43 protein-coding genes are annotated in these 50,031 nt (G+C 43.7%); 23 read left to right on the top strand and 20 right to left on the bottom strand.

From position 1 onward, the window contains the following. Positions 1 to 99 precede the first annotated feature (99 nt). From WD077_01305 to WD077_01295, 3 genes are all read left to right on the top strand, one after another. Positions 100 to 486 (top strand): hypothetical protein, encoded by a 387-nt coding sequence (locus WD077_01305; protein ID MEX0965847.1) that lies wholly within the window; start codon positions 100 to 102, stop codon positions 484 to 486. Between the two features lie 91 nt (positions 487 to 577). Further along, the gene (locus WD077_01300; GenBank protein ID MEX0965846.1) at positions 578 to 769 is read left to right on the top strand and encodes a hypothetical protein; all 192 of its coding nucleotides are present in this window, start codon (positions 578 to 580) and stop codon (positions 767 to 769) included. Between the two features lie 84 nt (positions 770 to 853). Continuing rightward, the gene (locus tag WD077_01295) at positions 854 to 1,072 is read left to right on the top strand and encodes a hypothetical protein (protein ID MEX0965845.1); all 219 of its coding nucleotides are present in this window, start codon (positions 854 to 856) and stop codon (positions 1,070 to 1,072) included. Positions 1,073 to 1,183: 111 nt separating this feature from the next. Here WD077_01295 and WD077_01290 read toward each other — a convergent pair whose 3' ends face one another. The 9 genes from WD077_01290 to WD077_01250 form a co-directional block, all read right to left on the bottom strand. Continuing rightward, positions 1,184 to 1,966: a Fic family protein gene (locus WD077_01290; protein MEX0965844.1), complete on the bottom strand. Its 783-nt coding sequence runs from the start codon at positions 1,964 to 1,966 to the stop codon at positions 1,184 to 1,186. A gap of 162 nt (positions 1,967 to 2,128) precedes the next feature. After that, positions 2,129 to 2,329 carry a tyrosine-type recombinase/integrase gene (locus WD077_01285; protein MEX0965843.1) on the bottom strand — a complete coding sequence of 67 codons (201 nt, stop codon included), beginning with the start codon at positions 2,327 to 2,329 and terminating at the stop codon, positions 2,129 to 2,131. Between the two features lie 132 nt (positions 2,330 to 2,461). Further along, positions 2,462 to 3,511: a DUF2806 domain-containing protein gene (locus WD077_01280; protein MEX0965842.1), complete on the bottom strand. Its 1,050-nt coding sequence runs from the start codon at positions 3,509 to 3,511 to the stop codon at positions 2,462 to 2,464. Between the two features lie 171 nt (positions 3,512 to 3,682). Next, the gene (locus WD077_01275; protein ID MEX0965841.1) at positions 3,683 to 4,399 is read right to left on the bottom strand and encodes a hypothetical protein; all 717 of its coding nucleotides are present in this window, start codon (positions 4,397 to 4,399) and stop codon (positions 3,683 to 3,685) included. Between the two features lie 120 nt (positions 4,400 to 4,519). Then, entirely contained in the window at positions 4,520 to 4,741 is a 222-nt protein-coding gene (locus WD077_01270) for a tyrosine-type recombinase/integrase (protein ID MEX0965840.1), read from the bottom strand. 112 nt (positions 4,742 to 4,853) lie between these two features. Then, positions 4,854 to 5,693 carry a hypothetical protein gene (locus tag WD077_01265; GenBank protein MEX0965839.1) on the bottom strand — a complete coding sequence of 280 codons (840 nt, stop codon included), beginning with the start codon at positions 5,691 to 5,693 and terminating at the stop codon, positions 4,854 to 4,856. 180 nt (positions 5,694 to 5,873) lie between these two features. Then, entirely contained in the window at positions 5,874 to 6,731 is an 858-nt protein-coding gene (locus WD077_01260) for a toll/interleukin-1 receptor domain-containing protein (protein MEX0965838.1), read from the bottom strand. A gap of 180 nt (positions 6,732 to 6,911) precedes the next feature. Next, the gene (locus WD077_01255) at positions 6,912 to 7,502 is read right to left on the bottom strand and encodes a hypothetical protein (GenBank protein ID MEX0965837.1); all 591 of its coding nucleotides are present in this window, start codon (positions 7,500 to 7,502) and stop codon (positions 6,912 to 6,914) included. Between the two features lie 1,100 nt (positions 7,503 to 8,602). Then, positions 8,603 to 9,820, bottom strand: a complete 1,218-nt coding sequence (locus WD077_01250) for an FtsX-like permease family protein (GenBank protein ID MEX0965836.1) — start codon at positions 9,818 to 9,820, stop codon at positions 8,603 to 8,605. A 5-nt stretch (positions 9,821 to 9,825) separates the two neighbouring features. Here WD077_01250 and WD077_01245 point away from each other — a divergent pair, with 5 nt between their 5' ends. Both WD077_01245 and WD077_01240 read left to right on the top strand, forming a co-directional pair. Then, positions 9,826 to 11,001: a DUF1343 domain-containing protein gene (locus tag WD077_01245; GenBank protein ID MEX0965835.1), complete on the top strand. Its 1,176-nt coding sequence runs from the start codon at positions 9,826 to 9,828 to the stop codon at positions 10,999 to 11,001. A 242-nt stretch (positions 11,002 to 11,243) separates the two neighbouring features. Then, positions 11,244 to 11,576: an ORF6N domain-containing protein gene (locus WD077_01240; protein ID MEX0965834.1), complete on the top strand. Its 333-nt coding sequence runs from the start codon at positions 11,244 to 11,246 to the stop codon at positions 11,574 to 11,576. Positions 11,577 to 11,674: 98 nt separating this feature from the next. Here WD077_01240 and WD077_01235 read toward each other — a convergent pair whose 3' ends face one another. Further along, a complete protein-coding gene (locus tag WD077_01235) occupies positions 11,675 to 13,393 on the bottom strand; it encodes a T9SS type A sorting domain-containing protein (protein MEX0965833.1) in 1,719 nt (572 codons plus the stop codon). Positions 13,394 to 13,591: 198 nt separating this feature from the next. On the opposite strand from WD077_01235, the gene WD077_01230 reads away from it, so the two are divergent. Then, positions 13,592 to 13,945, top strand: a complete 354-nt coding sequence (locus WD077_01230; protein MEX0965832.1) for a hypothetical protein — start codon at positions 13,592 to 13,594, stop codon at positions 13,943 to 13,945. A 249-nt stretch (positions 13,946 to 14,194) separates the two neighbouring features. Further along, positions 14,195 to 16,003 carry a translational GTPase TypA gene (gene typA / locus WD077_01225; GenBank protein MEX0965831.1) on the top strand — a complete coding sequence of 603 codons (1,809 nt, stop codon included), beginning with the start codon at positions 14,195 to 14,197 and terminating at the stop codon, positions 16,001 to 16,003. Between the two features lie 159 nt (positions 16,004 to 16,162). On the opposite strand, the gene WD077_01220 is transcribed toward typA, so the two are convergent. The 3 genes from WD077_01220 to WD077_01210 form a co-directional block, all read right to left on the bottom strand. Further along, positions 16,163 to 16,387: a Kazal-type serine protease inhibitor gene (locus WD077_01220; GenBank protein ID MEX0965830.1), complete on the bottom strand. Its 225-nt coding sequence runs from the start codon at positions 16,385 to 16,387 to the stop codon at positions 16,163 to 16,165. Positions 16,388 to 16,462: 75 nt separating this feature from the next. After that, positions 16,463 to 17,248: a carboxypeptidase-like regulatory domain-containing protein gene (locus WD077_01215; protein ID MEX0965829.1), complete on the bottom strand. Its 786-nt coding sequence runs from the start codon at positions 17,246 to 17,248 to the stop codon at positions 16,463 to 16,465. A gap of 64 nt (positions 17,249 to 17,312) precedes the next feature. After that, on the bottom strand, positions 17,313 to 17,693 hold the full coding sequence (locus tag WD077_01210) for a TerB family tellurite resistance protein (protein ID MEX0965828.1): 381 nt from the start codon (positions 17,691 to 17,693) through the stop codon (positions 17,313 to 17,315). Between the two features lie 197 nt (positions 17,694 to 17,890). On the opposite strand from WD077_01210, the gene WD077_01205 reads away from it, so the two are divergent. From WD077_01205 to WD077_01195, 3 genes are all read left to right on the top strand, one after another. Next, positions 17,891 to 18,289 (top strand): hypothetical protein, encoded by a 399-nt coding sequence (locus WD077_01205; GenBank protein ID MEX0965827.1) that lies wholly within the window; start codon positions 17,891 to 17,893, stop codon positions 18,287 to 18,289. Positions 18,290 to 18,327: 38 nt separating this feature from the next. Continuing rightward, complete coding sequence (locus tag WD077_01200; GenBank protein ID MEX0965826.1) at positions 18,328 to 21,186, top strand: M43 family zinc metalloprotease; 2,859 nt, start codon at positions 18,328 to 18,330, stop codon at positions 21,184 to 21,186. Between the two features lie 212 nt (positions 21,187 to 21,398). Next, positions 21,399 to 21,806: an SRPBCC domain-containing protein gene (locus WD077_01195; GenBank protein MEX0965825.1), complete on the top strand. Its 408-nt coding sequence runs from the start codon at positions 21,399 to 21,401 to the stop codon at positions 21,804 to 21,806. Here WD077_01195 and WD077_01190 read toward each other — a convergent pair. The 6 genes from WD077_01190 to WD077_01165 form a co-directional block, all read right to left on the bottom strand. Next, positions 21,800 to 22,759: a mechanosensitive ion channel family protein gene (locus tag WD077_01190; GenBank protein MEX0965824.1), complete on the bottom strand. Its 960-nt coding sequence runs from the start codon at positions 22,757 to 22,759 to the stop codon at positions 21,800 to 21,802. The genes WD077_01195 and WD077_01190 overlap by 7 nt on opposite strands. Before the next feature lie 51 nt (positions 22,760 to 22,810). After that, entirely contained in the window at positions 22,811 to 23,599 is a 789-nt protein-coding gene (locus tag WD077_01185; protein MEX0965823.1) for a M48 family metalloprotease, read from the bottom strand. A 157-nt stretch (positions 23,600 to 23,756) separates the two neighbouring features. Next, positions 23,757 to 25,847 carry a PrsW family intramembrane metalloprotease gene (locus tag WD077_01180; protein ID MEX0965822.1) on the bottom strand — a complete coding sequence of 697 codons (2,091 nt, stop codon included), beginning with the start codon at positions 25,845 to 25,847 and terminating at the stop codon, positions 23,757 to 23,759. 82 nt (positions 25,848 to 25,929) lie between these two features. Further along, positions 25,930 to 26,781, bottom strand: coding sequence for a 3-hydroxyacyl-CoA dehydrogenase NAD-binding domain-containing protein (locus WD077_01175; protein ID MEX0965821.1), 852 nt, complete (start codon positions 26,779 to 26,781; stop codon positions 25,930 to 25,932). A gap of 173 nt (positions 26,782 to 26,954) precedes the next feature. Beyond that, entirely contained in the window at positions 26,955 to 28,733 is a 1,779-nt protein-coding gene (locus WD077_01170; protein MEX0965820.1) for a T9SS type A sorting domain-containing protein, read from the bottom strand. Between the two features lie 523 nt (positions 28,734 to 29,256). Continuing rightward, positions 29,257 to 31,032, bottom strand: a complete 1,776-nt coding sequence (locus WD077_01165) for a T9SS type A sorting domain-containing protein (GenBank protein MEX0965819.1) — start codon at positions 31,030 to 31,032, stop codon at positions 29,257 to 29,259. A gap of 545 nt (positions 31,033 to 31,577) precedes the next feature. On the opposite strand from WD077_01165, the gene carB reads away from it, so the two are divergent. From carB to WD077_01145, 4 genes are all read left to right on the top strand, one after another. Next, the gene (gene carB, locus WD077_01160; GenBank protein MEX0965818.1) at positions 31,578 to 34,391 is read left to right on the top strand and encodes a carbamoyl-phosphate synthase large subunit; all 2,814 of its coding nucleotides are present in this window, start codon (positions 31,578 to 31,580) and stop codon (positions 34,389 to 34,391) included. 16 nt (positions 34,392 to 34,407) lie between these two features. Then, on the top strand, positions 34,408 to 34,653 hold the full coding sequence (locus tag WD077_01155) for a DUF4834 family protein (protein MEX0965817.1): 246 nt from the start codon (positions 34,408 to 34,410) through the stop codon (positions 34,651 to 34,653). 332 nt (positions 34,654 to 34,985) lie between these two features. Further along, entirely contained in the window at positions 34,986 to 35,399 is a 414-nt protein-coding gene (locus WD077_01150) for a hypothetical protein (GenBank protein MEX0965816.1), read from the top strand. Between the two features lie 389 nt (positions 35,400 to 35,788). Continuing rightward, a complete protein-coding gene (locus WD077_01145; GenBank protein ID MEX0965815.1) occupies positions 35,789 to 35,977 on the top strand; it encodes a hypothetical protein in 189 nt (62 codons plus the stop codon). A 188-nt stretch (positions 35,978 to 36,165) separates the two neighbouring features. On the opposite strand, the gene WD077_01140 is transcribed toward WD077_01145, so the two are convergent. Then, positions 36,166 to 37,710, bottom strand: coding sequence for an AbgT family transporter (locus tag WD077_01140; GenBank protein ID MEX0965814.1), 1,545 nt, complete (start codon positions 37,708 to 37,710; stop codon positions 36,166 to 36,168). A gap of 453 nt (positions 37,711 to 38,163) precedes the next feature. Here WD077_01140 and WD077_01135 point away from each other — a divergent pair, with 453 nt between their 5' ends. The 9 genes from WD077_01135 to WD077_01095 are packed head-to-tail and all read left to right on the top strand — an operon-like array spanning position 38,164 to position 49,643. Beyond that, on the top strand, positions 38,164 to 40,503 hold the full coding sequence (locus tag WD077_01135) for an SLBB domain-containing protein (protein ID MEX0965813.1): 2,340 nt from the start codon (positions 38,164 to 38,166) through the stop codon (positions 40,501 to 40,503). 14 nt (positions 40,504 to 40,517) lie between these two features. Continuing rightward, positions 40,518 to 41,939, top strand: a complete 1,422-nt coding sequence (locus WD077_01130) for an oligosaccharide flippase family protein (GenBank protein MEX0965812.1) — start codon at positions 40,518 to 40,520, stop codon at positions 41,937 to 41,939. Continuing rightward, positions 41,939 to 42,865, top strand: a complete 927-nt coding sequence (locus WD077_01125; protein ID MEX0965811.1) for a glycosyltransferase family 2 protein — start codon at positions 41,939 to 41,941, stop codon at positions 42,863 to 42,865. Before WD077_01130 ends, WD077_01125 begins: the two co-directional genes overlap by 1 nt. Before the next feature lies 1 nt (position 42,866). Further along, complete coding sequence (locus WD077_01120; GenBank protein ID MEX0965810.1) at positions 42,867 to 44,141, top strand: glycosyltransferase family 4 protein; 1,275 nt, start codon at positions 42,867 to 42,869, stop codon at positions 44,139 to 44,141. Positions 44,142 to 44,155: 14 nt separating this feature from the next. Then, complete coding sequence (locus tag WD077_01115; GenBank protein MEX0965809.1) at positions 44,156 to 45,289, top strand: Wzz/FepE/Etk N-terminal domain-containing protein; 1,134 nt, start codon at positions 44,156 to 44,158, stop codon at positions 45,287 to 45,289. A 3-nt stretch (positions 45,290 to 45,292) separates the two neighbouring features. Further along, on the top strand, positions 45,293 to 46,528 hold the full coding sequence (locus tag WD077_01110; GenBank protein ID MEX0965808.1) for an O-antigen ligase family protein: 1,236 nt from the start codon (positions 45,293 to 45,295) through the stop codon (positions 46,526 to 46,528). Next, positions 46,528 to 47,712, top strand: a complete 1,185-nt coding sequence (locus WD077_01105; GenBank protein ID MEX0965807.1) for a glycosyltransferase family 4 protein — start codon at positions 46,528 to 46,530, stop codon at positions 47,710 to 47,712. Before WD077_01110 ends, WD077_01105 begins: the two co-directional genes overlap by 1 nt. Beyond that, positions 47,709 to 48,884 (top strand): glycosyltransferase family 4 protein, encoded by a 1,176-nt coding sequence (locus WD077_01100; GenBank protein ID MEX0965806.1) that lies wholly within the window; start codon positions 47,709 to 47,711, stop codon positions 48,882 to 48,884. Before WD077_01105 ends, WD077_01100 begins: the two co-directional genes overlap by 4 nt. Then, complete coding sequence (locus WD077_01095) at positions 48,885 to 49,643, top strand: WecB/TagA/CpsF family glycosyltransferase (GenBank protein MEX0965805.1); 759 nt, start codon at positions 48,885 to 48,887, stop codon at positions 49,641 to 49,643. It begins immediately after the preceding gene. Positions 49,644 to 50,031: the final 388 nt, after the last annotated feature.

Below are 50,031 nucleotides of genomic sequence, written 5' to 3'. Positions count from 1 at the left end.
TAAACCTATTCCAGGACTAACACTTCACCTGTAAACTTTTTTCAGGACGAGACACGGACTTGAAGCACGAGCAAATGCTCGCGCTAGAGAGGGAAGAGAATGAAGAAGAATCCACTAGATAAATCAAGGTTTATGAGAAGAAATCAAGTATTTTTTCATATGATTATTTACTTCTTTTCTTATGTAAGTTTATTCGTTTACCCCGTTGGATACCAGTTGATTGCCCTGATTCTAACGCTGGATATGCTATACATGATCGTTCAAGGTAACGTTAAAACAATAAGAAAGTTGGCCACCTTTATTTTAATGGCAGAATTAATAGTAAGCTTATACTTAATTATTGCAAAGTTATTTCCGGCTCTTGAAATTCGTTATGTTCATGGAATCGCAGCCATAATTTCTGTGACTTTTATAGCAGCCTATTTTATAATTTTCCCTTTTGTGTTTCTTTCTTTATATAGAACTATAAAAAGAGGAAATCTTTAGAGTTTCTTCCCTTTCTATCGCAAGTGTCAGCTATTACGAGGCGTCCCGCCTAATTTAGCCCAGAGGGCTGAAAAAAGCTCACACTCGCAGGATGCGAGCGAGAGCGCGGTTCCGGGTGGATGACAATATCGTTACAGAGATTGGCGACATTGGAGATGCACTGGATGCACTGAGAGATGAGGAAGGCCAAAGTAGCTACCGAAATTCCTTATCAGTCATTATAATATCACTGCCTTTACTGACGTGTTATTGCCTACGCTGGCCGGAAACGCGGGATATGTAAGTACCATATTAAGCCAAAGCACCCATTTGGATATACTCTGTGCAGATGCTAATATCAAAAACCAGGTAATGACCACCGTAACGGATGAAACATGGGTTTCTGCTTTTGCTGAAATGGATATATTTGGGTTGCTCCAGATCATCTTTGACCAGCAACCAATGGAGCAATAGCGGCTCCCTGAGCATAAATAATAAAACTAACTTTGGCTACGATCCTAATGGAAATATCCTGAAGCTGATGCGAAACGCTGTATACGTGACCCGCCTGGCCCGCCCTGAAGAATTGAAGGGTACAGTGGTGTGAGAGGCGCTGCGGTGGGCTTAACGGCTCACCGGCCGTCTCAATTATGCCCAGTGCTTTTTTCCATCCAATGGTTCAGGCTATAAAAAACTTCTTTCAATGGTTGAAGATGTTTCAAAACTTTTCCAATAATGAATTTGGCAGCATTGATAAAAAAGGGATACTCAACTCATATTTTACCTCATAATAATTGACGCCAAGTTGCAAGTTCTTATAATATAATGGTCTGTTGTCCCAATAGTTTTTCTCTGATGTTATAAACCAAGAATTGTCTCCAAGTTTTTTTGCTAAAAACCACTTCTCAATAAGTCTGGTCGCTCTGCCATTTCCGTCAATAAATGGATGAATATTAACGAACACAAGATGAATTAACGCAGCGTAATAAAATACTTCAGTTGTTGTCAATTTAGCTTTGAGCAAAACCGAAATATCAGCAAACAACTTTTCCAATTCCTTTTTAACAAATTCAGGTTCAACAGCTAAGTAAATCAAACGTCCATCGCTTCTTACCCCAACCTTTACTTTTCTTATTTTTCCACGCTCCTTTTTAACAAGGATAGATGTAGTCAAAATTTCGTGTGTTCTTAAAATATTCTCAAGTGTTAATTCATTTTCTCTAGCAAATTGATAAGCAGCGATGAGGTTCTCAATTTCTTTTATCTCCTTTGTCTTTAAATGCAATTTGAACTCACTGGCTTTTAAATAGGTGTCAAAACTTACTGTGTTGCCCTCAATGTTAGATGAATGCACTGCAGAATTTGCGAGATAAAATTTGAAATCTTCAATTGATTGTGGCTTCTTTTTTATAGAAGCAAAAGCACTCTCAATATCAATTTTTAGTTGCTTTTTATACCCATCAAATAAGTCTTGTCTTAATATTTTTAGCTGCAAATTCATTGTCCAAAGTTAGTTAAATATGTCGTCTAAAAGTTCGATTTTTTGTAGTCAGCTGTGTCGCTTGAATGTCGTGGTAGCATTGGGCACAACGAGTTTATATCCACTTTACCTGAACCCGGGATTTCGCCCCGGCTTCGAGGCCAAATGTAGGTAAATTTCTTTTCAGATATCCAACTCGTCCAGCGGATTTTTGATCTGGTCTATTCCCTTGGTGGTGATGTGCGTGTATATCTCGGTGGACTTGCTGCTTTGATGACCTAAAAGTGACTGGATATAGCGCAGGTCTGTCCCGTTTCCCAGTAGGTGCGTGGCAAAGCTGTGGCGCAAACCAGTACAGTGAAACGCCTGATGAAGCGGGGGTATGAGCCATAACTGGATTGCTACCTACAAATAGCTCCGCAACTTAATGAACCGTTCCGATAGCTATCGGAATGGTGTGAGAGGCGCTCCGGTGGGCTTAACGGCTCACCGGCCGTCTACTCAATTGGCGTGTCGTTATTTATTATTTTGATTTTCTTCTTTCTTCTTTTTTTGTTCCAATTCTGCTTCTGTCAGAGGAACTTCCATTAATGGACTATGGCTAACTTGTCCATTATCTAAATATTTGAGTATGTAACCATATCTCACAGGGCCATTAGATCTGTTTAATTTGGAAGCTATTAATTGAATGTAATCAATGTCAGGAGTAGTTTGTACAAGATCCAATAGTTGTTTTCCAATTTTCGTAAATACTAATACTTGCAGTTGTTGTTGGGGTTTGTTTATCTCCTTGTCTTGTATGACTATAGTATTGCCGACAATTAGTACAGTTTGTCTTGGTTGACCCTCCGTTTTTGCAAGTTGAATTTGTAAATCATTGGCAGTCAGAAAACCTAGTTCTTCTAAAAGCAGTCTGTCATTGAAGTTAAGCCCATATTTTTCTTCCATCAACTTTTCATTTTTGAAATTAAGAATGAAGCTATTATCTCCTGATTTTATGTGCAATGAAGCGAACTTCATAAATACCTGAGCTTCTTCTTTGGACAAATTTCGTAATATGTCAAGTGTTCTTAATGAAAAAGATTTTGGTCTTTTGACTTCTCCTGCTAGAATCCTTGCCCATAATTCTTGCATTTCCTCATTTGATATATCCTCCGCATATGAAAAGAACCTAGTTGTCCAATCTTCATCAACTGGTTCATCAGATACTTTACTCTCATTTTCTAAATTTTGGGCAGCCTTTTGAGTAATGTTTTCAATATTCTTCTGCTTCTTCTGCTCTTGAAATTCAATCCTGTTTTGCGTCCTTTCCTCTAAGGTTAATTCGTTTTGCAATGTCTTTTCGTCTAGAGACATCAAGCTTAATTTTTCATCATCGAAACCTATTTTCTTCAAGTCCTGCTGATTGTCTTTAATTGCTTCCGCAATGACTTTAATTTCATATGCCTTTGCATCTGCAGTTTTCCTAATTAAATAAGGCTTGCTCAGAGCACCAATACCTTGAGAAACTACTTCAATAAGCTTTTTTAATGGCTCGCTAAGCCCTGTTAAATCTTTTATTTCCATAATATTTCTCTATGTTTTGTTCTAATGCACGCCAACGGTTTGCGGCTTGGCGAAGGTGGCGATTTTCACCACAAATGTTGATGCGGAGAACCAAACTTTGATTAACCACAAAACTGTCTGCGGAGCACTGAACCGCCACTTTTGCCAAACCGCTGTTATATGCCGCTTTTCTCATTTCTTTAATGGTGCTGGTTTTGGTCGTCCGTGTTCTCTATATTTTTTTACAGCTTCATTCCATTGCCAAACCATTCCGCTGTCCGCTGGTGCAACTCGTCTATTACCCTTAACCTGTCCATCGAAGTGTCCGTTGTCGTCAAATTCAAAAGGTTGTGAAGCACTCAAAATGTCTGATAGGTCAAATTCTCCACCTGCCAACTCGTAATGTCCGTCTAAGAAATACCACATAACCCAAAATGCTTCTTCTTCCGTCAAGTTGCTATAAGCAAAGCTGTTGTCGGAAATTTCGTTTGGCATTTTTATTCCGAGTTCTATTTGTTCACAATGAATTCTTATTAGCTGTCTGTTTTCAAAAAAGTAAAGAATGTCGTCTCCGTCATTTGGTTTTGGTTGAGGAACAATGCTGTCATTAACTTCTCTTGCTGTTGATGGAAAAAATGTAATTTCTCCTAAACAACAATCGTCTTCATAAACGCTTTTTTCATCTTGTTCAATAACTTTCAAAAAGGTCACGCCTTTATGTGTCAAAACCAAACTTGAAAATTCTTTTTCGTCAACCCAGTCACCACTTGATTTTTTCCAATGAAGTTTAATTTCTCGGTCAGCAACTTTGTAGTCAAAACCAACGAAGTCAAAATTGTTATGTAGGTCGATATGTCGTCCTGCAATTTCGATAGCGTGATTGTCTTTTATGTCGAAGTTTACTTTCATTGTCGTGTCGTCCTAAAGTGGCATATAACGAGTTTATAAACGCAATTGCGTTTATATCCACTTTACCCGAACCCGGGATTTCGCCCCGGCTTCGAGGCCAAATTTAGGTAAATTTCTTTTTCAGATATCCAACTCGTCCAGCGGATTTTTTATCTGGTCTATTCCCTTGGTGGTGATGTGCGTGTATATCTCGGTGGTTTTGGTGCTTTGATGGCCCAAAAGTGACTGGATATAGCGCAGGTCTGTCCCGTTTTCCAGTAGGTGGGTGGCAAAGCTGTGGCGCAAACCATCACTGTGAAACGCCTGATGAAGCGGGGGGTATGAATCATTGCTGGAGTGCAACCAACAAATAGCTCCGCAACTTAATGAACCGTTCCGATAGCTATCGGAATGGTGTGAGAGGCGCTCTGGTGGGCTTAACGGCTCACCGGTCGTCTACTCATTATCGGCTTTTTCATTTTTTTAACATTATCCTTTCAAATCTAAATGAGTTCTCATGCCCAAATTCATCTTCATAAATAAGCAAGCCATCAACGTCTTTAGGAATCAGTTTAATTAAATCGTTATATGCATTCTCAACACTGAAAAATGGCAAAATGGTTTTCACATGAATCATATCAAAAAATACTTTATTAATTGCTAAAAGAACCTGACCGTTTAATCCTGTTATACCATCTTGTCCAAATTTATCAATTAGCTTCTGCTCTATTTTACTTGAAAAATGTGCATCATCTTGATGTAGGTCAAAAAATCCATTAAGGTCTAATTGTTTGTTAGGCATATAAACCTCAAAATGAGTTTCATTATTTTTATTGTCTGAAATGCTAATATCTACATCTCTGTTCCTTCCAGTATTTGATTGTTTAAATTTTGTTTCAAACTTGATAGAAAATCCAGATTCTTTTAACTTATAAGCCAAAGACAACTCACTAAGTGTCGATAAAAAATTCAAATTCTCTATGTTTTTGAGTTTGTCTTTAAAATTTTTGTTAGTCTTCAGTTTTGGAAAACTTTCCAAATACAAATCGGCCTTTTTAAATAGCATCTTATAATATGCAAAAAGCGTATCATCAAGTGATTTATCAATGCTTAATCCAATCAAAACAGAAGTATTTAGTAAGTTTAATTTGGAATTTTCACCAATAAGCATATCTCGAAAATCTGAACTTTTATTTAGTTTATCTGTCCATGTAGTAAAATCTTTTGTCTCTATTATTTTTTTCAATGAAGGATACAGATTTATTGCACATTTAGAAAAAATAATACATTCAGTTACGTTCTTAAAAATTTCCATATCTCATCAGTTTACTGCACTGTCTTTCTTTAAATTGCCGATAGCGGTTTGCAGTTAAGAAACGTGGGGCATTAAAAACCGTATCGTTCTCGGCTGGGAAAATGTTTGAACCAAAGTACAAAATGTCTCGCTACCTGTAGGTACCCCATGTTTTTTAGGTGCTGTTGTAGCCAGTGCTTTTTAATCTATTATGTCTTTGTCAATCGGGTATTTCCCTATTGATACTAATAGTTTTTCAAACCAATTCTCCTCTGTTGCTTTTAACCAATGTATTCCTTTAAACTCTCTTGGTGGTGTGCATTCGTCAAGTAGAATGGGAATTATATACCTTTTTCCTGAGGGTCTCAATGAGTATTGGTCAAGTGCGTATTTGATTTCCTTGTTCTTGTAACCGACTTTGTCAATGGTCTTGGATGACAAGAATACCAAAACGTAGTCGGACTTTTCAATGGCCTCTTCAATTTTTGCTTCCCAGTCGTCTCCTGGTAGGAGGTCTTTCTCGTCAAACCATGTCAATACGCCATTGTCGTGCAAGTCGTTCATAGCTAACTTTACCGTTTTCTTGTCCTCTTTTGCGTAAGAAAGAAACAGGAGGGTCAAAGGAAGAGTTATTTGTCTGTCTATGATTTGAAGTTCTCCGAGCTCAAACCATTTGGAATTTCCGGGTATTTTATACTTGGCAGCAAGATGTCCCGGCTTTGCTTTTTTGTACAATTGTAGTTTTAGCCAATTTGGAACGGGTTTACCATTTTCTATTCCTATTACACTTATCTCACTTTCCATAATCTCATATGAGTCTATTTCTTCCCGGTTTATGTATTTCACATATTTTTGTAGGTCTTGGTTTGATACTGTTGTTCTAGCTTTGAAGAATGCGTAAAAGTCGTCCGACTTGTCCCAGGGAAGAAAAGCAATTTGTGTCTTTTCAAAGATTTCATTATTGGATTGAATTGGTAAAAAACCAATTTGACTACTACCGTTTTTAAGTTTGATTTTAACGGCTTTACCATTCAATGTCGATGAGTTAAGTTCTTTCATTTTTGCATTGACTACAACGTTTTGGCGCTTGGCGAAGGAGCGGATTTCAAAGCACTAAACTGTTTGCCACCCCAAAACTTGATACGAAGATATAAACTTCATATAACCACTGAACCGCCAATTTCTTGTAGGTGCTGTTAGCTGTAGTTTCTCTTTCCCATTTAATGTGTCAGAATTCTGTTAACCAAGTTTCTCTTTGATTTTCAATTTAGCTTCTTTGACTTTAGTTGCTGCTTCATCAGCGATTTTTTTTGCTTGGTTAGCCTCATCTTTGATTTTACTCAAAGAAATATCTTCTCCGTATAGGAATGCCTTAATATCTTTTAAATAATAAAGTTTCCTATTCATAAATCCGATTCGTATGGTTTGAATAATGCTGTCAACAATTACTTGGTCAGTTTGCGATACGTCCCCTTTAATGAGTTCAAGTCTACTTACTAATTTATTGATGTCACTTAAGATGTCGTCAATTTGTGGTTTTAACTTCTCAAGTTCACCTTGTTGACTTAAATTAGACAACTTTGATATTTCTGTTGCTAAAAGTAATTTCCCTAAAGCGATATTGTCAATGTCTTCACTTGCATAACCTAACTGTCTGTAAATTCTTTTCAGTTTTTCCTTGTCTGAAATATTCGTCAACACTTTGTCAATGTCAGAAAACCAATTAATGAATTTGGTAACTCCGTCTGTGTAGTCAGAGGGAGTTTGCCCAAAACTACTGGAACTGGTGAGAGAAATTATAAGTAATACAATTGCAGATTTAATTTTCATTGCTTTTATTTTTTAATTGTCTGTAATAAACGAAAAAGAAAAAAATACCAATTAATAGTATCAACGTTGGTTTGAGTAAGTCGGCTTTATTTGTTTTCATGAACCCTCTGTCTAAAATGTCGATAAAAATGTCAGATGTTTGAAAGAAGAAATAAATAGAAAAAAGGATTGATATTGTCCCAAGTAATAGAAGTAAGTATTTCATATTGGTTGTCGTTTAAAATTACATCTAACAAGTTTATAAACGCAATTTCGTTTATATCCACTTTACGTGAACCCGGGATTTCGCCCCGGCTTCGAGGCCAAATGTAGGTAAATTTCTTTTCAGATATCCAACGCGTCCAGCGGCTTTTTTGCTTTCCGCATTATCGGGCAGATGCCAAGCCTTGTAGGTTTAAACGCAATGCTGAAATAAAATATCGAATATCGGGAGTTTTGCTATCCTCCTCAGTTAGCCCGCTTGTAGCGAAGCGCAACGCGTGCGATTTTTTGGCGGATGTGAGCAAGATTTCTGGTTTTTGGGAACCTTCCTTACCGGCCCCACTCTGACCACAATCTTTTTTTACCTGCTGACATAAGGCTGTCACCTGCCCGGTTTAGGTTTGCTGCAATCATTTAAATCACAAAAAGCAAATTGACATGAATCAAGCACAGCAGGACGTACAGGTGGCGAGCGTTATCACCGCATCAGAACTTTTGGATCATTGGCAGGGCCACAGAAATCTTACCCGCAGGGTTATCGAAGCTTTTCCGGAAAAGGAGCTTTTTAGCTTTTCGATTGGGGGCATGCGCACTTTTGCAGCCCTGAGCATGGAGTTGCTGGCCATAGGAGCACCGGGCATAAAGGAAATTGTAACGGGCAAAACCAGCGAGCTACGGGAGGAGATTGACCACGGAAACAGCAAGGCCGAAATACTGCGGTTGTGGGACGAGGCTACGGAGGAGATTAAGGAGCATTGGCCTCAAATTCCGTTATCGCGGTTTCATGAAAGCATCACCCCCTTTCTATCGCAAGTGTCCGCTTGTGATTTTCAGGTTGGGATTTCAATCGCAACGTGTTACTTCCAGATCAATCGAAGAGCATTGTTATTACTAACACCCTATTCAAAACGGAGCGCCTTGAGAGGCGTAATGCGCGTGGCAAGCAACGAAGGCAGCAGCATAATGAGCGAGCATACGATGATGGTTCCTGCATTGATCAGGAAAATATCCAGGAAGTTAAAAATTACAGGGACTTCAGATACGTAATAAGATTCCTGGGCCAGGTGGATGATCTGAAACTCGTACTGAAGCCACATAAGGCCCAGCCCCAGAATGTTGCCCAGCACAACACCCAGTATTGACAGAAGCAAGGCGTTGTAAATGAATATTTTGCGAACAGAATAATTGTTTGCACCCAGCGCCTTCAACACCCCGATCATTTGTGTTTTTTCCAGGATCATGATGAGGAGGGCAGTGATCATGTTGATGCTGGCCACAATGATGAGCAAGGGCAACATAATAAGCACATTGATATTAAGCAGGTTGAGCCAATCGAAGATCTGGGGGAATAGTTCTTTGATGGTTTGGGTATCCTGGTAGGGAGGCACCATAAGCCGGATCTGAGCATTCACCTCTTCCAGGTCATCCAGATCATGGAGCAGCACCTCATATCCACCGATCATATTTTCATCCCATTCGTTCAGTTGCTGGATATGGCCAATGTCAGCCAGCACAAATCGCTCATCAATCTCTTCCAGCCCTGTATCATATATCCCGGCCACGGTAAAGCGTCTCACCTGTGCGGCCCGCCTGATGAAGTAGGTGATCACCCGGTCTCCGGTATCCAGCTTCAGCTTGTCAGCAATAATTTGCGAGACCACAATATCGTTGGAGGCTGCTGAATCATTGTACCGCACCGGGTGGCCCTTTACAAGCTTTTGCTCAAAGAACTGCCAGTCATAATGTTCATCCACGCCTTTCAGGATCACGCCTTCAATTGCCTCATCTGTCCGGAAAATTCCCGGAATAAATGCAAAGGATTGGACATGACGCACTTTAGGCATGCTGTCAGCTTTGCGGTAAAATTCTTGACTTCTCTCTATAGGTGTGTTCTCGAACGTGCGGTTTATTTTTGCATGACTCACCTGGATGTGAGAACCGAAACCAATTACCTTATTTGTGATCTCGCCCTGGAATCCTTTTACGATAGACACAGAAATAATCATAATGGCCACGCTAAGGGCGATGGCCGATACGGCAATTCTTACAACCAGTTTCGAGAAGGTGCGTCTGGAACGGAAGGAAATCCGTTCCGCTACATAAAGTTCAAAATTCAAATCCGATGAAGTTTCAGCGTGTAAAATTACTACTGTTTATTGCTTTGCTTGTGGCTCCGCTGCAAACTTTTGCACAAATTGGGCTGGGAGCGGAGCAAACCGCCAAATATCTGCCCGCTCTTACCGGAAAAAAAGTAGCACTCGTGGCGAACCAAACTTCGCTGGTGGGCAGCACGCATCTCCTGGATACACTGTTGTCGCTGAAGATAAATGTGGTAAAGGTGTTTACTCCCGAACATGGGTTTCGCGGCAATGTCTCAGCAGGAGAGAAGGTGAGTTCCACAGTGGATGAGAAAACTGGCGTCCCGCTGGTATCGCTCTATGGAGATAATAAAAAGCCCTCGGTGGCCCAGATGCAGGATGCAGATGTGCTGGTATTCGATATTCAGGATGTGGGCGCACGTTTTTATACCTACATCTCCACCCTCCACTACGTAATGGAGGCATGTGCTGAAAATCAAAAGTTGCTTGTGGTCCTGGATCGTCCGAATCCTAACGGCAGTTACATAGACGGGCCGGTGCTGGTCCCGGCATTCAAATCATTCGTAGGAATGCATCCCGTACCGGTAGTCCACGGAATGACGATGGGCGAATATGCGCAAATGATCAATGGAGAGGGCTGGCTCGCCAATGGAAAGAAATGCAATCTTCAGGTTATTCCGTTGTTAAACTACACCCATTCCACAGAATACGACCTTCCTGCTCCTCCATCTCCAAACCTTAAAAGCAAAGAGGCAATTTGCCTATATCCTTCCCTCTGCTTTTTTGAAGGCACCAATGTAAGCGTAGGCCGGGGAACCGATACTCCTTTTGAGATCATCGGACGGCCAGGGTTTAAGGCCGGCAATTTTACCTTCACGCCAAAGAGCATTCCCGGAGTGGCTGACAATCCGCCTTATGAAGGGAAGCAATGTACTGGGTTCAGCCTCACAAATTTTTGCCGGGAATACATTATGCCTTCCAGAGAAATTTACCTTTATTGGCTTACGGGTTTTTACAATGACAGCGAAGACAAAAGCAAATTCTTTAATGGGTTTTTTGACAAATTAGCGGGTACTGACGAATTGCGCAAACAGATAGAACGCGGAGAATCACCCGAGGATATAAGAAAATCGTGGCAACCTGGCCTCCGGCAATATGATGAAATGAGGCAAAAGTATTTGCTTTATCCGTTGTCTTGATATATCCACCCCGATAGCGTATCTCTTTCGCAAGCAGAAAAAGGAATGGAAGCCGGTCTTCCAGCAGAAATGTATTGCTACATTGGGCTTGAAAGGGAATTGAGTTTTTGCTACGGCTCATACAGGAAAACGAAATTCGAAACTGATAAATAGAACTGGTATCAAACCTGAAAGCCGAGTTAATTAGGCAAAATATGCCCCCATTAACTCCATCTAATTCGAGGAGTATAAAAATTAACACGATGCCTTATAAATATTTGCCCATAGAAAAAATTCAAGATCGAATCTTCACCATGCGGGGCGTGCAGGTGATGGTTGACCGTGATTTGGCAGAGATGTATGAGGTTGAGGTAAAACGGTTGAATGAACAAGTAAAAAGGAATATTGACCGCTTTCCTGAAACTTTTAGATTTCAACTGAGCAATAATGAAAAAGATGAACTGGTCGCAATTTGCGACCGGTTCGAATCACTAAAACACTCTTTTCATAATCCTCACATTTTCACAGAACAAGGCGTTGCTAAACGTAAAAATGAGGTAGCGGCCGCCATCTACACCAAAACCATAAGCGTTTAAAGACATAGGAATAAAAATCCCTTAATTGGAATGTGAAGCCCGGATTTACCAATTTATTGAAGAATTTAACAGGTCGTTTAAAATAAATAAAAATATTCTTATTCAAATATTAATTTAGCCTGCCAGCTTTGCCCCAAATTGTTTCGAAGCCGCAAAAGATAAATTCCATTGGCCAGGCCTTCCCTGTCCATCCTTAACTCACCGGGTTGTTCCTGCCTCCACGTTCCCACGATCTTGCCTTCAGGGCTGTAAAGTTCCACAGTAGTTGGTGCAAACCCACTTTTATCGAACAGGAGGGTGGCATGGCCTTTAGCCGGATTGGGAAACAGTTGGACGGCAGGATTTGCCGAAAGCGGTTTGTTCATTCCAGTTGTAAATTCTACGATCAAAGTGTCGTCATATATATTGACACAATCTGTAATCAATCTTAATCGAAATGGAATAGTGTCTTCTTGTGAAAACTGATGTGTGAACTTCCGTTTCCCGGCATCTGCCCCACCATTGCCTGTGCCGATGCCGTCACCGCCACTCCATTCCACAAGAGCACCCGGGGGATTAGACCCGGTTATTGAGAATTCGTATAATCCCATACCCAGATCGGTAACGGTATAATGGGCTGTCGGAAGCGGTTTTACTGTTATCCGGTAGGAGCGGATGATATTGCCAGGAAGAGGGCACGCATTGTCAGTGGCCTGCAAAGTAAAGAAATAAGGTGAGTGTCTCACGTCAGACTCCTTCGGGGTCCAGGAAAAAGTTCCGGTAGGCAAGCGTCCTGTACTCACAGTAAAGTTGGCCCCGGGAATGCCTCCATCCCAGCGCATGAATACCGTATCAGTGGATGGGTGAGATGAGTTTATCGTAAACGAAATATTTTGCCCCGGACAAGCTTCCGTACTGAAGTTTGTGGATCCGTTTATTCCACTGAGGATGGGTAAATCGTTTGAAGGGCAATTTATCACTGTTACCATCAGGTCTCTTACGCGCTCACCAATTTTAATCTGATTGCGATATTCTTCAATCCGGTAGCTGATAATGGCACTTTGCGCCTGCTGGGGTCTGAATGCGAGGGTGCCATCAGCAGCATCAAGATGGAATCCCCGGCAAAGCGGAGGATCGTATGGGAAGGTCGTATTGGGGAAGCCATTGTAGTATAGGGGTGTCTCAGCCGTGTAAGGTGAGTGATAAGTAACATCCTGCGTGGGTGATGACTTAGCCGAAACAAGGGAATATACCAGCGAATCACCGTCCGGGTCCGGGCCATTGCCGTAAGACATAAAGCATTGCCCTGCACAAATAAGTGTGCTGCCAAAAGGTCGAAGTGTGGAGGTTGAGTTGCACGGTGCTACTGCTTTGTCAATAGTGGCATATAGGTAAATACCATCATTTGCCGGCCCGGTAGTAATTGCTCCGGAACGCTTGCTTTCCTGCCAGTTAAACGTCCATTTGTCACATGCTTGTTGGCTGAGATCAAGAATACCGGTAAGCCGGTATTCCGTAAATCCATAAGGCGCTGAGCACCCAGGATCGCTACATCGGTTACAGGCACCCTCACAATATTCGGTGCGATCAGCAGAATCCTGCACGGAAAGCTGGATGGAAACTGGTGAAACAGCACTACATTCCGGTGTGGCCGTCAGCGTTTTGCTGAAGGCCAGCGAGCTGTTGCAGTCGGCTGTAACGTGGAGTGTGATGTAGAAACTATCCTGCCCAGCGCAGAAATAGTCAATGTAGCCCCCGGCTATTCCGGGTTGTGCCTGCAAGTGGGCAAAAAAGGATAAAGAAATCAATGTACTGCAGATGAGCAAGATCTTTTTCATAAGGGGAGGTATTAATTATAAAGGAAGATAATGATGTTTTTTTATTATGCAAATCCTTTTGTTTTAATTTCTTACGTGCCTGTTTCGCCCTGATGAAATTTTCGAAAAGGGAAAGAATAGATTAACGGTAAACATAGAATCTGGTAGTCTTATTCATTGTTAATTTTGCCACGTTTTAAACTTAACCGCGCTTCATTTATGAAAAAGATTCTTTCTTCACTTGTCCTGTTATTGCTGATTGTTTCTTTAGCCATCAACTTCCTGTCTTTCAGTGAAAAGTATAAGCCCGCAGCCCCGGAATCGCTGGGAAAGGTTACTGAAATAAATGGCATTAAAGTCTTTATGATGTCGGAACCTGCAGCGCCTTACGAGGAATTATCACGTATTGAACCTTTTGCGTTAACTATCCTCAGATCTCCGTATGATTGGGCTTCCAAATTTGCGGAAATGGCAATGAAAAGGCGCGGTGACGGACTTCCTGTTGAAGGGGTTATCTATAAAAGCGGCCGATCAGCAATCCTGATCAGGTTCATTGAGGAAGGCGAAAACTGACGATACAGAGGAAACTCCCGTCTTGCAGCGTAAAGTTTCAGGTATTTCATTCCCGCGAAGCCCGGAATCCTTTATTTTTTGTTATAATACTTAGCAAACAAAAAAAGCGGTGAATGCGGCTATGACAGGCCGGTTTTTTCAGCGCTGTGGCATAGTATTTATTAATGGCGGCCTGCACCGGCATTTCATCCACACGGTAGTTGAAGGAATGTTTCGGGCTTTCACTTAAAAACTCAGAACTCTTCTTTTATGAAGCAACTTAGGAATATTGCGATCATTGCTCACGTAGATCATGGAAAGACTACGCTTGTTGATAAAATGCTCATGGCAGGCCAGCTATTTAAAGCACACGAGAACCCTGGCGAGCTGATCATGGACAGCAATGATCTTGAGCGGGAACGAGGCATTACTATTCTTGCCAAAAACGTTTCCGTAATATATAATGAAGTTAAGATCAACGTAATAGATACACCCGGCCACAGCGATTTCGGTGGTGAAGTGGAGCGCGTACTCAATATGGCTGATGGCGCATTATTGCTGGTAGATGCCTTTGAAGGTCCGATGCCGCAAACCCGGTTTGTCCTCAAAAAAGCACTTGAGTTGGGCCTGAAGCCAATCGTGGTGATCAATAAAGTAGATAAACCCAACTGTCATCCTGACGAAGTATTAGAGCAGGTTTTTGAACTGATGTTCAATCTGGATGCAACGGAGGATCAGCTTGATTTCCCCGTGGTTTATGGTTCAGCCAAGGAAGGATGGATGGCTGCGGATTTCCGTAAGCCTGCGCAGGATATTACTTACTTGATGGATACGATCATTAAGCATATTCCTGCGCCAAAGGTGGAAATGGGCACGCCACAGATGCTGATCACTTCTCTTGACTATTCATCCTTTGTAGGACGGATTGCCATCGGGCGTCTTTACCGTGGTACACTGAAAGCTGGGCAGGCGGTATCTCTTGTAAAAAGGGATGGGAGCATTTCAAAAGGAAAGATCAAGGAATTGTATCTCTTTGCCGGTTTAGGAAAGCAGAAAGTCCAGGAAGTAGATGCCGGAGACATTTGTGCCATCATGGGCCTGGAAGGTTTTGAGATAGGTGACACTGTGGCAGACATCGAAAACCCGCAGTCGCTTCAAACCATCACGATTGAAGAGCCGACAATGAGCATGCTCTTCACCATCAATGATTCTCCATTTTTTGGCAAAGAGGGCAAGTTCGTTACCTCCCGTCATATCAGGGAAAGACTGGAGAAGGAACTGGAGAAGAATCTGGCGATGCGCGTGGAACCCACAAACTCGGCTGATGCTTTCAACGTATTTGGCCGGGGCGTTTTGCATCTTGCCATTCTCATTGAAACCATGAGGAGAGAGGGCTATGAATTGCAAATCGGACAGCCACAGGTGATCATAAAAAATATTGATGGCCAGCGCCATGAACCGGTGGAAGAATTGACTATTGACCTGCCGGATGATGTATCAGGAAAAGCAATAGAAATGGTAACGCAGCGGAAAGGAGAAATGCTGAGCATGCTGCCGAAAGGAAATCGTATGGTACTGCAGTTCGAAATTCCATCAAGAGGAATCATCGGTTTGCGAAACCAACTCCTGACAGCGACTGCCGGGGAGGCGATTATCGCACACAGGTTCAAAGAATTTCAGCCTTACAAAGGTGATATTCCGGGCCGCAAGAATGGTTCGCTCATCAGCCTGGAGCCTGGAAAGGCAATCCCATACTCGCTGAACAACCTTCAGGACCGGGGCCGGTTTTTCGTAAATCCAAGCGAGGATATTTATGAAGGGCAGGTGATAGGAGAAAATACCAAGCCGGGCGACCTTGTGGTAAATATTACGAAAACCAAGAAGCTCAGCAACATGCGTTCATCAGGCGCTGACGACAAGGTGAAGCTGGCTCCGGCCATCAAGTTTTCCCTGGAAGAGGCACTTGAATATATTCAGGGAGATGAATACGTGGAAGTAACGCCAAAATCATTGCGCATCCGCAAAATATACCTGAAGGAGGTCGAACGCAAGCGCTCAAAAAATACGGTGACCGCATAAGCTCCTTCTCTTGTAAACACGCGGTTTTTTAACAACTGCAATTTTAGTTTACTATATTCTTTATTTAATTGATTAAATATATTAATAAAAAAGCCACCCCTTTTAATTATCAGGGGTGGCTTTTAAATAACAACCAAAAAAAGCAAAGCAAATATTTCTTTAATTATTACCGCATTCACCTTCCGTCCATTTGGTAACGCCTGCATTTTCAGCGTAGCAGTCATTGCTATAGGTTTTCCCATCACAACCACATACGGGTGCATATATTTGATAACAGATGCCATCCGGGTTAATTCTGGATTTATCAATGCAGTCTTCATTTTTTGAACATCCGCTAAAAGCCAGAATTAAAATGGCAGTAAAAAACAAATTTGAGGTTCGCATAGTAAATTAATTTTTGGTTGGTTCTCTTTTATGACGTTTTATTGGAGTGATTCGTTGCAGGTAATGTAAATTTTTTTACTGCTGTTCTTTTTTGAAATTCTCATGGCATTCCTCTATCCTGTCCGCGATTTCAAGCTGTGAGGCAGATAGTACAAATTCGTCTTTTACATCGCAGAAAGCCATGAAGGCAGTAAGCCTTTCACCTTCCAACCCTGTGATCCGGGTCACATATTCGCGGCTGTATTTGGCGGTTATCTGAGCTGCTCTTTGATCCTCTTTTTGCAGTTTGCCGAGCTTTTTAATTTCCCGGTATTGTTTGCTGAATTGATTGTAAAGCAGCGAAATAGGACCTTGAATAGCAATGCCTCCTGCAGGATCCTGCGCCACTGCGCCTTTCTTCATACCGGGAATTTGCAATGGACTATAGCTTGTGGTATCAGGCAGATCAAGGTTAATGAACTTTTGGCGAAATACAAGCGGATTGTCTACGCCATAAAACGTGGCCTGCCGAAGTTCGTAAAGCCGGGGCTTCAGCAGAATTTTCACCGGCTCATTTTCTTCCGATTCCTTTGCTACCAGTGTATCTCTTTCGTAGCCCACTATTGAGAAAACCAATGAATCGCCTTCGCTTACCTGCAGTGAAAAATATCCGTTTTGATCGGTTGTGGTACCGGTTTTTAAATTAAGATTAAGAATGTTTACATCGCGGAGCGGAAGGAGGCTATCAGCAGAAATGACCTGGCCGGAAAGCCTGAAGCCCTGCGATATATTAAAGAATTGAGCGGTGGCTTCCGGCATGGATATCAGCAGAAACACGGCAGCAAGCCCATGCCAGATATGTGGAAGTTTCAGGCGCTTCATGGAAAGGTCATCAGATCAGAAACCGGCAGCGTTACGGAGAAATTGCCATGCCGGTTGACAGGGGTTACTCCATTCGTTTTAAAATGGAAGTGTCGTAATCAACATTCCAAAAGCTGGCAATTTTTGATAAGGTTCTTTTTTCCTCGGGTTCAATTTTATTGTCTGCCGAAACAAGGTCAATAGCAAAATTAAGGAAATGCACACGCTGATCATGCGAGGACAGCATATTGAAACCTTTCACCAGCTTCTCCAGATATTCCAGTTGTTGCGATTGAGGCAGCTCTGACAGCCTGTCGTTGAGCTCTTCCAGATTAATTTCCTGGGTATAGTTTTCTTTTATAAAATTAAGGATCACATCTATTTCGTTCTCCTCATATTCTCCATCCACAATGGCCAGTATCATGAGTATTTGATAGCCTAATTCTGCCAATTCTTTTTGTTTCATTCTGTTTTTAATTTTGATTAATTTTTTCCAAATATTTAATGCCTCTACAACGTCATTTTTCGCCAATTAGTTGAATGGTAAAATTGGAACAATTACATACAGGATATTTCTTCTGTAAGAATATAGAAGATTGTGGCTTCATTGCCGTTGCTCCTCCGGCTTAGCTTCGCTGCCAACTATTGAAAAACTATACAGTAATGAAAATGCACAATCACTATCTTTCAATTGTACTGCTGGGATCGGCCCTGCTATTCGGTGGGAGCAAATGCAGCCAGCACGAAGAGTATCGCGAGTACATTTACAACCGGTGGGTACATTCCTACGAGGAAGATACACAGCAGGAGCGCTGGTTCCGCCCCGCAGGATCTGATTTACCTGAAGCAGAGAGCGGAGAGCGGGAGGAGTTATATCTGAAAAAGAATGGCAGCATCGTGTTCCACCAGATTTCGCATGAAAATGAAATAGTGAAGAAAACCGGCCTGTGGACGGCTGAAGACAGTACTCACATCCGCGTGGTTACCGAAGAAGGAGATGCATTTGTTCTTAAAATTGATGCTTATAACGAGGATATAATGATTATCAGCAACGAGAAATAAGGGTGTCCTTTAGCTCAGCCATAACCAAGACACCACAGATGTTCCGACTTATTCTTATTCTGCTGATGGTAATCTGTTTATTGCCGGCAGCGGCTCAAAATATATTTCAGCCTTCAGGCAAAGTAACACTTCACGGTAAAGGAGCGGACACAGGCCCGAAAGGCTATTCCCTACCAGCGCCTGTTCCTGCTACCAGAAACTGCCAGGCAGTGGAAATTTGGGAGGAAAAACATCTCAAGTTTGCTGATCTTGAAAGTGCGGCTGAATTCGAAAAGGCCATTGCCGCTCAAATCCAGTTGCAGCAGAACTCCGCCAATAAGGATGGCCAGGTACATATTATTCCGGTGGTGGTGCATGTGGTACATAATGGCGAAGCAAAAGGCACCGGAGCTAATATTTCATTTGACCAGATAAAATCGCAGATTGAAATCTTAAACGAGGATTTTCGAAGAAAAGAGCATACGCCAGGATTTAATGGCCATTCGTCCGGGGCTGATACCGAAATAGAATTCGAACTGGCATTGCGCGATCCGGAAGGCCAGGTACTGACAGAACCGGGCGTAAACCGGGTTAACGGTAATCACAGTTCCTGGAACTCAGTGAGCCAGATTGAGCAATTATTGAAGCCTGCCACACAGTGGGATCCGGAGCAATATCTGAATATATGGTCCGTCAATTACGGGGGTGCATTAAAAAATAACCTGGGTTACGGACAATTTCCAAGTGTTAGTAACTTACCAGGATTGCCTCAAATTGCCGGTCTTGCTTCTACAGACGGCATCGTGATCCGATACACCGCGTTTGGCAGCGAGGGGAATGTGGCTGCTCCTTACAACCAGGGCCGGACACTTACACATGAATTGGGTCACTGGCTGGGCCTGCGCCACGTCTGGGGCGATGGTGATTGCAATTCGGATGATTATTGCGATGACACGCCAGTTAGCAGCGAACCCAACTATATCTGTTATTCCCGCTTTAATACTTGCGCGAACGATTCCGGCTATGATATGGCGGAGAACTATATGAATTACACTCCGGATTCATGCATGAACGTTTTTACGCTCGATCAAAGGGCCCGGATGCGAGCGGTGCTGGCTATTTGCCCCAGAAGGAAGGAACTGACGAACAGTGAGGTTTACCTTCCCATATCGCGCCCCACAGCATTTTTTGAGATGAACAGAAACAGCATTTGCGAAGGAGAAAGCGTGAAGTTTACTGACCGAAGCACGAATCAGCCGGATACCTGGGAATGGACATTTTTTAATGAGTTTGGACAGACGGTGGCTACTTCAACTTTTCCGGATCCGCAGATCATGATCCCGGATTATGGCATTTACAGTGTGATGTTGATAGCCGGGAATTCCTTTGGCCGGGACACAATTTACCGGGAGAATAATATTACGGTATTAAAGGCCGGACAAATGACCTTGCCGTTTTATGAAAATTTTGAAGAGCAAGACGTGCTGCCTGGCTGGCTGCCGTACAATCCTGATAACGATCGTACCTGGCAATTCGATGGAACGGCAAGCGCTGATACTGCCGGGAATTGGAGTATTTATTTTGATAACTATGATTTCATTTCTGATCCTTATGGGAATGTGGATGTACTCATCAGCAACCGGCTGAACCTGCCTCCCGATTCCACCGCATGGCTGACTTTTCAGGTGGCGTATGCTCGTTTTAGTGAAGACTATTCTGATACACTGGCGCTTTATTATTCGCTGGATTGTGGTCAGACTTTCCTCCCGTTTTGGCGCAAAGGCGGATCCGACCTTGCCACCACCACTGACGAAACACAGGCTTTCCGTCCGCAGCAGAACGAGTGGCGAAAGGAGCAAGTATCTCTGGGATTTTTAAAAGGACAGCCATCTGTCTACCTAGCAATAGCCAATTGGTCAGGCTGGGGAAATAACCTCTACCTTGATGATATTAGTATAAAATCGGAAATAGGAGCCTTGAAACCGGTGGCTTCATTTCTTCTGAAAAAAGATACAGCCTGCGCCAATGAGGCAATTTTGTTTTCTGACCGCTCAGGTAATTTTCCAAGTGAGTGGCACTGGGAGTTTCCCGGAGGAATTCCTGCCACATCCTCTTTGCAGCAGCCGGTGGTACGGTATCAGGCTCCGGGAAGGTATGCGATGAAACTGGTGGTGAAAAATGCAGCCGGTGCTGATTCCATTCTCCTTCAGGATGCTATCACTATCGCTGAACCTCCCGCTCTCACTATCTCAGCCTCTGACAGCAGCCTCTGTCAGGGAGATTCGCTGACCATACAAGCTACAGGCGGGTACGACCATTACTGGCTCGATGGACGTGGTAGCATTATTTTCTTTGGTCAGAAGATCAGATTGCAACCTACAGTTGATCAGACATATTCAGTATTTGCCGAAAATCTTTATGGCTGTCCCGCCAGTCGCTCAGTAGATATTACCATAAAAACACGACCGCCTCAACCGGAGATTACACGGCTGGATGATCTGCTGGTTTCAACTCCTGCTTCATCCTACCAGTGGTGGAAGAACGGGCAATTATTATCCGGAGAGACAGGGCAAACGCTTCAATTGGTGTCTTCTGGCAGCTACCAGGTGGCAGTAGTAAATGTGCAAGGCTGTACAAGTTTTTCTGAACCTGTAACGGCCTTTCCCACGGGCATTGAGGAACAACCCGATCTGGAATGGTTTATAGCAGGAAACACGCTGAATATCTGGTTAAAGAATTGGCAGACCTCCCGCGCCAATGTTGAAATTTACCATGCAAGCGGAAAACTCATCCGGAAACAGGAAATATCCCACAGTGCCGCAACTTTTACTTTACCCGAAAGAGCCTCCGGATTATACCTGATCCGCGTTTATTCCGATGATCAATGGCTGGTAAAGAAATTCCTTCTGGGGCAGTAATCCAATCCTGATTCAGGTCGGTCATTGCTGCTCCTCCTTTTCCGGTGTTCGCTTATTTCATCTTCACCTCTTCATGTTGCCGGCAGAGAATGTTTTTGCTTCCAACAAAAATTCATTCATTTTATATTCAGAAGCCGTCATGTCCGGATAAAAATTCTTACGTAGTAAGTTGTATTTTATCAAAAATGCGTAAGTTTAAACAAAAAAAGGATATGAAAAAAGGCTACAAAATCCAGTTGCAATTCGATCTCCCTGCCTCTCCTGATGATGTTTTCAACGCGTTTACCAACTCTGAACTCATACAGGTGTGGAGCAAAAAGGAAGGCTTTGTTGAACCCAGAATAGGAGGGAAGCTCTCTTATTTTGACGGACAGATCAGCGGGATTGTCAAGGAGTATGATCCCGGTTATTATCTCGGCTATACCATTCGCGAAACCAACTGGGCGGATGACTGGGAGGATTCTATGGTGGAGTATAGTTTTACTCCAAAAAAAAACGGCTCCGGTATCCTGATCCTTCACCGGGACCTGCCCAATGAAGAGGCACTGGAGAAGTGGGAAGTTACCTGGAATGGCTTAATGATTCCGCAAGTCCGAAGCTTATTTGAACTCACCTATTGATCCTGGTTTAAGGCAGGATTTTCAGGGCCGCTTCCAGGACTACCTTCTTTAAGATTGTTGAAAAAACGAGTGGTAGGATAGGCAAAACCAATGTCACTGGCCTGCTGGAATTTTTCCAGAATTTCTTCCCAGATCACTTCTTCTGTGCCACGTCTTTTCCTGGGATCACAAAGAAAACGCAGCGTAAGGACCACGCCAAAATCTTTTACCGTTGTGTAAACTATGGGCGTAAGCTTGGAATAAAAGATCATGTACTTCTGGGAGGCTTGCCGGATTTTTTCCTCAGCAGGCTTACTCAGGTGTTCGGTGCGGGTTTCCGCTATGTCCTGCAATATTTTCTTGGCCTTTCTCCAGTTGCTTTCAAAGGTGATCCGTACGGGTACTTCATTCCAGATATAGCCGAAACCCATCGTGTAATTGGCTTGGGTATGAATGAAAACCTGTCCGTTGGGAATATGAATGATCCTTCCCGTGCTTTGGTCAGCGTCTACCCAGTTTCCTATTTCCACAAGAGTGAACTGGAAAATGCGGATATCAATGACATCGCCCGCAACGCCTGCAATTTCAATCCTGTCGCCCACAACAAAGGGTCTGCGCCATACGAGGAAGGCCCAGCCGGCCAGGTTCACCAGCGGATCGCGCAGCGCTATGGCGATACCTGCCGAAAGCAATCCGAGATAAGTGGCAAGGGAGGCTAATCCCTCAAACCAGATCTGGATAAGGATCAGCAGCCCGATCAGGAATGTGAGATACGTTGAGGTTTTGCGCCAGTGGTATTGAACTTTAAGGTTCTTCTGATGGCGAAATACCACCGCAAGCAGTGTCTGCCTCAGGACGTAGAGCAGCACCAAAATGCCCGCAGTGATCAATATTTTTATCTGCGATTCGGAATTTATGTGCAGCACCTGCTGCAGCCATTCCACCCATTCATTGAACATTGATTCTCGAATCACTTAAAAGAGCCGGAAGTTAGTATTTCTCCACCGGGTTCAGGTAAGCCGGGATTATGGCAGGCTGTTTTTGAAATCCTGGTAACGTTGCACATGTTCCTCCGTACCTGTACAGCCTAATTCCTGTTCCTTCTCTTCAATTTTTTCAACCCGGTTTTCAGGATTTGGGTGCGTACTTAAAAACTCAGGAGGTCGCTGGGAATCATCCATCCGCCTGAAAAAGTCAGCCGCTCCGTCTGCCTCCAACTCAGTAGGACACAGATAGATTACGGAATATTCATCAGCATCAGACTCCGCGCTCCGGCTGAACTTCAACTGGGCCAACTGAGCAGCAATGTCAGAGATGGCATTTTGATCTGTTCCGAGCACTACATCAAGCATAAACTGAATACCATAGATCTTGGTGAGTTGATCAGTGACATGCCGTCTGTCAGCATGGGCAATCTCATGTGCAAGCACTCCTGCAAACTGATCCTCAGCCTCCAGGAACTTGATGAGCCCGGTATAGACATATATATAACCTCCAGGTGCGGCAAAGGCATTCAGCACATCATCATCGTGGATGATCTTCATTTCCCAGGTAAACCTGTCTTTGTAAAATACCTTTCCGCTGTTCAATATATTATCCCGGATCCTGTGCAGGTGGGCATAAGCTTCGGGATATTGCCCTTCATCCAGAATTGGGAATTCCGCAGGGCTGTTGTTGATCTCCTCGCTGGTTTGCTGTCCAAGGGAAATATCATCTTCTACAGAAAATATATTGAGCGTATTATCGTCCGGGTTGTCATTGCAGCCAAAAAGCATTGGTGCCAACAGCGCAAAAATTAGAAATATTTTTTTCATGAATTTTGAATTTTAAAATTGAGAACCAACTCTATAGAAATTAAAAAAGCAACCTACTTGTTCGGGTTTTCTTCAAAGATTTTATTTGTTTAATGCTGGTCTTGTATTTATTAAAAAATGTGCGCCATAAAATTAAAAGGTAAAACAGAATAACCTTTTACGATTCCTCAATGCTGGCCTGGCCCAGATAGTGGAAATCAGAAATGCGGAAATCGCCACCTGCCATTGGCAGCGGCACACGGGGCAGCATCAGGAAAACCGGAAGTTTATTTTCGTCCATCAGCAATATTTTGTTCTGAGGATTGCGCACCAGGAGCTGATTAAAGTTTTCGCTGCCGAAAGTTCGCATTTCATTCAGTTGTACCAAGTACCACCGGTCTTCGCCCGAAATATTTATGCGGCCCGTAATGTTACCTTTTGCCGGCAGCAGATCCTCCAGCGTATCATGCTTCGGCAGCGAATGAAGTTCCACATGGAGGCCGACCGGATCATCAGCGTCAGCAGTAATATGAGAGGTGAAGAATCGGACCGGCATCCATTTGTTTCTGCGAATACGGAAATTGCTCATGTTGAAGGAAAGGAAGATCAGCAAAAAGCCTCCGGAGATAAAGGAATTGCGAAGCACGACTTGTCCGTAATCCGGCCCATAGAAAATGCTCATGGCCACATACTGAAACATGAAGACTCCCAGCAGCGAAGCGAAAAGATAGCTCAGCAACTTTCCGGTATCCAGCAGCACTTCCTGCGTAAAGAAGGGTGAATGATTCAGCGCGTTGTTGAGCAAAGAGGAATACATATAAAGGCTGCTGGCCCAGAAGAGGATAGTAAAAAGAATGTAATATTTGTTGAAATCAGCAATAAGCCAATAATCATAAAATCCGTGAGCGAGGGCGGCAAGGGCGAAGAAGATGAGGAAATATGGCCAGGATCGTTTATGATGGCGGAAGCGGGCAAGCACAAATCCATAAGCAATAATGGATGAATCGAACATGTGAGAGACAGACGAAAGGAGGGCGCGGCTGTGGATCACGTCCAGTTCATCAGGGGTGAAGTAGAGCAGGTTCTCGGTGAATGAGAAACCGAGGGCAGCCAGCGAAGCATATACCAGGAAATCAATCGGTTCATCCAGTATTTTGGTAAAGCGCATGATAAGAAGAAACGGGATGATCTTCACCAGCTCTTCCACCATTCCGATGCCCACCACGCAGTAAATAAAGTCGTGGAGAGGCTGTCCATTCAGCTCGTAGCCAAGCACCAACCGGTTAAAGTCGTGCAGGTAAAATGCCGGCAGTGCGAATACAGCGCCCGCAAGCAACGTGAACAGAAGGTGATACCATTTCTCCTTTTCATACATATCTATTTTCACCAAATACATCACCCAGACCGCCAAAATGAGGAATGCGCCCAGGAATCCGAGCAGGTCAATTTTCCGGGCTATGGCTTTGATGATAGCACCGAAATATGCAGGCAGGTCCATCTGCTGAAAGAATACCTTTCGCTGTATTCCTATGGGAACATATTTGCGCGCTTCTTTTTCCACCAGCAATTGCTGCAGTTCTTCCTTCCGGTTTTGGTCTGATAACAGCGAGGACAGAGAAATGTAGCCATCTTCAACATTTCCCTTGTAATTAATTTCCCGCGTATAATATTCTATCGCTTTCTCATATTCCCCAAGTCCCTCCATTACTTTTCCTGAGACAAGGTTCAGGTTTGGGAGCGTGTCATTCCGGATTTTGAGGAGATGATAAAGCGCAACCTGATAATCATTCAGGAAGTAATTAACGGTAGATAGCCCCAGGTGGCCAATGTCCTGTTCTTCCTGCGTCTTTCCACGGGTGTGGGCGCGGTAGCGGGGAATGATACCGCGGACATCGTCCCCGGCAATTTCATATTCCTGAAGCACCGCTTCATCAGCATAAAAATAGGTGCGCAGCAACTGGAAATGATAACGGGCATTGTATGGTTCTGCCGCCAATAAGGTTTCATAGCCTTCCACTGCCATGCCGGGCAGATGGCGCTTTTCTCCTTCCTCTACCAGTTCCTGCGGGTCCTGTATCAGCACGGGCTGCACAAACCACTGAACCATCATATAAATGATAGCCGAAAGGAAAATACTGATGAAAATGAGATTATAGCTCCCGAAATCCCAAAGTGGCTTTTTCACGTTCTGCCGCTTCCAAAAGAGGAATTGAAGAATGGCAAGGATAATAATAATCCAAAGCACAAAATTTGGCCAGCCGGTAAACAATCGTTTTTGAGATTTTGGTTACTTGGAATTCAGGATCGTTATTGACGCCTTCTATGATAAGGACTTATAAATATTAAATAGCTCAATTGTATTTATAAAAGCCGGTCCCGCTCTTCCGTCCGATGTGTCCGGCCTGTACTTTCTGCTCCTGAATGCGGCTTGGGCGAAATTTCCCATCATATTGGAAACTGCGGAACATGCTGCTGGTTACATCAAAATTTGTATCCACGCCTATCAGGTCCATGAGCCGGAATGGCCCCATCTTGAACCCGGAAGCTTCCAGCAGTTCGTCTATGGTTTCGTGGTCGGCTACGTTTTCTTCGAGCACCTTCAGGCCCTCCACATAGAAATGCCTTGCAACGCGGTTCACTATAAAACCGGGCGAATCCTTAGCCATCACAGGTTTCTTGCCCATTTTCTTTGCAAGCTCAAATACCGTTTGCGCCACTTTTTCATCTGTTGCTGCGCCACTTATTATTTCCACCAGCTTCATGATATGAGCGGGGTTGAAGAAGTGCATTCCCACTACCCGCTCAGGATTGTTAAGCCCGGCTGCAATTTGCGTTACAGGAATGGATGAAGTATTGGTAGCGAAAATCACGTTCGTATCATTAAGACCTTCCAGGTTTCTGAACAACTCAATTTTGTGTTCAGGCTTTTCGATGATCGCTTCGATAATGACGTCAGCTTTGAGGTCCTGATGATGGGTGGTGTATCGGATCCGGGCAACTGCGGCTTCCATTTCTTCAGCCGTAATTTTTCCGCGATCCACCCCGCCCTGCAGTTGTTTCCTGATGGTTTTCTCCGCAATTTCCAGTGCCTCAGCCCGGAGATCAAAAAGGATGGTATCATGCCCGGAGGCTGCTGAAAGCTGGGCAATACCAAGCCCCATGGTCCCTGCTCCGGCTACTGCTATGGTTTTAATATTGGTCATAATTAAAATTGCTTTTGAGTAAGTGCAAAGGTACTACAAGGGAATCGCGGGTATAAAAGTGCTTGCATGAAAAGTCCCGGACGGGCGAGATTCGACTTTTAAGATTAAAAAATAATAAAAAAAGGGCACCGCCTCCAGCGAAACCCTTTTCCTGATTAATCTAAGAAAACAGTCTATCTCACAATAACTTTTGTGGTGCGGGAATCCGTTTCATTATAAATTTTCACAAGATAAATTCCAGGCTTCAGATTGTTGGTGGCAATCTGTCCTCCGGAACTAATGGCACCTTGCAAAGTGATATTGCCGCTCATATTCTGCACCTGATAGCTAGCATCTAACCACTCTCCATTCAGTTCTACCCTGAGCGGTTCCTGCCGATTTACCGGGTTTGGATAAATGTTTACCTCATTCGTCAGGGACGGAGTTTCAGCTTTATCCTGCAAAACTGCAATGCTGGAATATGCATATTCACCGTCATAGTCTACCTGGCGGAGGCGATAATAGTTTATTTTCTGTGGAACGGCACCGGCATCCACATACTGGTATTCCTGTAAGGTCTGGGAATTACCGGCTCCGGCTACTTCCGCAATCACCTCAAAACGGCCATTCTCTATTCTGCGCTGAACTTCGAAAAGACGGTTGTTGAGTTCGCTGGCGGTTGACCATTCCAGCAATACCACGCCTTCGGTTTTTTTAGTGGTAAAGGCGAGCAACTCAACCGGAAGAGGCGTATTGTTAACACAATACGTTACATCTTCATCGACACTGCCTGTGTTCTCATCAAATGCAGATGAGTTATCAGATTTGCAAATATCAACATACGTAGAGATCGTACCACTGTTATTTAAATAACTGCCAACCACTATTTGTCCGTAAGGAGTATTATTATTTTCTATAATGTGTTCGTTCATCAGGCTGTCCACTTCAAGCATACTGCCTGGGCCTACCAAAATTTTTCCTGACCACTTCATGTTGGTGTAAATGCCATTTACCTGGAAGTAGCTGTTGTTAGTTACTATATTATTGGCTGTTAAATCTCCATGAACTACGAATACGCTGTCGTTCACTGTTCTTGTAGAGCCGCTGTTGCTCATGGTCATATCGCCATTGATAAATAGTCTGCCGCTGTTGTCTACCAGTTGGTGGCTTACCAGATTTCCATTAATGATCATGACCCCGGTATTTTCCAGCGAAGCAGCACCTGTATTATTGTTATTGAAATTGCCGGTGATCATTGCCCCGCCATTATTTAAAAAGTCATTGCTGTTGTTAAAAACTCCACCTACAAAAAGACTGTCGTTATTGGGAAAGGAAGTATTTCCGCTGCTTGAATTGTCGAAACTTCCACCTACCTCAAAAAAGCCGTTATTTTCAAACAAACTTTGATTCGTAAAATTTCCTGTAATCGTAAAGCTATTGGAGGAAGTTAAATTAGTGCCTCCGCTGCTGCTGTTGGTAAAGTTGCCCAGCAAGGCAATCTGGCCACTGTTATTAAAAGTGCCTCTGTTAGTAAAATTACCGTTGAAGCTCATAATGCCGGTATTGGTAATGTCTGCACTATAAGAAAAATTGGAGGGAAATGTCGCTATATTGTGATTAATAATTTCTCCTTTATTATTACCAGAAACGGATGACGGCTCAAAGATTCCATTGTTACAAAGGATAGCTTTATTCTTTAAAGTAATAGAGCAGGTAAATATCCCGGTGGATGAAATACACAGCGTTTTCCCATTGTTCACGGTATAGCTTCCCGTAAAATTATCATCAATGGTGTAGTCGCAACTTGTGCATGTTCCTGATGCAGTGCTATCCTGTGGAGCTCCAACGCTGAAAACAATTATCAAAACGGTGACCAAAAGTCCGGTAAGCGCAGTAACTGCAATCGCAACGCGCAGCGGTTTCATCCTGGCCTTTTGCCGTTGGGTTTGCGTGGTTTGTAGGCGTCTTTTCATTTTTTATAATGTTTTTAAATGTTGAAGATTTTAGCCCTTTTCAGCTTTAAATTATTTCCGTTCAAAATTAGAGATACCCATTTTTGGATATGCTTTAGTTAATTCGATTTCAGCCAGTTGTAAGGTTTATCAGTTCCCGCTTCGGAATGCTATCCGGCTATCAATTTCCCGGTTCCCGGTGCCGTTGAGTTCTGCGGTATCCATCTCGAAGGGAAGCCGCCTAGAGCAGTTGAATCGGCCATTTATGATCAATGTATTTTTTTATAATTAAATAAATAAGATGCCGTTGCACAATAAGTTACACTGTCAGAAAAATTCATTTATTCAGATATTTGGAGAATTGGGTTTTAAGTACAGCACCAATTATTATATCGAAAATCCATGCTTTTAAATCTAAATATAAAAAGGCGATTTTCTCCTGCTCCTTTTATTAAACGGGAAAACTGCTGTATAAACCAAAAGTGGGTGCCTCAAAAGATGAAGCACCCACCTGAAAATAAATGGCTGATGATTGCGAAAAAAGTTAGCGTACTACCACTTTTGTATGGCTGGAGTTTTCGCTATTATAAATTCTTACCAGATAGGAGCCAGGTTTCATCCCGGTGGTAGCTATTTGGCCGTCTGCGGATAAATTACCTTGTTCTACTATGGCACCGGCCAGGCTTTTAATCTCGTAACTGGCAGCCTTCCACTTGCCCGTTAATTCAATATTCAGCGGCTCATTTGCCGCTACCGGATTTGGAAATACCTTGATGCTATATTCCGTGGAAGGGGCATTACTTTCCTGCAATACGGCAATTTTAGAATAAGCGTATTCACCGTCATAATCCACCTGGCGGAGGCGGTAATACACTACCTGGCCGGCAGGTACAGAAGCATCTGCATATTGATATTTCTGAATGCTGAGCGAATTTCCCGCCCCGTCAATTTCTCCGATTTTGCTGAAATTGTCATCTCCGTCTTTTCGCTGTATTTCAAATAAACGATTATTGATTTCACTGGCCGTGGCCCATTCCAGCAGTACCACTCCCTCAGCTTTTTTAGCGGTGAACGCAATCAGTTCAACCGGCAACGGGGAGTTGTTCGTGCAGTAAGTTACATCGTCATCCACATTTCCGGTATTTGCGTCAAAGGCAGGCCCGTTGTTTACTTTGCATATATCCACGTAGCGGGCGATTTTGCCACTATTATTCATATAATTACCTACAAGGATCTGCCCGTAAGGTGTGCTGGTATTTTCTATATTATGTTCATTGTAGAAACTATCCACCTCTAGCAAACTTTCAGGACCTACAATGAATTTCCCTGACCACTTTTGATTCGTATAAATTCCGTTAATGAGCATGTGGTTGTTATTCGTGATCACATTGTTGCTGGTTACATTACCATTAATGACGAAGAAACTGTCATTAATAGTCCGGGTATTGCCGCTGTTGCTCATCTCCAGATTACCGTTAATGGTAAATCGGCCACTATTCTGAATAAGCTGATCACTATCCACATCTCCGCCAATCAACAGGTTCCCGTTATTCACCAGGGACGTGGAGCCGGAGCTGTTATTGTCAAAATTGCCGGTGATTATTGCTCCGCCATTATTTGTAAAATCATTTCCATTTATAAAATATGAACCTACAAATAGGCTGTCATTATTGATAAAACTTCCACTTCCAGCGTTTTCATTTCTGAAAAAACCATTTACTTCAAGTAAGCCATTATTAATGAGTGGACTTTCATTGGTATAATTACCGGAAACTTTTACCGTGTTAGCAATTTCCATAGAAGTGCCGCCAGACCTGCTGTTAAGTACATTACCAGAAATCTCAATGATCCCTGTACTCTCAAAAATGCCGCTGTTCGTAAAATTGCCTGAAAAAGCGAGTTCGCCTGTATTCTGAATATTCCCGGTGTTATTGAAATTACCTGGGAGTTCAGCTACATTGTGGTTGATCAGTTCCGCATCATTTGCGAAGTTAATTGAGGACGGACTGAAGGTTCCGTTGTTACAGACGGTCGCTCCATCATTAATCGTGATGCTTCCGGTAAAATAGCCGGAGGAGGTGATGCAAAGCGTTTGGCCATTATTGACGGTATAATTACCGTTTTGATTGCCACTGATAGTTTGATCGCAGCTTTCGCAATTTCCTGCGGCACTGCTGGCCTGCGGTGTACCAATATTAAATACCAGGAACAGCACCGTTACCATTATTCCTGTGACGGCTGTCAGAGCCAGGACAATTAATAATGGCTTCATCTTGAACTTCAGTCCGAAGCGTTGGGAGTTTTGCAAGCGTTTTTTCATTGTAGAAATTTGATGGTGATAGAATTGCCTTTTCCGGCTTTGTTTATTTCGGGTCAAAAGTATGGCTCCGGAAAGGTGGGAATCCACTGCTATTCTACAGTTGGCAAACATTTGTAAGATTTCTCTATAGACTTTAATTAAAACACAAGTATGCTCACAGATTATTTGATTTTAGATCCGTAAATGAAACCTCACATTGCTATTGGCGGAACTATGATTTTGATCATAAAACAGTATTTAAAAGCGTTAAATTCAATTATTAAAACCTAAAAATTAAACCGGATTTCTCAATTGATTTTGGACTATTGCTCATCTGCTTACACGAAGTAGTAAAAGCTATTTTTATAAATGAATATTCATTTTCAGAGATAATTAAGGACAAAAATAGCCACTGCCCTGATGTGGGAGTGAAATGGTGCGAGATTAGGGACCAGGGCGCACTAAGGCTGCAGATCACTACTTGCCGAATTTTTAAAGGGCAACAATGAAATCAGTTCCATAGTAGTGGCCCCATAATTTTACCTTTGCGCAAATTTTTTGAAAGAATGCCAAAGGATACATCAATAAAGACAGTTCTGATCATTGGAAGCGGGCCCATCATTATCGGTCAGGCATGTGAATTCGATTACTCAGGAAGCCAGGCGGCACGCTCGCTCCGGGATGAGGGGATCACAGTAGTGCTGATCAACAGCAACCCGGCTACCATAATGACCGATCCTGTAACCGCAGATCATATTTACCTGGAGCCCCTCACAACCGAATCAATTGAGAAGATTCTGCAGGAACATAAGATTGATGCAGTGTTGCCAACGATGGGCGGCCAAACGGCCCTGAACCTGGCAAAGGAAGCTGACGAAGCAGGGCTGTGGGAGCAATATGGCGTGAAGATCATTGGCGCTGACATGGAGGCTATTGAGCGCACTGAAAACCGAGAACGCTTCCGGCAACTGATGGTGAGCATTGACATTCCTATGGCAGCATCAAAAATTGCCACATCATTTTTAGAAGGAAAGGAAATAGCCCAGGAACTCGGTTTCCCGCTTGTTATCCGCCCTTCATACACGCTGGGTGGAACAGGCGGCAGCATCGTAAAAAGCAAAGAAACTTATGAAGCGCTGCTACAGCGAGGGTTGGAAGTATCGCCCGTGCATGAAGTGATGATAGACCAGGCCGTACTTGGCTGGAAGGAATATGAACTTGAATTGCTGCGCGATGATAATGACAACATAGCGATTATATGCACTATTGAAAACCTTGATCCAATGGGCATCCATACGGGTGATTCTATCACGATTGCGCCTGCGATGACGCTATCGGACAGGGCGTACCAGCGAATGCGGGATTATGCAAAGCGAATGATGATATCCCTGGGAAAATTTGCCGGAGGCTGCAACGTGCAGTTTGCCATGAATCCCGAAGATGAGGAGATCATAGCCATTGAGATCAATCCGCGGGTAAGCCGCTCTTCGGCACTGGCCTCCAAAGCTACCGGCTATCCTATTGCCAAAATTGCGGCTAAGCTTGCCATCGGCTATACCCTTGATGAGTTAATGAACCCGGTTACGAAAACGACTTCCGCGTATTTTGAGCCTTCCCTGGATTATGTAGTAGTGAAAATTCCGCGATGGAATTTCGACAAATTTCCGGGGTCTGATATCAAGTTAGGCTTCCAGATGAAATCCGTAGGAGAAGTGATGGCGATTGGCCGCACATTTTTGGAGGCACTTCAAAAAGCCTGTCAGAGCCTGGAAAATGGCCATGACGGGCTTGGAGCTGACGGCCACCGGATAAAGCAACTTGAGGAAATTGTGGAGAGCCTGGAAAATCCATCCTGGGACCGCCTGTTTCATATTAAGCACGCCATAGAACTCGGGATGCCGCTTACCTCCATTGGGAAGCTGACCCGGATTGACCGCTGGTTTTTGCTTCAGATTCAGCAGCTCGTGAATGCTGAGCATGAACTGAGACGATACAGCCTGCATAACCTACCAGACGATCTGCTGCGGGAAATGAAACAGATGGGATATTCTGACCGCCAACTCGCGTATTTGCTTGACGTGGAAGAAGAAGAGATATACCAAAAGCGCATGAAGCTTGGAATAAAGCGCGTCTATAAAATGGTGGATACCTGTGCCGCTGAATTTCCATCGCAAACGAACTATTTCTACTCCACATTCGAGGTGGAGAATGAGAGCATAGTTACAGATAAGAAAAAGGTGATCGTGCTGGGTTCCGGCCCCAATCGTATTGGCCAGGGAATAGAATTCGACTACTGCTGTGTGCATGGCATTCTGGCCATTCGCGAGGCAGGCTATGAGGCCATTATGGTGAATTGCAATCCTGAAACCGTTTCTACAGATTTTGATATTTCGGACAAGCTCTACTTTGAGCCGGTATACTGGGAGCATATCCGTGAGATCATTGAGCATGAAAAACCGGAAGGCATTATTGTTCAGCTTGGAGGCCAGACGGCCCTGAAGCTTGCAGAGACATTTGCCAAAGAAGGCATTCCGATCCTGGGAACCAGCTATCCGAATATGGACCTGGCAGAAGACCGGGGCTCATTTTCTGACCTGCTGAAGGAACTCGAAATTCCCTATCCGCGATATGGCGTCTCTGAAAATCCTGACGAAGCTATAAAGGTGGCCAATGAGGTTGGCTACCCGGTGCTGGTAAGGCCCTCGTATGTGCTGGGCGGACAGGGAATGCGAATTGTGATAAACGATGAAGAACTAGAATCAACCGTTATTAAGCTTTTCCGCAAAATTCCCGGAAACCGCGTATTGATTGATCATTTCCTGGACCGGGCGGCAGAGGCCGAAGCAGACTGCATTTGCGATGGTGAGGAGGTACTGGTTATGGGCGTAATGGAGCATATTGAACCTGCGGGAATTCACAGCGGAGACAGCTATTCTGTGCTGCCGCCCTACGACTTTTCTCCGCGCATAATTGACACCATTAAGGAGTACACCAAGAAAATTGCACTGGCATTAAATGTGAAAGGTTTGCTCAACGTGCAATTTGCCGTAAGGAATGACGAAGTCTACGTTATCGAAGCCAATCCCCGTGCATCCCGAACCATGCCTTTTATTTGTAAAGCCTATAATGTTCCTTTTCTGAATATGGCTACCAAAGTAATGCTGGGCGTGAATAAGCTGAAGGATTTCAACTTCGAGCGCAGGGATCATGGCTTTGCGATTAAGGAGCCCGTCTTTTCATTCGACAAATTCCCAAATGTAAATAAGGAATTGGGACCTGAAATGAAATCCACGGGAGAATCCATTCGTTTTATAAAAGATACCAAGGATTCATATTTCCGGAGTCTTTATAAACAAAAATCAATGTACCTGAGCCGCTGAAAAAGGCCAGTGAAATATGATCTACCTTCTCATAATATTGCTCATCATCCTTGCCTGGCGCTTTTATCATTACTTCCTGCTGCCGGCAAACCATATTCGTTCGCGAATGAACGATGCTCAAACCCGCTACCGCCAGCAGCAACAACCCCCCAGGCGCCCTGGCGAAACCGAGATTGAATACGTCCCCAAAGAGGAAAAAAGAAAACCCCGTGAAGATAAAAACGAAGCGGGGGAATACATTGACTATGAAGAGGTGAGGTAGTTTCCAGACTTGGGTTTTCTTGATATTTTAGCTTCAGCATTTGTAAAGGCTGGGTTTCCTGGCCTGGGACTGGTGGGCGATCTCGCAAGGGAATTTTAGTTACTTTTGGCTGGTAGGGACGGGGGAATGGAAGCGGTTTCAGGTGGAGGGAATAAACGCAGTTGGGCTTGTCGACTCGTTGGGCGTATTAAAATGAAAATAAAAACCAGACATATACTGCGTGCCCGATTCATCCTTTGCGAGTGGGTGCGGTACTTAAACCGAAACATTAGGAATCATGATCAAAAATAAACCTACTCATTTTTTAAACAGTTGTCTCAGCAATCACAAATATGAAAGGTACGAAAATTAAATTATATTTATCCCTGATTATTCTTGGGGCTCTTTTGACTTCTTGTGACAGATATAATTACATTCATTATACTGCTGAAAACAAAACAGCAGATAGTATTAAATTTACTTTTTCATTTGGAAAATTTTTTTCTGATTTGCATCCCACAGACACCACCATAATTTTAAAAAGCAATCAAAAAGACACATTATTTATTTTCACTCAGATTAGCCCTTCAGTATATGACGCGGAAAATGAGACTAAAATGGTTTATATCTTTAACACAGAAGTAATAAGACTACATGATAGCTTATTGATTAAAAAGGATGTTTCACTAAGAAAGAATTGGAATTATAGGGAAACAGGACGAAACGCGGCAGTAATGGAGTTTGTAATAAATGATGCTGATTTTTAACTAGAATAAAATAGCAAAGAAGAAAATTTACCTACAGGAATCAAATTGTTGCGACACTGTCGCAATAATTAACGCAAAGGCTTTTCGATGACCCTTCAAATAAATTGAAAAAAAACGTAAGAATCTGCTGGACGAGTTATAAAAGGAAAATTCACTTAATATTGGCAACTTTCCAGTATTGCATCAAGAAGGGATATGCCGTTTTGGATAAGAACCATCAAACCTTGTGGTCTCCACAGGCTGCCCATTCGAAAGTGGAGCACAAACTCAGTAAGCGTTTGGGGGGAACTTCATGGGTTCGATACCAAAGAGAAAAAAGATCTGTTCAGAAGTATGATAAACCGCTACTCTGATCACTATTTTCAATGGGCACTCCGGGAATTATCTTTATGGAAAGGCACAGCAGTACCGGAAACTATCAGACTCTTGTAGATAAACGGTTCGAGAGACAGGACGTTCCCTATAAAAAAATAGAAAAACCGGATTACATTATCGAAAAGGGGAGTCATATATTCATGCTTGAAGTGCCCGATATTTTATCGGAGCTCATAAAAAACGAAGCCCAACGATGGGTATAAAACATAGGGAGGCATTGGTTATCGCAAGATTTCCCACTCCTATTTTCATATTGGCCAAAATTCGGGACCGAAGGAAACAAACCTAAGATAAGCCAACACATAGTTCCGATTTACTGAGCAGTTCTTTGCAGTACCGGTTTTTAACTTTCCCACAAAATGGAAAATTATACTAGCAGCGCCTTATGCCTTTACTTCGGTAAATATTCATAAGTAGACTGCAATCCGAGCGGAATACCAAGTCCCCAATAGATTAGGAGGAAGACGGTCCAGAAAATCAGGAAAATGACGGAAAAGGGCAGCATCATAGAGATGAGTGTGCCGATCCCGGTTTTCTTTACATACTTGTGGCAGAATACAACCACCAGCGGGAAGTAGGGCATAAGCGGTGTAACAATATTAGAAACAGAATCGCCAACACGATAGGCCGCCTGAGTGAGGTCAGGTGAGAAACCAAGCTGCATCAGCATAGGAACGAAGATGGGCGCGATCAGCCCCCATTTAGCAGAGGCTGAACCCACAAAAAGGTTTACAAAAGCCGTGAGCAATATGATGCCAACTATGGTGATCTGGCCGGGCAGATTAAGCTCCTTCAGGAAATCTGCGCCTTTCAGTGCCAACAATGCACCTAAATTAGATTGGGTAAAGGCATGAATAAACAATGCACAGAAAAAAGCCATCACAATATAGTAACTCATTCCGCTCATTGATTTTGACATGCTATCTATAATCTCCTTCGAGTTTTTGAATGTGCCCGCCATCATGCCATACATCACCCCCGGAACGAGAAAAATGATAAAGATCAAAGGCACAATAGATCGCATGAGGGGCGCGGCAAATGAAGTGACCGCGCCATCTTCCGCACGCAGGGCAGAGCCAGCCGGAGCCGCCCAGAAATATAGTCCTGCAAGCATCACGACCATAGCAGCAATAGATGCCCAAAATGCACTCTTTTCTTTGGGCGTGAGTTCATTCATTGTAGGCACATCCTCTATATCATCATCCAATTCTACTTTGCTCAGCCGGGGCTCCACAATTTTATCAGTGATATACCAGCCCAATAAAACGATCAGCAGGGAGGAGGCGGAGGTAAAGAACCAGTTATTCAGCGGGTTGAGCTGAATTTCCGGATCCAGGATTTGTGCCGCAGATTGCGTGAAACCCATCAGGAGCGGATCAATGCCCGAGGGAACAAAGTTGGCACTGAACCCTCCGGAAACTCCCGCAAATGCTGCCGCAATGCCCGCCAGCGGATGTCGTCCGGCTGCGTAAAATATCACTCCACCCAGCGGGATGACCAGCACATAACCGGCATCCGTTGCCGTGTGGGATACAATGGCCACCAAAATCAACATAGGAGTAACGAGTGTACGGGGTGTAACGCCCAACGCTGTTTTCAGCCCGGCATTGATGAAGCCGGAATATTCCGCCACACCCACACCCAGCATCGCAACGAGTACAATCCCCAGAGGCGCAAAAGAGGTAAATACAGTTACCATAGAGGCCAGGAAGTTGGCCAGCGCATCTCCTGTCAGCAGGTTGTTTACGATCAGTGATTCTCCTGTTCGTGGATCTAACTCAGCAAAATGCAGATTGGAAAGGAAGGCAGATAATATCCAGATAAGGATCATCAGCACAAAAAACAGGATGGCCGGATCTGGCAGCTTATTGCCTGCTTTTTCTATAAAATCCAGGGATTTGGCGAGGAGGCCTCGTTGCGTAGTCGTTTGTTCCATTGCTTATATGTTTGGCGCCAAAATTATGTTTTTGGATGAACTAAATACCGAAAGCACCAAAATTGATTAACAGATTCGCCCACGCCTGGCTATCAGAAGGCGTTTTATTTTGCTTTATCTTGCAAGTTTATCTCAGTTAGAATTGGTTTTCTTTTATCAGAATTATATATTAAGACTAAAAAATAAAATGCTTTACTTTTAATATTTAAATTGGAGGAAATCAAGAAAAAAAGTAATCAAGGTTTTTAATAGAAACCGGTTTCTACTAAAAGTTACTCAGTTTTAAGATGATATTGAATTGTCGCATTTTACCCGGTATATTAGTTTTTTGCAATGATGCTGTTGCTCAGTCGCAGGGAAAATGTCATATTCATAAAACGGGACATCAGGGTATATTTGCACGGTTTTTCGTATGGGGCCAGGACTTTGGTTGAATGAAATGTATTAAAAGCTTTGAAGTACTTTTTTATATTAATCGTAATAGCACTCAGCTATACGCATGCTTATGCCCAGGAATATAATTTATTGGATAGAGACCTGTCTCAAATTGATGTTGAGGCGCTTACAGATCAGCAGATAAGGCAAATCGCAACGGAAGTTGAGCGGAGCGATATGACCGAGCAGGAGTTGATGAACCTTGCCCGGTTGAAAGGAATGCCTGAAGCAGAAATTGCCAGGCTGAAGCAGCGCCTTACAAATATAGACCGCCAAAAGGGTACTGACGAGTTGCAGGGAAGTGTGGACGAGGATCTGACAAAGGAAAATATAACCAGTGAACGCCAAGCCTCAATAGAGACTCCGGCTGATCTGAACCGGATTTTCGGTACATCGCTCTTCAGCAGTGAAAAGCTCACCTTTGAGCCGAGCCTGAATATTCCCACTCCCAGAAGTTATCAGCTTGGGCCGGGAGATGAATTGGTGATAGATATTTGGGGTGACAGCCGCCAGAATTACCGGCTCCAGGTTTCGCGCGAAGGCAGCATTAACATCAGCAACTTAGGACCTGTTTACGTTAGCGGCCTCAACATGGAGCAGGCATCCAGAAAGATCATTGACCGGCTGTCAGAAATCTATACAGGTCTGAAAGGTCCGCGTCCGGCTACTTATGCGCAGGTCGGGATTGGCAAAGTGAGGAGCGTGAAGGTGACGCTTCTTGGCGAAGTCCGGGTGCCGGGAACTTATACATTGCCAGCTCTGGCCACCGTCTTTAATGCGCTTTATCTTTCTGGCGGCCCTGCGCTAAATGGCAGCTTCAGAGACATTGAGGTGATCAGGGAGAATAAAGTGATAACCACGATAGACGTGTATGATTTCCTGCTGGGAGGCAAACAGGAGAATAACATCTATGTGGAGGATCAGGATATTATTCGGGTAAATCCTTATCAGAAAAGGGTGGAAGTAAAGGGCGCGGTGAAGCGGCCGATGATATATGAAGTAAAAGAAGGCGAGAATCTGGATCAATTAATTGAATATGCTGCTGGATTCACAGACCAGGCATATACCCACCGCCTGAAGGTCCACCGCAAAACATCACGTGAAAGACGGATTGAGGATGTTCCACAGGAAGCCTTTCAACAATTTTCCTTAAAAAATGGGGACATCGTGGAAGTAGAATCAATCCTGAACAGGTATGAAAACCGTGTGGAAATTAAAGGAGCTGTATATCGCAGCGGTGAATATCAACTTACGGAAGGCCTCACAGTCATCAACCTGGTGGAAAAAGCGGAAGGCCTTCGCGAAGATGCCTTTCTGGGAAGGGCCATTATTTTCCGTACCAGAGATGATTATTCCACGGAGGTTATTCCTTTCAACCTTCGGGAAATGTTGCAGGATCCCACAAAGGATATCTTGCTTGAACGGGAAGATGTAATCCACATTTCTTCCAAATATGATTTAAAGGAGGACTATCATGTAAGTATTTATGGTGCGGTGCAGGCTCCGTCAACATTTCCATACATGGACAATATGTCTCTCGAGGATTTGATCCTGATGGCGGGAGGGTTTTCTGAAGCAGCTTCGGTATCGAGAATCGAGGTAGCCAGGCGCCTGAAGAAAGAAGGTGTGGGAGCCACCTCTGATGAAATTGCCGAGGTTTTCCAGTTTTCGGTTGATGGACAATTGGAGTTAGGCAGTTCTGAAGCAAAATTTATTTTACAGCCTTTTGACCAGGTTTATGTGCGGGAATATCCTGGGTATCAAGTGCAAAGATCTGTGGCTATTTCTGGTGAAGTACTCTATCCCGGTTCCTATGCTCTTCAGAGCAAAGACGAGCATTTATCTGATCTGATCCTGCGAACGGGTGGCCTTACCCATTATGCTTATCCTGAAGGAGCAACCCTGGAAAGGACCATTTGGGGCGATACTACGCAGATAGGAATTAACCTGGTAGCCATTCTCGAAAAACCGCATTCTAAATTTGATTTATACTTGTTGCCCGGAGACCGCATTCATATTCCCAAAGAGCTGCAAACGGTGGCAATAAAAGGTCAAGTTTTAAATCCGGTCGCCATCAAATATCAAAGAAACTTCGGCTTCCGTGATTACATCGCGAGCGCAGGCGGATTTACTTCAGTGGCTCGTAAGCGGAAGGTCTATGTTCGTTACCCGGATGGGTCTGCCGACCGCACGAGGAAATTTCTGGTATTTAATAATTATCCTAAGGTGACGCCCGGCTCCACCATTTTCGTTCCTGAAGAGCCGGAACGAACCAAACTCTCTGCACAGGAGGTGATAGGTATCAGCACCGGGCTTGCTACCATAAGTTTATTAATAGTTAGTATAATAGGCAGGTAAAAGGTGGTGGCAATATGCTTCTGAAGCACAGTTTTATTTATACCATCGGAAAAGGTGTACCCAGTATTGTTTCATTGCTGGCCATTACGCTCTTCACCACTTACCTTACCCCGGCTGAGTTTGGTGAATATGCGCTGGTTCTTTCGGTGGCAAGCATTACCGGTTCCATATTTTATGATTGGCTCATTCTGGCTCATTTGCGTTTTATCCAATCAAAAGATGCCACAGCGAGCGATCGCCTTCTCAGGACCGTACTCACCACTTTTGTATGGAGCATTTTTATTACCGCTGTTATCTCTGCGGCAGTGGTACCTTTTCTCAGTTTTGAGTGGCAAACACTGGCGCTCATCGGGCTACCCATCATTTGGGCTGAAGGTTTTTTTAATTTAACGGTGAATGTTCTGCGGGGAAATTTAAAACCGGTTACCTATAGTATTCTGTTCCTCTTGCGGGCGATCGTTTATATCTCTGTTGGAGGCGGTTTGGCCTATTCCGGAGCCGGGGCTCTGGCTCCGCTTTCCGGTTTGCTTGCCGGATCGGTGCTGGCTTCCCTCTTCATTTCTTCTAAAGTATGGAAACCTGTGAGGATGAAATTGGATGTTTCATTGATAAAAACCTTATTTATATATGGTTCTCCGTTTATCGTTTCGTTTGCCCTGAATTTTATCGTGAATAGTTCTGACAGGTTCATTATTGCATATTTATTGGGAAATGAGGAGGTAGGGCAATATTCAGCCGCTTATCAGTTTACGTGGCGGTCAGTGTCAGCCCTTCTTATGATCATCAGCACCAGCAGCAATCCTTTAATTTTAAGAGCCTTCGACAATAAGGGCATGAAAAGCGCCAACATTGAACTCAGGAATACCGGCCTTTTGATTGCCCTCATCGGAATACCATCCTGCCTGGGAATTATCGCCCTCAGAGAAAATATTAGTTACGTCTTTATCGGATCGGCATTTAAAAATGATGCTATCGAACTGATTCCCTGGATCGCTGTGGCCGCTTTAATTTATGCATTTAAATCATTTTATGTAGATACCGGATTTCAAATAGCTAAGAAAACTCATTTGCAAATTTGGCCCTCCCTGTTGGCGGCTATTGTAAATATTATTTTGAATTTTTGGTTAATCCCTGTTTATGGAATTCTTGGAGCCGCTATAGCAACCCTCGTGGCTTTTGTCGTGGGTTTGTTATCCAGTGCTGTTTTGGTTGTGCGGGCTTATCCGTTCCCAAAGGTGGCATGGAAAGATATGATTTTGATCCTGGGCGGATCGCTGATGATGTGCATTCCGCTGGTATTGTGGGATCCGGAACCAGGCATTTGGCATCTCACATTGCAACTATTAATTGCCGGGAGCATCTTTTTATTTTTTTTAATGATATTTAATATTATGAACCTAAGAACGCTGCTATTAAACAAATTAAATTCAGAATAATGCAGCAATTGATAACAGTTTGTATTGCAACCTATAAGCGGATATTACTCCTTCAACAATTGCTGGAAAGCCTGGCCTGCATGGAAATACCGGTGGGCTACCGGCTTGAGATCGTGATCATTGATAATGAATGCAGTGATGAGACGAAGAATGCTTGCAGAGATTTCAGCGCCACGTCAGGGATGGTGGTTCATTATTTCGCAGAGGAACAGAAAGGCATCAGCTATGTACGAAATCGTGCACTTCGTGAAGCTTCGGACGAAACTACCTGGCTGGCATTTGTTGATGATGATGAGGTAGTAGATGCGGGATGGCTTTTTGAAATGCACCTGGCAATAAGTAAATATGAGGGAGATGTATTTACAGGCCCTGTTTATCCAAAATTCAATGCAGCTACACAGGATTGGGTTAAAAGAGGAGGATTTTTCGCAGCCGCAAGCGAAGTAGATGGCGCGTTCAAGGGATCTTCAGCTACTAACAATGTTATCTTTAAGTATTCACTAATTGAGGAGTTTGATATGAAATTTAATCTTGAATATAATTTAACAGGAGGCGAGGATTATCGTTTCTTTAAAAGTATAGTAAAAAAAGGAGGCAAAATCAGATGGGTACGGAATGCGGTTGTTTATGAACATATTAGTACTGATAGGGGTAGTGTAAAATGGTTGTTTCAGAGACAGTTCAGGCTAAGCAATAATTCTCATCTGCAATATTTAAAAGAACATCAGAAGAGTGTGGGAAGCATATTTACAGTAATTTTAAAAAGCGCAGGTCGCACCATCGAATTTCTGTGTCTTTGCCTGTTTATTCCATTTCTGTGGATATTAGGACGAAAGGAACTTGCTGTGAAGGTATTGCAGTTTCTGGCTCGCGGTTTAGGCGGTTTTATGGCAATTGCAAATTATGCTTATAAAGAGTATAAATAATATGAAAATTCTTACCATAGTTGATTCATTAGGCAATGGAGGTATTCAGCGGGTGGCCAGGAATTTCGCAGTGGCATACCGGGAATATGGGTATGAATCAGCAATTTGTGTTTTGAAAAAAAATTCGGATATGGATCAGTTGCCAGGGACGGATGTGCAGGTATATTATGCAGAAAACCAGGACTGTATGCGCCAGATCGTTTCGTTCAGCCCTGATATTTTGCATTTACACAGGCATGGTGGAAAAGGTAAGCCTGTTTTTAATTTAGTTAGAAAAATTAAAGATAAAAAGAAATGTCTTGTATTTGATTTAAACTCCTTTGCCTGGCCCAACTTCTCCAAAGATGATGAGTTGGTGGATTGCACCTTTGTCCTCTCCAAATGGTGCCTGTGGCGATACAAATCCTGGAATAAGCTGAATCGCAGCCAGCACATAGCCACATTCGTCCCGAATATGATGATCGAGGATGAATTTTACCCGCTCAGCAAAAATGAAATAAATGTGTTCAGGAACAAATTAGGAATTCCGGAAAGCGCCTTTGTGCTTGGCAGGATTGGGCAGCCAAACGAAGCTTCCTGGAAAATTGAATATGTGGATATTTTTCGCAATCTCGCCAGTGAGATCAAAGATATTTACATGGTAATGGTAGGGCCGCCAAAGAATATCACTGATGCCATAAGGAGGATTGAGGAGCCGGAGATCAAAGAACGCATCATTATTAAAGAGCGAGTGGATGATGATGCCTACCTGAGGGGGATCTACAACTGCATGGACTTGTTCGTACACATGTCCAGGATCGGGGAAAGTTTCGGGAACGTGAATGCTGAAGCTATGCTGTGCCGGACTCCCGTCATCACCCTAAGCACACCACAGTTTCACAACACCCAGATTGAAGTGGTACAGAACGGCCAGGGCGGAGTGGTGGTGAATAATGTGAAGACCATGCAGGAGATGATCTATAAGCTTTACCACAACAGGGTATTATCAACTAAAGCGGCAGGCAGATCCCGCGAACTGATCATGGAGCGTTATTCCCGCGAAGCGGTGATGAAACGGATGAAAAAGATTATCGGGGTTTTCATGTCCAATGCTGATAATACCTCGCGAGCTGAAGCCCTTGAACGCATGGATATTCCGACTAAAATCTCACGGAAGGCCGTACAGAAAGAGCTGCAGGGTGCCTATGGCAGTGTGGAATTAAGTGTAAAGCTCAAAGCCAAAATTCACCAAAACCCATACCTCTACTACGTTTACAGCCATTTGAAGAATAAGTAGCGAAACATCAGAACGTGAAGGAAGAAAGGATAGAAGAAATGCAAGAGATGAACAGGACCGGTAATTCAATCGAGGTAACGGTCTATGAAATATTTAACAAGCTACGCAGCCACAGGAAGCTGGTCATCAAAGTAGCGCTGATCTTTTTCGTGCTGGGGATTGTGGTGGCGTTCCTGTTGCCAAGAAGCTACCAGGCGAAGGCTGTCTTATTGCCCGAACTCAGCAAGGCAAAGGAAAACCAGGCCAGTGGCTTGCTGAAAAGATTCAGCAGCATGAGCGGTCTCGATCTGGGCGGAGCGGCCAACAGCTACATGGACCCAATGCTCTACCCTGAGATCATCAAAAGCAAACCCTTTCTGCTTTCACTCATGCATGAACCGGTTTATTTTTCCTCGATTGATTCTGTGGTAACTCCCTACCTCTACTACACTGAAATAAAGAAGCCTTCAGCCGGAGAGGTGATACTTGGCTACACCATCGGCCTTCCTTCCAGGATCAAAAAAATATTCACCGGCACTGCCCCTGCTTCCAGGGGTAATTCAGCCAGGTTAAATGGAGACACCGCCATTGTGTTGGATCTTGAACAGGAGGAAGTTCTTGGCATACTCGCTGAAAATATGGAAGTGAGCCTTGACGAGAATACCGGCCTCGCCACCGTCAGGATAGAAATGCCTGACCCTTATGCAGCCACGGTTTTAACGAAAAAATCAGTGGAATACCTGACGCTTTATATTACCGACTACAAGACTGAAAAAGCCATCCAGGACATGGAGTTTGTGGAGAAAAGGTATGCCGAAGCCAAGATCAAATTCGAAGAGGCGCAGGAACGGCTGGCTTCTTTCCGCGACAAAAACCGCCACCTGGCGACTGAAGTTGCCGAAATGCGGGAGCAACGCTATGTAGCCGATCATAACCTGCATTTCGGGGTTTTCCAGAACCTGGCCGAGCGGCTGGAGCAATCCCGGATAGAGGTACAGCATGTGACACCTGTATTCAAAGTGCTGGAACCACCTGTGCTGCCCAACAACAATAGCGGCCCTTCTAGGGCAATGGTGGTGTTGAGTTTCACCCTGGCAGGTTTGGTCATTGCTGTGCTCTACATCTATCTGAAAGCATTTTACCTCAACACCAAAGAAAGCGGGAAATAGATTTTGCACCAGGAATATGCACATACGCTAAAAGAAAGTACTGGAAGGCGCAGATTGCCACTTTTCCTGCTGTTCCTGACTCCGTATGCACTTGTGCTGGCGCTAATGCCCGTTTTGCCGAACGTGCATTATATGCGATACATGTTGCCTGTACTGAGTACAGCGCTCATTTTCCTCGTGCTTTCCGTTAGGAATATCAAGCTTCAGAAGAATGTGATCTACTCTTTCCTGAAACTGTTCCTGTTCCTGATTGCGATTTCGTTTCTCACGTTTCTATGGCATGGAGAAATTTATTTGCGGTTTTTCCAAGAGGCATATTTCATCCTGGCCCCGCTCATTTTTATGTACGGCCTCACCTATCTCCACGATGATAAAGAAACGGGAACGCGTGATCATCTGCACACCGGGGCCATTATCATTTTCTGGGGCGTGGTGCTGGGCTACCTGCTGTTCGGAGGGCAACAGACGGTGTCAACGATTAGCAGTATTGCCAAAGATCCTTCACGCTTGTTGCTGGGCATTATTACCAGCGATATCGGGACGGAAGGAGGCGCTTATACTTTTGCCTTAAGCTTCTTCACCATTTATTTCTTCACCACTAAAAAGAAAAGGTATTTCCTGCTCAGCCTGTTCCTTTCCATTTTGGCTTTTAAGCGCATTGCTCTTGCCGGAATCGGAGTCAGCATTTTAATTTATTGGCTGCTTCAATTAAAGACATTCCATTCTATCCTGAACCAGCGGAATCTGTTCCCTGCCACAATGGTGGGATTGAACCTGGCTGTAATAGCCTTGCAGTTTATGCTCTCACGGGGCATTTTTAATAGTGCCATTCAGGATGTCACCGGCCTGCCGGCTAATATGGTTTTCATGGGCCGGTTAAACGCTTACAATACCGTGTTGGAAACTTTAGAACGTGTTCCGCTTTTGGGAATTGGGCTGGGGAAAACCTCACAGATCTTAGCTGAAGCAGATATTGGCCTTGCCCATATCCATTCAGACCTGCTGAAATACTTCCTGGAATTTGGCCCTGTGCTGTTCTGCGTCTGGATTTTCGCATTCTACCGGTTCAGCATGGTCAATAGTAAGAACCTGGTGCTCATGCTGTTCCTTAACGTATTATTTCTGACAGACAACGTGTCGATTTACTTCGAGATCATGTTCCTGTTCTTCTTCCTGGGTTATTTCAACTATCCTACTAAGGATGCTCCAAAGCAGGAAACAATTAAGCTGACGTATTAATGGACAGGAAGGTGAAGGAAAAGGTACTCATATTACAGCGGATATTCTCGGATTACAGGAAACCTGTTTTCGACCGTTTAGCCAGGCGGTTCGATCTCAAACTGCTGTACTCAAAGAATAAGAGCGGGATCAGGCAGGTGAGTGCAAATTACGCTGAAGAAGTCCCTGCATTTCATTATCTCCCGAAAGAAACCACTGTATTCCAGAATGTACTTGCGGTAATTCTGAAGTTCAGGCCGAAGGTCATTATCCATGAAATTGCACTTGGGGCGGTATCAATGTATTTCAGTTTCATTCTGGCAAAACTGCTGGGCATCAAATTTATCTTCTGGGGCCACGGCTTTGACCGTACAAAAGGTTTCAACCCCAACTCCCCGGGCGATAAACTGCGGCTGTTCCTGATGAGAAAGGCTGATGCGGTGATCCTTTACGGAAACCAGATGCAGGATGTGCTAAAAAAACACTTGCCTGCGGAAAAACTATTTGTTGCCAGGAACACCATTGACACAGATCGTTTCCTGAGAATTAAGGAAGAGCTGGACGAGCGGGGCAGGGAACAGGTGAAAGCAGCAATTGGATTCCGGCACCGGTACAACCTGGTCTTCATTGGAAGGCTGCTTGAGGAAAAGCGACCTGAAATCCTGTTAAACCTGCTTATAAAGCTACGGGAACAGGGAGTTAAAGATGTTGCCGTTCACTTCATCGGTGACGGTCCGGAAAAGGAGGCTATTGAGCAATTGATCATTGAGAAAAAGCTGCGGGGGCAGGTTTTCCTCCATGGCAGTATTCATGATCCCGTTGAGTCAGGAAAGTTTCTTTACGCGGCTGACCTCATGGTAATGCCGGGTTATCTCGGGCTTTCGGTTAATCATGCCTTCTGCTTTAGCTGCCCGGTGGTTTCTTTCCGGCAAGGAGAAAATGGCCCGTTCCACAGCCCGGAAGCGGAAAATATTGTGCAGAACCAAACCGGTTATTTGGCAAAAAACGATGACCTGGATGATATGGCGGCATGGATCGGAAGTTACCTGAAGGATGACCTGCACCGTAGTAGAATGCAACAAAATACCATTAACCTTATGCGCCAGGAATGCGCATTGGAAAACATGGTTAAGCAGATGAGCCGTGGAATAAACTACACCATTCAGGAAAATTTTGAAATGCAGTTTGCAGAAGAAGGGGAATGAAAATATTACAGGTACATAATTTCTATAAATTCTCCGGTGGAGAAGACCAGGCCTGCGAAAACGAAAGAAACCTGTTGGAGAGCAACGGCCATCAGGTAATTCGCTATGAAAAGGATAACTCCGCTATTGATAAAATGAGTGCCGGTCAAAAACTGTCGCTCATGTGGAAGACAACCTGGAATAAAGACACCATTCCGGAAGTTACTGTTTTGCTCAGAAGAGAGAAACCTGATGTCTGCCACGTTCACAACTTCTTTCCGCTTATTTCGCCTTCTGTTTACCAGGCCTGCAAAAATGAAGGAGTGCCGGTGGTGCAGACGCTGCACAATTTCCGTTTGATGTGCGCCAATGGTATCTTTCTGCGTGATGGTCAGGCTTGTGAAAAGTGCCTGCATCATTCTAATTTCAATGCAGTTCGTTACAAGTGCTACCGGGATTCTGCCGTACAGTCACTGGCGGTTGAGCACATGATAACAACCCATCAGAAAAGGAACACCTGGAACAAACTGGTAGATGCATTTATTTGCCTGAGCGAATTTTCCAAGCAAAAATTTGTGCAGGCGGGACTTGCAGCAGAAAAGATCAGGCTAAAACCAAACTTCCTGTTTTCAGATCCTGACCCCGATTACTCCGGTGACGGATCAGCAATTTTCGTGGGCAGGTTCGAGGAGGCTAAAGGAGCGCAGATAATTCTTCAGGCGGCAAGAAAACTTCCTGATTTGGAATTCAATATTGTCGGAGAAGTAATAATTGATGTAAAGAAAGCCGATTATCCAAACATTAGATTTCTCGGTAAACTGCCTCATCAGCAGGTGATAGAGCGCATCAGGGAAAGCAGTTTTATGGTGTTCCCATCCTTGTGCTACGAGCAACTTCCACTTACCATCATTGAAGCTTTTGCATGCGGAAAACCTGTGATTGCCAGCCACCTGGGAAATATGAAAAACATGGTTGAAGATAAGCTGAACGGACTTTTCTTCGAAACAGGGAACCCCGATGATTTAGTGGCTAAGGTAAGCGAACTGGTGAACCATCCTGGCAGAATGAATGAACTGGGCAAGCAGGCAAGACAAACTTTTGAAAAAAGATATACGGCTGACACTAATTATGAAATACTAATAAAGATCTATAAAAAGGTGATAGGAGAAACGGCAAAAGTCAATATGCTTTAAATGATATTTCCTAAAAAACATATCATTAGCCTTGGGGTGAGCATTATTGGCTTTAATGAATTGCTGAATGAAGTAATTCAAATGGGCAAAAACCACCAGAAAGGTTATGCCTGCTTTGCGAACAGCCATATGACAATTGAAGCGCATGAGGATAAAGGATTTCAGCAAATTGTGAATAGTTCAGTTTATACATTGGCCGATGGTGTACCGCTGCAAAAAGCTGTAAAGCTGATGCACGGAATCAACCAGGAGCGTATTGCCGGCATGGACTTTATGCCCGCGATCCTGAAAAAGGCAGAAGCCGAAAAAGTTACTGTCTACTTGTATGGTTCTACTCCGGAAATTTTGCAGGCAATCCAGAAACGCATCAGTACTGAATTACCCTGCCTGATTGTGGGAGGAGTATTTTCCCCGCCATTCCGGCAGTTATCGGAGACCGAGATCCGGCAGGACATCGATCGCATTAATTCGTCCGGGGCCGGAATTGTTTTGGTTGCATTGGGCTGCCCAAAGCAGGAAAAATGGATGGCGGAAAACAGCAGTAAGATCAATGCAATCCTGCTGGGGGTAGGTGCAGCATTTCCCATTTTTGCTCAAACCCAGCGCATGGCTCCGGCTTGGATGCGTAAGAATGGATTGGAATGGTTTTACAGATTCATGCAAGAACCCAGGAGACTTTTTAAGAGATACCTTTCAACCAATTTCTATTTTTCGATATTGATAATCAGGCAATGGGTAAGGATAAAATATCTTGGATAAAGAAAAATTATTGGGTATAGATGCTTAGGCGATTTCGGTATTAAATGGTAACAGCGGATGTTCTTATTTTAGTTCCATAAGATCGAAAAAAGAATTGTTAACGCATATTTTTGTCGCTTGTCTCCATTTTTATTTCATGGGTCTGTAAGATTTTGTGCAATAGTTCGTTTGAAAAGAGTTGTTCTATAGATACAAAGCCGGATATTTGTAGCCGGGTTCTAAACACATCAGGATGCTATTTACTGGATGAAGGTAATTTATAATCATAATGCAACGGAAGAGCAGCTTTTCAGATCTATGGAATGTCGGTAAACCTACGTCCGTATTGTCATAGGAGGGTGTAATTTAAACTCTGTCTTTTGAGAAGTGAATAATTTTTTTACACTAC

The organism is Bacteroidia bacterium, from assembly GCA_040880525.1.
Classification (GTDB): Bacteria; Bacteroidota; Bacteroidia; order CAILMK01; family JBBDIG01; genus JBBDIG01.
This window is presented reverse-complemented; position numbering and strand designations above follow the sequence as displayed.

Bases quoted from the DNA above. Each gene is read 5' to 3' on its own strand.
- WD077_01230 (MEX0965832.1), top strand. From the start codon at position 13,592: ATGAAAAAGATTCTTTCTTCACTTGTCCTGTTATTGCTGATTGTTTCT.
- WD077_01100 (MEX0965806.1), top strand. From the start codon at position 47,709: ATGAAAATATTACAGGTACATAATTTCTATAAATTCTCCGGTGGAGAA.
- WD077_01240 (MEX0965834.1), top strand. From the start codon at position 11,244: ATGCCTTATAAATATTTGCCCATAGAAAAAATTCAAGATCGAATCTTC.
- WD077_01215 (MEX0965829.1), bottom strand. From the start codon at position 17,248: ATGAAGCGCCTGAAACTTCCACATATCTGGCATGGGCTTGCTGCCGTG.
- WD077_01175 (MEX0965821.1), bottom strand. From the start codon at position 26,781: ATGACCAATATTAAAACCATAGCAGTAGCCGGAGCAGGGACCATGGGG.
- WD077_01145 (MEX0965815.1), top strand. From the start codon at position 35,789: ATGGAAAGGCACAGCAGTACCGGAAACTATCAGACTCTTGTAGATAAA.
- typA (MEX0965831.1), top strand. From the start codon at position 14,195: ATGAAGCAACTTAGGAATATTGCGATCATTGCTCACGTAGATCATGGA.
- WD077_01155 (MEX0965817.1), top strand. From the start codon at position 34,408: ATGATCTACCTTCTCATAATATTGCTCATCATCCTTGCCTGGCGCTTT.
- WD077_01245 (MEX0965835.1), top strand. From the start codon at position 9,826: ATGAAGTTTCAGCGTGTAAAATTACTACTGTTTATTGCTTTGCTTGTG.
- WD077_01220 (MEX0965830.1), bottom strand. From the start codon at position 16,387: ATGCGAACCTCAAATTTGTTTTTTACTGCCATTTTAATTCTGGCTTTT.
- WD077_01125 (MEX0965811.1), top strand. From the start codon at position 41,939: ATGCAGCAATTGATAACAGTTTGTATTGCAACCTATAAGCGGATATTA.
- WD077_01210 (MEX0965828.1), bottom strand. From the start codon at position 17,693: ATGAAACAAAAAGAATTGGCAGAATTAGGCTATCAAATACTCATGATA.
- WD077_01140 (MEX0965814.1), bottom strand. From the start codon at position 37,710: ATGGAACAAACGACTACGCAACGAGGCCTCCTCGCCAAATCCCTGGAT.
- WD077_01275 (MEX0965841.1), bottom strand. From the start codon at position 4,399: ATGAAAGTAAACTTCGACATAAAAGACAATCACGCTATCGAAATTGCA.
- WD077_01165 (MEX0965819.1), bottom strand. From the start codon at position 31,032: ATGAAAAAACGCTTGCAAAACTCCCAACGCTTCGGACTGAAGTTCAAG.
- WD077_01130 (MEX0965812.1), top strand. From the start codon at position 40,518: ATGCTTCTGAAGCACAGTTTTATTTATACCATCGGAAAAGGTGTACCC.
- WD077_01260 (MEX0965838.1), bottom strand. From the start codon at position 6,731: ATGAAAGAACTTAACTCATCGACATTGAATGGTAAAGCCGTTAAAATC.
- WD077_01300 (MEX0965846.1), top strand. From the start codon at position 578: ATGCGAGCGAGAGCGCGGTTCCGGGTGGATGACAATATCGTTACAGAG.
- WD077_01255 (MEX0965837.1), bottom strand. From the start codon at position 7,502: ATGAAAATTAAATCTGCAATTGTATTACTTATAATTTCTCTCACCAGT.
- WD077_01185 (MEX0965823.1), bottom strand. From the start codon at position 23,599: ATGAAAAAAATATTTCTAATTTTTGCGCTGTTGGCACCAATGCTTTTT.
- WD077_01265 (MEX0965839.1), bottom strand. From the start codon at position 5,693: ATGGAAATTTTTAAGAACGTAACTGAATGTATTATTTTTTCTAAATGT.
- WD077_01235 (MEX0965833.1), bottom strand. From the start codon at position 13,393: ATGAAAAAGATCTTGCTCATCTGCAGTACATTGATTTCTTTATCCTTT.
- WD077_01200 (MEX0965826.1), top strand. From the start codon at position 18,328: ATGTTCCGACTTATTCTTATTCTGCTGATGGTAATCTGTTTATTGCCG.
- WD077_01280 (MEX0965842.1), bottom strand. From the start codon at position 3,511: ATGGAAATAAAAGATTTAACAGGGCTTAGCGAGCCATTAAAAAAGCTT.
- WD077_01095 (MEX0965805.1), top strand. From the start codon at position 48,885: ATGATATTTCCTAAAAAACATATCATTAGCCTTGGGGTGAGCATTATT.
- WD077_01105 (MEX0965807.1), top strand. From the start codon at position 46,528: ATGGACAGGAAGGTGAAGGAAAAGGTACTCATATTACAGCGGATATTC.
- WD077_01290 (MEX0965844.1), bottom strand. From the start codon at position 1,966: ATGAATTTGCAGCTAAAAATATTAAGACAAGACTTATTTGATGGGTAT.
- WD077_01205 (MEX0965827.1), top strand. From the start codon at position 17,891: ATGAAAATGCACAATCACTATCTTTCAATTGTACTGCTGGGATCGGCC.
- WD077_01295 (MEX0965845.1), top strand. From the start codon at position 854: ATGAAACATGGGTTTCTGCTTTTGCTGAAATGGATATATTTGGGTTGC.
- WD077_01305 (MEX0965847.1), top strand. From the start codon at position 100: ATGAAGAAGAATCCACTAGATAAATCAAGGTTTATGAGAAGAAATCAA.
- WD077_01195 (MEX0965825.1), top strand. From the start codon at position 21,399: ATGAAAAAAGGCTACAAAATCCAGTTGCAATTCGATCTCCCTGCCTCT.
- WD077_01170 (MEX0965820.1), bottom strand. From the start codon at position 28,733: ATGAAAAGACGCCTACAAACCACGCAAACCCAACGGCAAAAGGCCAGG.
- WD077_01120 (MEX0965810.1), top strand. From the start codon at position 42,867: ATGAAAATTCTTACCATAGTTGATTCATTAGGCAATGGAGGTATTCAG.
- WD077_01150 (MEX0965816.1), top strand. From the start codon at position 34,986: ATGAAAGGTACGAAAATTAAATTATATTTATCCCTGATTATTCTTGGG.
- carB (MEX0965818.1), top strand. From the start codon at position 31,578: ATGCCAAAGGATACATCAATAAAGACAGTTCTGATCATTGGAAGCGGG.